Origin of the sequence: Arthrobacter sp. NicSoilB4, from assembly GCF_019977335.1 — a bacterium.
Lineage (GTDB): Bacteria > Actinomycetota > Actinomycetes > Actinomycetales > Micrococcaceae > Arthrobacter.
This window is the reverse complement of sequence record NZ_AP024653.1, coordinates 2,927,945-2,985,615: the sequence shown is the minus strand read 5'-3', so window position 1 is coordinate 2,985,615 and position 57,671 is coordinate 2,927,945. Positions and strand designations below refer to the sequence as shown.

Below are 57,671 nucleotides of genomic sequence, written 5' to 3'. Positions count from 1 at the left end.
TCAGATCCGGCCCGGCTTCACCCTCCAGGATGCTGCCGAGACCGTGCCGTACCTGAAGTCGCTCGGCGTGGACTGGATCTACCTCTCACCGATCCTGACCGCGGAGAAAGGCTCGGACCACGGCTATGACGTCACCGACCCCTCCGCGATCGACCCGGACCGCGGCGGTCCGGAAGGCCTGGCCGCCGCGTCGCAGGCAGCGCGGGACGCCGGGATGGGCGTGCTGGTCGACATCGTGCCCAACCATGTCGGCGTCGCAACCCCCGTGCAGAATCCGTGGTGGTGGTCCCTGCTCAAGGAGGGCCGGCAGTCCCGCTACGCTCCGGCGTTCGACGTCGACTGGGACTTCGGCGGCGGCCGGATCCGGATCCCCGTGCTGGGGTCGGACTCAGACGTCGACGCGCTGGAAATCAAGGACGGGGAGCTGCGGTACTACGACCACCGCTTCCCGTTGGCCGAGGGAACCTATACCGCAGGGGACGACACTGCGGATAACCCGCGCGAGGTCCACAGCCGGCAGCATTACGAACTGGTGGGCTGGCGCCGGGCCGACAACGAGCTGAACTACCGCCGGTTCTTCGCCGTCAACAGCCTGGCCGGCATCCGCGTCGAGCTCCCGGCGGTCTTCGATGAGGCCCACGCAGAGGTCGTCCGCTGGTTCCGCGAAGGGCTGGTCGACGGACTCCGGATCGACCACCCGGACGGCCTCGCCGATCCGGAAGGTTACCTCCGCCGGCTCCGCGAGGTCACGGGCGGCAGTTACCTGCTGATCGAAAAGATCCTCGAGCCCGGCGAGGTACTGCCGGAGGGCTTCGACTGCGAGGGGACCACCGGCTACGACGCCCTCGCGGATGTGGACCGGCTCTTCGTCGACCCCGCGGGGCAGGACACCCTGGACGCCCTCGACACGGAACTGCGCGGCGGCCGGGCAGCGGACTACGAGGAGATGATCCGGGGCACCAAGCGCCGGATCACGGACGGGATCCTTCACTCCGAGATGCTCCGGCTGGCACGGCTCGTGCCGTCCGGCTCGGGGCTCAGCGGCGACCAAGCCGCCGATGCCCTGTCCGAGATCATCGCCGCCTTCCCGGTGTACCGCAGTTACCTGCCTGAGGGCGCGGATGTCCTGAAGGAAGCGTGCGAACTGGCCGTGCGCCGCCGCCCTGAGCTGGCCGACGCCGTCGGGCTTCTGTTGCCGCTGCTCCTCGACGCCGGCCCGGAGCCCGACGCCGAACTGGGGCGCCGGTTCCAGCAGACGTCGGGCATGGTCATGGCCAAGGGCGTGGAGGACACCGCGTTCTTCCGCTACACCCGGCTGGGGACCCTGACCGAGGTCGGGGCCGATCCCACCGAGTTCGCGGTTGCGCCGGACGAGTTCCACCACCGGATGGCCCGCCGCCACGCCGAGCTGCCGCTGTCCATGACCACGCTCAGCACGCACGACACCAAACGCAGCGAGGACACCCGCGCCCGGATCTCGGTCCTCGCGGAGCTGGCCGGGGAATGGCGGGCCGCCCTGGCCCGGCTGCAGGACCTGGCACCGCTGCCCGACGGGCCGCTCGCCAACCTCTTGTGGCAGGCCATCGCCGGAGCCTGGCCCGCGGACAGGGAGCGGCTCCAGTCGTACGCGCAGAAGGCCGCCCGGGAGGCCGGCAATTCGACCGACTGGCTGGACCCGGACACCGCGTTCGAGGAGAAGCTGGCCGCCGTCGTCGACGCGGTCTTTGACAACCCCGGCGTCAGGGCGGAACTGGAATCGCTCGTGGACCTCCTGGCGCCGTACGGCGCCGTCAATTCGCTGGGGGCCAAACTCGTGCAGCTGACCATGCCGGGAGTCCCCGATGTCTACCAGGGGACCGAGTTCTGGGACCGCTCGCTGACTGATCCGGACAACCGTCGGCCGTTCGACTACGGCGCGCGGCGCGCCGCCCTGGCCGCGCTCGACGCCGGCGACCGCCCGGCGTCGTACACCGACGACAACGCGAAACTCCTGGTCACCTCGCGGGCGCTGCGCCTGCGCCGCGACCGGCCGGAGCTGTTCACGGGCTACCGGCCCGTCGCGGCAACCGGGGCAGCCGCCGGGCATCTGGTCGGCTTCGACCGCGGCGGTGATGCCGGCGCGGGGGCCATCACGCTCGCGACCCGGCTGCCCCGCGGGCTGGAGCAGCAGGGCGGCTGGCGGGACACCGCCGTCGAACTTGCCGTGGAAATGACGGACGAACTGACGGGTGCCACCTTCGGCCCGGGCACCGTGGACGTGGCCGCCATCCTGGCCAGCTACCCGGTTGCCCTGCTGGTACCTGCCAAGCACTGAACGAACCACCGATACACGGAAAGCTGTGATCACTTTGCCTGCTGACGGACAGAAACGCTTTGACCTTTGGGCACCGGAAGCAGGCACCGTGACGCTGCTTGCCGGCGGCCGGCAGTACCCGATGACCCGGCAGCCCGGGAGCGACGGGGACGGGGGTGCCGGCGGGGATGGCTGGTGGACCGCGCCGGGCGCCCCGGCCGCCGGGGACGTGGACTACGGCTACCTGCTCGACGGGGACACCACGCCGCTGCCGGACCCCCGGTCCCGGCGGCAGCCCGACGGTGTCCACTCCCTGTCGCGGACGTTCGACGCCGGCAGCCACGAGTGGGCGGACGGGCAGTGGCAGGGCCGCGGGCTGCAGGGCGCCGTCATCTACGAGCTGCACGTGGGGACGTTCACCCCCGAGGGCACGCTGGACGCGGCCGCCGGGAAACTGGACTACCTGGCGGACCTCGGCGTCGACTTTGTGGAGCTGCTGCCGGTGAACGGTTTCAACGGCACCCACAACTGGGGCTACGACGGCGTCCTCTGGTACGCCGTGCACGAAGGCTACGGCGGGCCCGCCGCGTACCAGCGCTTCGTGGACGCGGCGCATGCCGCCGGGCTGGGCGTCATCCAGGACGTGGTCTACAACCACCTCGGACCTAGCGGGAACTACCTCCCGCGCTTCGGGCCGTACCTGAAATCGGGGGAGGGCAACACCTGGGGCGACTCGGTCAACCTCGACGGGCCCGGGTCCGACGTCGTGCGCCGCTACATCCTCGAGAACGCCGCCATGTGGCTGCGGGACTATCACGTGGATGGGCTCCGGCTCGACGCCGTGCACGCCTTCAAGGACGAGCGGGCCGTCCACCTGCTGGAGGAGTTCGGTGCGCTCGCGGACGAGATCTCCGCCGGGACCGGCCGCCCCGCGACGATGATCGCCGAGTCGGACCTCAACGATCCGCGGCTGCTCTACCCGCGGGACGTCAACGGCTACGGCCTGGCAGGGCAGTGGAGCGACGATTTCCACCACGCCGTGCACGTCAATGTCAGCGGGGAGGCCACGGGCTACTACGCCGACTTCGAATCCCTCGAGGCCCTGGCCAAGGTCCTTGTCGACGGCTTCTTCCATGACGGCAGCTACTCCAGCTTCCGCGGCCGGCACCACGGCCGGCCCATTAACACGGCCGCGGTCCACCCGGCGGCGCTGGTGGTCTGCAGCCAGAACCACGACCAGATCGGCAACCGGGCCACCGGCGACCGGCTCTCCCAGACGCTGGGCTACGGACAGCTGGCGCTCGCCGCCGTCGCGACCCTGACATCCCCTTTCACGCCGATGCTGTTCATGGGCGAGGAGTACGGTGCCACCACGCCGTGGCAGTTCTTCACCTCGCACCCGGAACCGGAACTCGGGAAGGCCACCGCGGAGGGCCGGATCCGGGAGTTCGAGCGGATGGGGTGGGACCCCGCCGTCGTACCCGATCCGCAGGATCCGGAGACCTTCACCCGCTCCAGGCTCGACTGGGCCGAAGCCGCAGAAGGCGACCACGCCCGCCTGCTGGAGCTGTACCGGCGGCTGATCGCGCTGCGCCGTTCGACGCCGGAGCTTGCCGGCCTGGGCTTCGAGGACACCGCGGTGGCCTTCAGTGAGGCCGACGGCTGGCTCCGCCTGCGCCGCGGCAGCGTGGAGGTCGCGATGAACTTCTCCGCCGAGCCGCGCCGGCTCGCCGTTGCGGCCGCCTCCTTGGCGCTCGCCACCGACGACGGCGCTCGCCTCGACGGCGGCCAGCTGGACCTGCCGGGCCACAGTGCCGCCATCATCTCGAAATAAGACAGGATAGACGTATGACTTATGTTGCAGACGAAACCCGGTATGACTCCATGCCCTACCGCCGCGTGGGCCGCAGCGGGCTGAAGCTCCCCGCCATTTCCCTGGGCCTTTGGCACAACTTTGGCGACGACAAGCCGTTTGAAACGCAGCGCGCCATCCTGCGCCGGGCCTTCGACCTCGGCGTCAACCACTTCGACCTGGCCAACAACTACGGACCGCTTGCCGGCTCCGCGGAAACCAACTTCGGCCGCCACCTGCGCGATGATTTTGCTCCCTACCGCGACGAGCTCATCATCTCCACCAAGGCTGGCTACAACATGTGGCCCGGCCCGTTCGGCGAATGGGGCTCCCGCAAATACCTGCTCGCCAGCCTGGACCAGTCGCTGAACCGGATGGGCCTGGACTACGTGGACATCTTCTACAGCCATCGCCCGGACCCGGAAACGCCGATGGAAGAGACCATGGGTGCCCTGGACCATGCGGTCCGCTCCGGGAAGGCCCTCTACGCCGGGATCTCCTCCTACACCCCGGAGCAGACCCTCGAGGCCGCCCGGATCCTCAAGGAACTCGGCACCCCGCTGCTCATCCACCAGCCGAGCTACTCCATGCTGAACCGCTGGACTGAAAACGGCAGCCCCAACCTCTACGAGGCCCTGGAACAGGTGGGGGCCGGCTCCATCGCGTTCTCGCCGCTGGCGCAGGGTATGCTGACCGACCGCTACCTGAACGGGATCCCGGCCGATTCCCGGGCCGCGCAGGAGAAGTCCCTGGCCGAGGACAGCATCACGGAGGACAAGCTGAACCGGGTCCGCGGCCTGCACCGGATCGCCGAAAGCCGGGGGCAGTCCCTCGCGCAGATGGCCATCGCCTGGATCCTCAGGGAGCAGGGCAAGGGTTCCGCAGTGACGTCCGCGCTGGTCGGCGCGTCCAGCGTCCGCCAGCTCGAGGACACCCTGTCCGCGGTCAACAACCTCGGGTTCACTGCGGAGGAGCTGACGGCGATCGACGAGTTCGCCGTCGAGTCCGACATCAACCTGTGGGCCCAGAAGTAGCTGGCCCCGCCTCCCCGTAACACCGACGGCGCGGCGGCCGGGAACAACTCGGGACGCCGCGCCGTTGACTAGAATGCTAAGGGCGCCGTACGGCGCCGTGCCCGCTGCCGCCGTCGTGCATCAGAGTACTTCCGCGCCGGGTACAAGAAGTTGTCCCCAAAGGAGTTCCGTGTCTTCACATCCGATTCGTGTTGCAATCGTCGGCGTAGGTAACTGTGCCACTTCGCTGGTCCAGGGCGTTGAGTACTACCGGGATGCTGATCCCCAGGCCACGATCCCGGGTCTGATGCACGTGGAGTTCGGCAAGTACCACGTCAACGACGTCCAGTTCGTTGCCGCGTTCGACGTCGACGCCAAGAAGGTCGGCCAGGACCTGTCCTCCGCCATCCTGGCCAGCGAAAACAACACCATCAAGATCGCCGACGTCCCGCCGACCGGTGTTATGGTCCAGCGCGGCCCCACCCTCGACGGGCTCGGAAAGTACTACCTCGAGACCATCGAGCAGTCCCCGGAGGAGCCTGTCGATGTCGTCCAGGCCCTCAAGGACGCCAAGGTCGACGTCATGGTCTGCTACCTGCCGGTCGGGTCGCAGGAGGCCGCGGAGTTCTACGCCCAGTGCGCGATCGACGCCGGCGTGGCCTTCGTCAACGCCCTGCCGGTCTTCATCGCCGGCACCAAGGCGTGGGCGGACAAGTTCACCGCCGCCGGTGTCCCGATCGTCGGTGATGACATCAAGAGCCAGATCGGTGCCACCATCACGCACCGCGTCATGGCCAAGCTGTTCGAGGACCGCGGCGTCACCCTGGACCGCACGTACCAGCTGAACGTCGGCGGCAACATGGACTTCAAGAACATGCTGGAACGCGACCGCCTCGAGTCCAAGAAGATCTCCAAAACGCAGGCCGTCACGTCCAACGTCGAGGCAGAACTCGCCGCCAAGGACGTCCACATCGGCCCGTCGGACTACGTCCAGTGGCTCGACGACCGCAAGTGGGCCTTCGTCCGGCTCGAGGGCCGCAACTTCGGCGACGCGCCGGTGTCGCTCGAATACAAGCTCGAAGTCTGGGATTCGCCCAACTCCGCCGGCGTGATCATCGACGCCGTCCGCGCCGCCAAGATCGGCCTGGACCGCGGAATCGGCGGCCCGCTGCTCTCGGCGTCGAGCTACTTCATGAAGTCCCCGCCGGAGCAGTTCAACGACGACCTCGCCCGCGAAAAGGTCGAGGCCTTCATCCGCGGCGACCTGGAGCGCTAACCCGTCTTCTTTTCCCGGTTGCCCTATCACTTTTGGTCCCCAACCCCTGGTTTGACCGCCAAAAGTGATAGGGCAACCGGCGTTTACGGGGGCGAAGGGCCGCCCGGACACGCTTGACCGCGCCGCGGAAGTCGTCTGCGAGGTCGTCGGAGTTGAACTTGAAGTAGCGCCAGCCGGCCGCGTTAAACGATTCGTCGCGGCGGTTGTCGTGGGACTGCTGTTCGCGCGTGCGGTGGTGGCCGCCGTCGTACTGGATAGCGACCCGATGTCTCCGGTAGCCGAGGTCCGCAGCGGGGGAGTAGGGGTCGTCCGGCACAATCCGGAGCTGCAGTTCGGGCTCCGGGAGTCCCGGCCGCGGTCAACGCCAGTCGCAGGAACGTTTCCGGTGCGGAGTCGGAGCCGGGCCGGATGAGCTCCAGCGCCTGGCGGGCTTTTACGACGCCCTTGAGTTTCGGGTGCCGCCCAAGCGTCGCCGCGAGCTGGGTTCGCGTCGCCCACGACTTCGCGCGGCCCTCCAGCCCGGGGCGGGGCTGCCGCACCAGCTGGTCACCGACCGCAACGAGATCCTTCAGCGGCAGGATGCGGGCAAGGTCTAGCCACGTCCGGGTGGGCGTTGAGATCCGGATTCCGTCCCTGACCATAACCTCGTCGTCGAACGCCAGGACCGTATGCCCGACCACACCCTCCCGCCGGACCGGCGGCAGGGCCCTGGGCTTGCTCAGATGCAGTTCCCGGCGGCCGCGGAACCACGACGGGAGCCACAGACCGAGCAGCATGGCGGCGGTGAGGTGCGAAATCCAGGCGCCCGGCGTCGCGGCCGACAGGGCCCGGGCCAGCCCGCGGAGTTCGAACTCCCAGCCGGCGGGTAGGTACAGCAGCCGGCCGGCCGTGGTGAGATCGGTGGCGCGGAGCCGGGAGCTGCCCAGCGCGGCGGCCTGCGCCTCGTAGACGGTGAACGGGGCTGAGGCGAGGTGGGCCGGCAGGGCTGCTGGTGGTCGCATGCCAACCATTCTGATCCGGATGCCGGATCCCCGCTCCGGTTATCCACAACGCCGCGGTTGCCCTATCACTTTTGGTTGCCATTCGCCGGAAATGGCAGCCAAAAGTGATAGCGCAACGTTGGTGAGGGGTTGCTGTTTTAGAAGAGGCCGACGGGGTTGCCTTCGGCGTCGACGTCCATGCGCATCGCGGCCGGGACCTTGGGCAGCCCCGGCATCGTCATGACTGCACCCGTCAGGGCCACGATGAAGCCCGCCCCGGTCTTGGGGATGAGGTCGCGGACGTGCACGGTGAAACCCTTCGGCGCTCCGAGCTTGGCCGCGTCGTCGCTGAAGGAATACTGCGTCTTCGCCATGCAGACGGGGAACCCGGACCAGCCGTTTTTCTCGATTTCCGCGAGCCGTTTGAGCGCCGGCACGGAGAAATCCACCCCGTCGGCACCGTAGATCTCCTGCACAATCGTCCGGATCTTGTCCTCCACCGACATCTCCAGCGGGTACAGGTGCCGGAAGGTGTGCGGCGCGTCGATCGCCGCCGCAACCTTGGCCGCGAGTTCGTCGCCGCCGTCGCCGCCCCCGCCGCGGCCCCAGACATCGGCCACGGCCGCCTGGACGCCCTCCCCGGCGCACCACTCCAGCAGCCAGTCCAGCTCCTCCGCTGTGTCCGTGGCGAACTTGTTAATCGCCACCACCGGCGTGATGCCGAACTTCTCAACGTTCCGCACATGGCGCTGAAGATTGACGACGCCGGCCGCCAGCGCGTCCAGGTTCAGTTCCTGGAGCCGGTCCTTCGGGACGCCCCCGTGCATCTTCAAAGCGCGGACGGTCGCCACCACGACGACGGCGGACGGCGCGACGTCGGCGACGCGGGATTTGATGTCCATGTACTTTTCCGCGCCAAGGTCCGCGCCGAAGCCGGCCTCGGTGACGACGATGTCCGCGAGGCTGCGGGCGGTCTGCGTAGCGATCAGGGAATTGCACCCGTGGGCGATGTTGGCGAACGGCCCGCCATGGACCAGGGCGGGCGTCCCGGCGATCGTCTGCACCAGATTCGGCTTGATGGCGTCCTTGAGAAGCATAGTCAGGGCGCCCTGGACGCCCAGCTCGGCCACGGTCACCGGCCGCCGGTCGTAGGTGTAGCCGAACGTGATCCGGCCCAGCCGTTCCCGGAGGTCGGCGAGGCCCGAGGCGAGGCAGAACACCGCCATGATTTCTGAGGCCACGGTGATGTCGAAGCCGTCTTGCCGCGGGATGCCCTGTGTCGGGCCGCCGAGGCCGATCACGACCTCGCGCAGCGAGCGGTCGTTCATGTCCAGCACCCGTTTGAAGGTCATCCGGCGCGGGTCGATGTTCAGCTCGTTGCCCTGGTAGATGTGGTTGTCCACGAGCGCCATCAGGGCGTTGTTCGCCGAGGTGACGGCGTGGAAATCGCCGGTGAAGTGCAGATTGATCTCGTCCATCGGCAGCACCTGGGAGTAACCGCCGCCGGTGGCCCCGCCCTTCATGCCCAGGATCGGGCCGAGCGACGGTTCGCGCAGGGCGATCATCACCTTGTGGCCGGCCCGGGCCAGGGAGTCCGCCAGCCCCACCGTCGTGGTGGACTTGCCTTCGCCGGCGGGCGTGGGCGACATCGCGGAGACCAACACCACCTTGCCGGGGGCCCGCGGAGGGGCGCCCGCCGTCGAACCCGCGAGTTTCGCCGGATCGATTTTCGCCTTGTAGCGGCCGTGGAAGTCGAGGGCCTCGGCGTTGATTCCGGCCGCGGCGGCGATCTCCTCGATCGGCCTCATCGTGGCCCGCTGAGCGATCTCCAGGTCACTCAGCGCAGTTGCCCCGGCGGCAGCGGTGGCGGGCACGGCACCGGCGGTGGCGGCAGGTCCGGGAATCGTGGTTTCAGACATCGTTGTCCTTTGGCTCGTGGCGCGGTGGGTGGTCCGGCCAGTGATTTCAGGCCGCTGTTACCGGCCAATGGTTCCGGTTGAGGGCGTGTGGCCCACCGGAATGGTCAGGTTTCCAAAATACTGGCTCAGGGCGGTGTGGTAGCTCTCCAGCGTGATGGCGGCGGTGCGCTGCCAGCCGAATTCCTGGGCGTGCAGGGCCGCCGCGCGGCCCATGTCCTCTCGGGTCGCGGGGTCGTCGTACAGGGCTTCGAGGGCGTCGGCCCAGTCGGCGGCCTTGTGGCCCTCCACCAGCATCCCGGTCCGGCCGTCGAAGATGGCACGGGACAGCCCGCCGACCTTGGTGGCCACCACCGGTGTTCCGCAGGCCTGGGCTTCGAGCGCCACGAGACCGAAGGATTCGCTGTAGGAGGGCATCACCACGACATCGGCGGAGCGGTACCAGCCGGCGAGTTTCGGTGCGCTGACGGGCGGATGGTGCGTGACGACGTCGTCCATTCCGGCGGCGCTGATCAGCGACTTCAGGTCGAAGTCCTTGGACCCGCTGACCGCGCCGACGATGGTCAGCTGGAGATCGATGTCCGGGCGCCGTGCCCGCAGCAGGGCGGCGGCCTTGATGAGGATCTGCGGGCCCTTGAGCCGCTGGATCCGCCCGGCGAACAGCAGGTGGAACCGGCCCGGCGGTACCCCGTGGGCGGCCCGGGCACGGCCGCGGAAGGCAGGAGTGAAGATGTCCAGGTCCACGCCCGGCGGGGCGACATCGATGTGGTCGTTGTCCGCGTTGTAGTGCGAGACCAGTTCCGCCGCCTCGGTGCCGGTGTTGGCGATGAGCCGGGTGGCGCCGTCGACAATGCGTTGCTCGCCGTCCTCGCGGCGCCGCGGTTCAGGCTGCTCGCCGGAGACCAGCAGGAGGTTCTTCACCTTGGCCATGGTGTGCATGGTGTGCACGAGCGGCAGGCCCCACAGGCTGGCGAGCTCCAGCCCGGCCACGCCGGAAACCCAGTAGTGCGAATGGATCACGTCGTACCGGCCGTGCGGCTGGAGCTGCCGGATCCGGTCGATTTCCGCCACCATGCTGTGCAGCAGTTCGGGCAGTTCTTCCTTGGGCAGCTTCCGGGGCGGTCCGGCGAGGACGTTGTGCACGCAGACTCCGGGGGAGGGATGCTCGACGGCGGCCTGCGTGGCCGACGTGGACCGGGTGAAGATCTCCACTTCGACGCCGGTCTCGGCGAGGGCCGCTGCGAGGGCGCGGATATACACGTTCATGCCCCCGGCGTCCCCGGAACCTGGCTGCTCCATCGGCGAGGTGTGCAGGGAGAGGAAGGCAACGCGCCGGATCAGCGACATTCTTCTCCTTTCCCCAGCTGCAGCAGATGCTTCTGGCCACATCCTGATGAACAGTGCCGGAACTGCATTTCGATAAAACATTACTCCTGAAGTTCCCGCAGGTTCACCGGCCGGAGGGCGGCGCCGGTCACAGCGCCGGGTGTGCTGCTAACGTGACGGCTGTGAGCACAAGCGACAAGACAGCATCCGCCGCCCCCGGCTGGGAAATCCGGCCGGCCGCCGGCGCGGATTGGCCCGCGATCTGGGCGATCCTCGAGCCCGTCATCAGGGCCGGGGAGACCTTCACCTGGGACCGGGACACCACCGAGCACCAGGCCCGCGAACGGTGGTTCAAGCAGGCTCCAGGCCAGACCTTCGTCGCGGTGGGGCGGGGGGAGCTCGACGGCGTCGTCCTGGGCACCGGTGAGCTGCACGCGAACCAGGGCGGCGGCGGAAGCCACGTTGCCAATGCCGGGTACATGGTCCACCCCGCGCACGGGGGCAAGGGGCTGGCCCGCGCACTGTGCGCCTATTCCCTCGACGCGGCACGGGCCGCCGGGTTCCGCGCCATGCAGTTCAACGCCGTCGTGGAGAGCAACGTCAGGGCCGTGGCCGCCTGGCAGTCCATGGGCTTCGACGTGCTGGCCACCATCCCGGAGGCGTTCCTGCACCCGCGGCTGGGCTACGTGGGCCTGCACCTGATGTACCGCAAGCTGTAGCCGCACCCTTCCCGAGCCCGGTTTCTTCAGTCCCGGAAGAGCCCCTGCAGTTCCGGGAACGCGGACTCGTAACCGGCCAGCAGTTTTCCGGCGAGGTCCCCGGAACCGACCAGCGGGTGCCCGGCGAACGCCGCCAGCGCCGCTTCCCGGCGGCCCGGCCCGGTGGTCCCGGCAGTGCGGCCGGTGGCCGTGACGACCAGCCGTTCGACGTCCTTTACCTGCCGGAGCAGGGCCAGCTGCGCCGGTGCCGGACGATCCTGCCGCAGGGGCACGACGCCGTCGGGTGTCACCCGGCAGGGAACCTCCACGACGGCGTCCGGCGGCAGTCCCGGAATGGCCGCCGCCGCGGCGCCTCGTTCGGCGCCGCCGGTGGTGTTGGGGGTGTTCAGGATCAGCTCCGCCGGACCGCCGCCGGAGATGGCGCGCATGACGGCGAGGGCAACGCGTTCGTAGCCGCCCCCGGCCAGGTCCGTCTCATCCCGGCGCTCGCCAGCCGGGCGGGCCTCGGCGAGGTAGCCCTCTTCGCGGGACCGGCGTGCGGCGTCCCACAACCGGTAAGCCTCCGGGCCGGCCGCCGCGAGCCGCGGATACAGCCCGGTCTGCTGCCGGTCGATGGACTCGCCGCGGGTGGCGGGGGAGGAACGGATGCCGGCCAGGGCACGCTCGGTCTCGTAGTAGTAATAGAGGTATTCGTTGGGCAGGCACCCGAGGTCCGCCAGAAAGGGTTGCGGAAAGAGCCGGCCCTCCTCGAAGCCGGCCAAAGCTCCGGCGTCGGCCAGCAGCCGGGGCAGCACGTCCCGGCCGCCGGACTCCAGCCGGTACAGCCAGCCGAGATGGTTCAGCCCGTAGTAGCCCACGCCGTCGAGCCGGCCCTCTGGAAGCTCGACGCCGGCCGCGTGCGCCGCCCGGTGCACCAGCCCGCTGGCCGAATCGCAGATGCCGACCACCTTGCGTCCGAGTATGGGGACCAGCGCTTCCGTGACCATACCGGCGGGGTTGGTGAAGTTCAGCAGCCACGCGTCCGGGCAATGGTGCCGCATCTGGTCTGCGAGTTCGAGCATGCGGGGGATGGACCGCAGCGCGTAGGAGATGCCGCCCGCTCCCGTGGTCTCCTGGCCCAGGAGCCCCAGGTCCAGGGCCACCCGCTCATCGGCGGTGCGGCCGGCTGTCCCGCCGGGGCGGATCGCCGCGAAGACCAGGTCCGTGCCGGTGAGCGCCTCGGGCAGGGAAGTGGTTGCCCGGACCGCGGGAAGGGCGGCGCCGGGCGGTTGCTGCGCCGCGAAGGCGGCGAGGACGGCGTTGATGGCGGTGAGCCGGCCGGGATCGACGTCGTACAGCACCAGTTCCCGGACCAGCCCGGCGAAGGGCCCCGCGCAGAGCGCCCGGTAGACCAGCGGTACCCGGAATCCGCCGCCTCCGGCAATCATCAGCCGCATGCCGACAGTTTATGCACACCGGCCCCTCCTGGCCCGGGTGGATGCCTTTCCAGCGGTACCGGGACGGCGTAATGTGCCATACATGGACGCGATGCCGACGCGGCGTTTTGACCCGCTTTCCGCCGTCCGGACCCCGACGGCGGATGGTTTCGACCTGCTGCTGACCGGGACCGTCTTCCAGGACATCATCTTTACCGGGCTGCCGCACGCGCCGGTCGCGGGGACGGAGATCTGGAGCGACGGGATGGGCAGCTGCCCCGGCGGCGTTGCCAACCAAGCCATTGCAGCGGCCCGGCTCGGGCTCAGGACCGGGCTGGCGGCCGCGTTCGGCGACGACGGCTACGGCGACTACAACTGGAAGATCCTGGCGGGGCAGGAACACGTGGACCTGTCGCTGTCCCGGCGTGTGCCGGGCTGGCACTCGCCGGTCACGGTTTCCCTCAGCGTGGAGCATGACCGGTCCATGGTGACGCACGGCCACCCGGCTCCGGTGAGTTCCAGCGACCTGGTCGGCTGCCCTCCGCCGTCGCTCGCCGCCGTCGCCGAACTCGGTGAGGAGCTCGAACCGTGGGCGATCGACGCGTACAAGGCCGGGGTCCGGCTGTTCGGCGACGTCGGCTGGGATCCCACCGGCGTCTGGTCCTCCACCCGGCTGGACAACCTGCAGTACTTCCACGCCTTCATGCCGAACCAGCACGAGGCGATGTCCTTCACCGGGAATGACAATCCGTGGGCGGCGCTCTACGCCCTGGCGGACAAGGTGCCGGTCGCTGTTGTGACCCTTGGGGCTCAGGGGGCGATGGCTGTGGACTCCGAAACGGGTGAAGAGGAGTGGGTTCCGTCGCTGCCGGTGTCCGCCTACGATCCGACCGGGGCGGGCGACTGTTTCGGCGCGGCCTTCATCGTCGGCTGTCTGGCCGGGTGGCCGCTCGGCGACCGGCTGCGGTTCGCCAATCTCTGTGCGGCCCTGGCCGTGCAGGAGGTCGGCGGTTCGCTGGCCGCACCCGGCTGGGGGGACATCGCCGACTGGTGGCAGCGGGCCAACGCCCGCAAGGAACGGCAGAGCAGCCAGTGGCTTCGGCGCTACAGCTTCCTCGAGGACATCGTCCGCGATGTTCCGCCGGAAGCGCAGCGGCGGGCGACGGCGACGATTGCGCACCTTTCGGACGCGTAGCCGGGACGTCGGCGCGGCTCCTTCCCGCTGGACATGCCCTCCGTTCGGGCTGAGGAGTGGACATAATGCCGTTGTGCTCACCCGCGGGTGCGAAGACTGGACATGTCCCCCGGGCGGGCCAGGGTGGCGCGGATCCCGAGGCAGGTTCGGTCCTGGGGACCGCTGGACATGCCCCTCATGAGGGCTAAGGAGCGGACAGAATGCCATTGTGAGCAGTGGCGGCCGCGAAAACTGGACATGTCCCGTCGGCGAGCATGGGCTCGGGCCTGGTGACCGCTGGACATGTCCTCATTGCGGGCCGAGGAATGGGCAGAATGCCATTGTGCTCACTCGTGGCCGCGGGCACTGGACATGTCCCCCGGGCGAGCCGCGGCCCGGACCTGGTTGCCGCGGGACATGTCCTCCGTTCGGGCTGTGGAGTGGACATGATGCCATTGTGCTCACCAACGGCTGCGAACACTGGACATGTCCCTCGGGGGTGCGCGGGGACGCCGCCGGGCCGCCCGAATTAAGCCCCGTGCGCTGCCACCCCTAGAATCGTTAAGTGACTTACCCAGCAGCAACAGGTGACTTCCGGCCCGTCCCGGAGGCCCCGCCAGCCTTCGCCGAGGAACGCTCGGCCGTAATCGACCTCGAAGCCGTCCGGCACAATGTCCGCCGTCTGGCGGCCGTCGCGTCGCCGGCCCAGGTGATGGCAGTGGTCAAGGCCGACGCCTACGGCCACGGCGCCGTACCCGTGGCCCGTGCCGCGCTCGCCGCCGGCGCCAACTGGCTGGGCACCGCCCACATCTCCGAGGCCCTGGCCTTGCGTGCCGCCGGCATCGAGGCGCCCCTGCTGGCCTGGCTGCACACCCCGGAAAGCAACTTCGCGGCCGCCGTGGCTGCCGGGATTGACATAGGCTGCTCCGGCTGGGAACTGGAACGCATCGTGTCGGCCGCCCGCGAGCAGGAACGGCCTGCCCGTGTGCACCTCAAAGTGGACACCGGTCTTGGCCGCAACGGCGCCACCCTGGATGCCTGGGACGGCCTCGTCGGCGAAGCCATGGAGTACCAGGACCAGGGCCTGCTGCGGGTTGTGGGGGTCTTCTCGCACCTGGCCGTCGCGGACGAACCCGAGCGCCCGGAAACCGACGAGCAGCTGGTGGCCTTCCGCGAAGCCCTCGCCATCGCCCAGGACGCAGGTGTGGACCCCGAGGTGCGGCACCTCGCCAACACCCCGGCCACCCTTTCCCGGCCCGACACCCACTTCGACCTGGTCCGCGTGGGCTTGGGCCTTTACGGGCTGTCGCCGTTTGAGGGGCAGAGTTCGGAGGAGCTGGGCCTGCGTCCGGCCATGACGGTCCGCACCGTTGTTTCGCACTGCAAGGACGTCCCCGCCGGCCAGGGCGTCTCCTACGGGCTGAATTACCGCACAGGCGGCACCAGTACGCTGGGGCTGATCCCGCTGGGCTACGCCGACGGCGTCCCGCGGATCGCCACCGGAGGACCGGTCCGCGTGGACGGCGTGACCTACCCCGTCGTGGGCCGCATCGCGATGGATCAGATGGTGATCGACCTCGGCCCGCTCAATGTTTCGGCCGGGGGGCGCAGCGTCCTCGGCGCCGAGGCCGTAATGTTTGGCAACGGCGACGACGGCGGGCCCACCGCAGAGGACTGGGCGAGGGCAGCGGGAACCAACAACTACGAGATCGTCACGCGGATCAGCCCCAGGGTGCCGCGCCGCTACATCAATGAAGAACCGCCAAGCGACGAGCTCCGGCCGTGAGCGCTGCGGCCTGGGAACGGACCCTGAACGTCCGGACCGCGGATGAAACCCATGCCCTTGCGGCGGGCCTCGGCGCCCAGCTCCGGACCGGGGACCTGCTGGTCCTGACCGGCGAACTGGGGGCGGGAAAAACCACCTTCACCCAGGGCCTCGGGGAGGGCCTGGGCGTCCGGGCCGGCATCATCTCGCCGACGTTCGTGCTGGTCCGCATCCACCCGAACCTGCCCGACGGTCCCCGGCCGGGCGGCCCGGACCTGGTGCATGTGGACGCGTACAGGCTGGGCTCGGCCTCGGAAATCGACGATATCGACCTCGAAAACACCATGGACAGCGCCGTGACAGTGGTGGAATGGGGCCGAGGCCGGGTGGAGCACCTGAGCGACAGCAGGCTAGAGGTGGACCTGCTCCGCAGCCTGGGCGGCGGCATCCACAGCACGGAAGCCCACGCCACGGAAAAAACCCACCAGGTGGAGGCCGCCGAGGACCCCGAAGTGCTCGATTTCGACACCGACGACGACGACGAACCGCGCACGATTGTGATCCGCGGCTTCGGTCCGCGCTGGATGGACCCGCCCGCCCTCCCTGCGCCCGCCCGGAATGACACCCTGCCTCACCCCCTGGAAGAGAACTGATGCTGATCCTTGCCATCGACACCTCGGCCGTGGCCAGCGCCGCGCTCGTCTCCGATGACACCCCGGAATCACTCGTGGGCAGTTTCTCCACCGAGGACACCCGGAGCCATGCCGAAGTGCTGGCCCCGGGAATCGAGGCGCTCCTCGCCGAGGCCGGCGTCGCCGGCGCCGACGTCGACGCGGTGGTCACCGGAGTGGGACCCGGCCCGTTCACCGGCCTGCGTTCGGGCATCGTCACGGCCCGCACGCTCTCCTTCGTCTGGGGCAAGCCGCTCTACGGCCTCATGAGCCTGGATGCCATCGCCCTGGAGGTGGCAGAGTCCACGGACGCGGCCCCGGAGTTCATCGTCGCCACCGACGCGCGGCGTAAAGAGGTCTACTGGGCACGGTATGCCCTCAGCGGGGGACAGTTGCCATTGCTGGTGGACGGCCCGCACGTCGGCTTCGCGGCGGAACTCCCCGACCTTCCCGTCTACGGCGCCGGCGCCGGTCTCTATGCCGACGTCGTCAAGGCCGTCCCCGGCTTCAGCTCCCGCCAGCCGGAGGCGCTGTCGCTGGGCCAGTTCGCCCTGGCGCGGCTCGCAGCGGGGGAGCAGCTGCTCGAGTCCACACCGCTCTACCTGCGCGAGTCGGATGCCCAGGTGCCGGGACCGCGGAAGAGGGCACTGTGAACACCGGGCCCGCAGGGCAGAACACAGGCCAGAACACAGGACAGAACACGGGACAAGACACACCGGCGCGGCTGCCCGGCGGGGTCACCCTGCGGGAGATGACGTCAGCGGACATTCCCGCCGTCCATGAGCTGGAGTGCAGGCTGTTCCCGGTGGACGCCTGGCCGCTGCAAATGTTTGTCACCGAGCTGGCGCAGGCAGAAACCCGCCGCTACGTCGTGGCCGAACTGGCCGGGCAGATCGTGGGCTACGCCGGGCTGATGTGCATCCGGCCGATCGCGGACGTCCAGACCATCGCCGTCGTCCCGGAGCAGGAAGGGAAGGGGATCGGCTCGGCGCTGCTCACCGAACTCATCCGGGAAAGCCTGCTGCGCCGCGCCGAGGACGTGCTCCTGGAAGTCCGGGCCGACAACCCCCGTGCCCAGCAGCTCTACCGCCGCTACGGATTCGAGCAGATCCACGTCCGCCGCCGCTACTACCGCGACGGCGTCGACGCCCTGATCATGCGGCTGCGCCTCAGCGCCCCCGAACCAGGCGCCCCGGAACCAGGCACGCCCGAACCAGACTCGACGCCCAGGGAAGCAGACCGCCCATGAACGACACCCGGCACGACGGACCACTGGTCCTCGGCATCGAATCCTCCTGTGACGAGACCGGCGTCGGAATTGTCCGCGGGACGCGGCTGCTGACCAACACCGTGTCCTCCTCCATGGAGGAACACGTCAGGTTCGGCGGCGTGATCCCCGAGATCGCCTCCCGCGCGCACCTGGACGCCTTCGTCCCCACACTCCGCGAAGCCCTCGCCGAGGCCGGGGTGACACTGGAGGACGTCGACGCCATCGCCGTCACGTCCGGCCCCGGACTCGCCGGAGCCCTGATGGTTGGCGTCTGCGCGGCCAAGGCGCTCGCCGTCGCCACGGGCAAACCGCTGTACGCCATCAATCATCTCGTTGCGCACGTCGGCGTCGGGCTGCTCCAGACGGACGACGGCGGCCCGCAGGCACCGGCCAGGACCCTGCCGGGTAATGCTTTGCCGGGGAATGCTCTGCCCGAAAATTTGGGCGCCCTCCTGGTCTCCGGCGGGCACACGGAAATCCTCCGGATCCGGAACATCACCGGGGACGTTGAGCTGCTCGGTTCCACGATCGACGACGCCGCCGGCGAGGCCTACGACAAGGTGGCGCGGCTCCTGGGACTGGGCTATCCGGGCGGACCGGCGATCGACAAGCTGGCACGGACCGGGAATGCCAAGGCGATCCGTTTCCCGCGCGGACTGAGCCAGCCAAAATACATGGGGACCGCGGAGGAACCCGGCCCGCACCGCTACGACTGGTCGTTCAGCGGTCTCAAGACCGCCGTCGCGCGTTGCGTGGAACAGTTCGAAGCCCGGGGCGAGACGGTGCCCGTTGCGGACATCGCCGCGGCCTTCCAGGAGGCCGTGGTGGACGTCATCACGTCCAAGGCGGTGCTGGCCTGCCGGGAGAACGGCATCACCGAACTGCTGCTGGGCGGCGGGGTGGCAGCGAATTCACGGCTGCGCCAGCTCACGGAGCAGCGCTGCAGCGCTGCAGGAATCCGGCTGACCGTCCCGCCGCTGGCGCTGTGCACGGACAACGGCGCCATGGTCGCGGCCCTCGGCGCCCAGCTGGTGATGGCCGGGATCGCGCCGAGCGGCATCGGCTTCGCACCGGATTCCTCGATGCCGGTCACCACCGTCTCGGCCTGAGACCGGGCGGAGTGGAGGCTCCGCCTACGCTTCGGGGCCCTTGCGCATCTGCTGGACCAGGTCCAGTACGACGGCGCGCAGGTCGCCGCCGTGTTCCTCCGCCACACGCCGCTGCCGCTGGTACCCGGCGCCGCGCTCGATGATTTTCAGGACGTCGGCCAGCTCGGCGGCGCAGCCCAGTTTCACCGCGACGGGTTCCAGACGGGCAACCGTCTCGCGGATGTGGTCCGTGACCAGCTGTTCATTGCCCGCGGCGTCGAGGATGATGATGGCGTCCAGACCGTAGCGGGCCGCGCGCCACTTGTTCTCCTGCACATGCCAGGGCGGCATGGTGGGAATCGTGCCCCCGTTGTCCAGCGTGGTGGAGAACTCGTCGACGAGGCACTGCGTCAGGGCCGCGATCGCGCCGACTTCCTCCAGTGTGGCCAGGCCGTCGCAGATGCGCATCTCGATGGTGCCGAAATGCGGGACGGGCCGGATGTCCCAGCGGATCTCGGAGAGCGAGTCGATCACTCCGGTGGTGAACATGTCCTGGGCGTACGACTCGAAGTCCTCCCACGTGGCGAACTGGAACGGCAGCCCGGCGGTGGGCAACTGCTGGAACATCAGCGCGCGGTGCGAGGCGTAGCCGGTGTCCTCACCGCCCCAGAACGGGCTGGAGGCGGACAGCGCCTGGAACTGCGGGAAGTAGTTCACCAGGCCGTCCAGGACCGGGAGCACCTTGTCGCGGCTGTCCAGGCCCACATGCACGTGGACGCCGTAGATCACCATCTGGCGGCCCCACCACTGCGTGCGGTCAATGAGCTTGGCGTAGCGCTCCTTGTCCGTCACCGGCTGCAGCTGCGGAGGGCTGAACGGGTGGCTGCCGGCGCAGAAGACCTCGACGCCCATGGGATCGGTGACGTCCCGGACGGCCGCAAGGGAACTGCTCAGGTCGGCCTTGGCCTCCGCCACGGTGTTGCAGATCCCGGTGACGAGCTCCACCGTGTTCAGCAGCAGCTCCTGCTTGATGTGCGGGTGCTCGTCGTCTTCGTTCAATTCGGGATGCTTCGCGGCGACACCGCGGAGGACCTCCTTGGCCACGGAGGCAAGCTCGCCGGTTTCCGCGTCCACGAGGGCCAGTTCCCATTCCACACCAAGAGTTGATTGCCTGGATGAAGCGAAATCAATCTTCATGTGGTCCCTTCATTGTTCAGCTGTCGTTTTTCCCCGCCCCGGCCGGCAACGTCATGGGCGGATTCGCCGGACAGTTGGCGAGGCAACGGTGGTCCAAGTCTAGTGCAGGGGCAGCATCGAGCCGGTGGCCAGAGCGCCGCGACCACGTGAAAGTGTTCACAAAAGTATTCGGACCGCAGCGCTACTCGCGGCATCCCCGGGGCTTCTCCCCGGATCCGCTTCCTGCTCCGGCCGCCGCGCGGGCCGTGGCTGCGGTAACCCCTGAGGAGCGGCCGGTGCGGGCCTGGCGTTTAATGGAGGGGTGCCCATCCTGAATAAAGACATGACCCTGTGCATCTCGCTCTCGGCCCGGCCGAGCAACAACGGGACGCGCTTCCACAACCATCTGTACGAACAGCTCGGCCTGAACTGGATCTACAAGGCTTTTGCCCCGACGGACCTCGCCCAGGCGATCGCCGGCGTGCGGGGCCTCGGGATCCGCGGCTGCGCCGTGTCGATGCCGTACAAGGAGGACGTCATCGCCCTCGTGGATGTGATGGATCCCTCCGCGAAGGCGATCGACTCGGTCAACACGATCGTCAACGACGGCGGCACTCTCACCGCCTACAACACCGACTACACGGCGATCGAGCAGCTGCTGCAGCGCAATGCCGTGCCCTCCTCGTACTCGGTCCTGCTGAGGGGTGCCGGCGGCATGGCCAAGGCCACTGCGGCGGCGCTGCGCGACGCCGGATTCCGCGACGTCACCGTGATCGCGCGCAACGAGGAAACGGGGCGGGCGCTCGCCGGGCTCTACGGTTTCGCCTGGCGCGCCGACGTCGATCCAGCCGTCGCCGCCGACATGATCATCAACGTGACGCCTATTGGTATGGCGGGGGGACCCGACGTCGACTCTCTGTCCTTCCCCCGGGAGGCGGTGGACGCCGCGAAGGTGGTCTTCGACGTCGTCGCGCTGCCGGCGGAGACGCCGCTGGTCAAGGCCGCCCGCGCTGCCGGCAAGACCGTGATCACCGGCGCGGAAGTGGCGACCATCCAGGCGCTGGAGCAGTTTGTGCTGTACACCGGGATCCGGCCCAGCGACGAACAGGTCCGGGCAGCCGAGGACTTCATGCGGGCCCAGTAGCCCGCCGGAATCCAGAGAACCTGCCCTAGACCGGCTCCACCGAAATGGCCACCCGCTCCTCGCCGATCCTGGTGAGGACCAGGGTGGCCGTTTTCTTGGCGGCCTTACCCCCGGCCTTGCCGCCGCCGGGAAGGAGCTGTTTGCGCAACTCCTCCGGAGTGACCGATGTGCCGCGCTTCTTGATATCCAGCACCCCGATGCCCTGGTCCTTGACCCAGGCCTTGAGCGCCTTGACGTTGTAGGGCATCACGTCCAGGACCTCGTAGGCCCGGGCGAACGGCGTGTCGCGCAGCTCCGGGGCGCAGATGTAGGCGATGTGCTCGTCCACGAGGTGCCCGCCCAGCTGGAGGGCGACGTCGGCCACCAGCCCGGCGCGGATGACGGCGCCGTCGGGCTCATAGAGGTACCCCTCGACCGGCCCCACCGGGGCGACCGGGCCGCCGTCGAAGTCCTCGGAACTGCTGAGCTCTGCCGCTCCGGCAGGGCCGAGCAACAGGGCCGCCCGCCGGATCCCCGGACGCCGGACCGCGTTGAACCACAACGCCACTTCGGTGACGTCCCCGCCCACGGACACCCACTGGGCTTCGCAATCCTTGGGAACAGAGTCGTGCGGCATGCCCGGGCCCATCTTCACGCCCACGGCCAGGCCGGTGCCGGCCAGCGACTCAACGAAGGACAACGGCGGGGAGAAGTCCTCCGGATCCCAGATCCGCTTCGTGCCCGACGTGGAGGTGGTCCGGCGCGCCGGATCCAGCCAGACGCCGTCCATTCCGTCGAGGGCCACCGTCGTCGCATCGGCATGGACCACGGTGGCGTTCCGGAAGGGGATCAGGTTCATCGTGGCGCAGGCCGCCGTCGTCTCGTCCATCTCCACCGCCGTGACAGTGATGTCCAGCGAAGCCAGCGCCATGGCGTCGGCGCCGAGGCCGCAGCCAAGATCAGCCACGTGCTGCACGCCTGCCTCCGCGAAGCGCTGCGCGTGCCGGGCCGCCACGGTGAGCCGGGTGGCCTGCTCCAGGCCTGCCTGCGTGAAGATCATCTGCCGGGCGAACTCGCCGAACTTGGCCTCCGCTTTGGTCCTCAGCCGGGACTGGGTCAGCACGGCGGAGACGAGTTCGGGAGAGTGGCCGGCCTTCCGGAGGGAAGCGTTGAGGCGGAACGCCTCATCCTCCTTGTACGGGCCCAGTGACGCCAGCAGCTCCCAGCCTTCGGGGTTAAGGAGCGGGGCGATCTGGTCCTGCGGTGCGTCAGCCATGGTCACAAGCCTAGTTCAGGGCGCCGGTGGAGCCGTGCGCCGGATAGGCTTGACGGCATGGATGACAGCGGCACGGCAAACAACGGCACGGACGAAAACTACGGGGAGGTCGACGCCGCGCAGCAGGACGCCGACGGCGGCCGTCCCGCCCGCCAGGGACTCGCCCGCTACGCCCGGCCGGCGCTGATTGCCGGCGCCGTCATCGCCGTCGTCTGCGCGGCGCTGCTGGTCATCATCTTTTTCCTGGACTCCTTCAACGCCACCGTCTATTCGGTCGGCGGCAAGGACGTTACGGACGCCACCGACGAGGCGAAGTCCATCCGCGAGAGCTACGTGGCGGCCCGCGTAGGCGGCATCATCTTCCTGGTCATCGGATTCGCCCTTGCGGCGGCCGGAGGCCTGGTGCTGTACCGGCACCGGAACGAGGCCGGCCTCGACGACGAGGACAACGGCGAGGACGTCGACTTCGAGGACCTCGGCGGACGGTAGCCACCCGCCCGCATGTCTGCTGGACATGCCCCACTCCCGGCATTCAGCGTGGACATGTCCCTCTGCGCAGCCCCGGAACCGCGGGACATGTCCATCGTTCGGCACTGGCAGTGGACATGATGCCAATGCGTCCACCGGCTGTGACGAAGAATGAGCATGTCCCTCTGTGCAGCCGGGCAAACCGTGGCCACGTCCCTCTTGCCGGCCCGGAACCGGGGGACATGTCCGTCGTTCGGCGCCGGCAGTGGACATGATGCCGATGTGTCAACCGGCCGCGACGAAGAATGGGCATGTCCCTCTGTGCAGCCCCGAATCAGTAGGCATAGCCACTGGGTAAAGCGTTCACCGGGAACGAACTTCTGGCACTCGCCTTGACCGAGTGCTAACTACTTACATAGAGTCGTCATTAGCACTCTCCCTAGGAGGGTGCTAACACCTGAAGCTTGACAGCCAGGCTGCTGCCGGCACCGCGACGACGGTCTGTACGCCATGGCACCACAGCTTTAAAGTCCACGAATTTGCTGACGAATAGGAGAGGTCCTTGTCGGTCTCTATTAAGCCTCTTGAGGATCGTATTGTTGTCCGCCCGCTCGAAGCCGAGCAGACCACGGCCTCCGGCCTGGTTATCCCGGACTCCGCGCAGGAAAAGCCGCAGGAAGGCGAAGTTGTTGCAGTAGGCCCCGGCCGCTTTGACGACAACGGCAACCGCGTTCCGGTCGATGTCACCGTCGGCGACGTTGTCATCTACTCCAAGTACGGCGGAACCGAAGTCAAGACCGGCGGCACCGAGTACCTCGTGCTGTCCGCCCGCGACGTCCTGGCGATCGTCGTAAAGTAACTCTCTTGGACCCCGCGCCGCCGATCCTTCTTTGACGGGTCAGTTGCGCGGGGTTCTGTCTTGAAAGGACAAAACCATGGCAAAGCAGCTCGCGTTTAACGACGCTGCCCGCCGGTCGCTTGAAGCCGGCATCGATAAGCTCGCTAACACGGTCAAGGTGACGCTCGGCCCGCGCGGCCGCAACGTCGTGCTGGACAAGAAGTGGGGCGCCCCCACAATCACCAACGACGGCGTCACCATCGCCCGTGAAGTCGAACTGGACGACCCGTACGAGAACCTTGGCGCGCAGCTTGCCAAGGAGGTCGCCACCAAGACCAACGACGTCGCCGGCGACGGCACCACCACCGCCACGGTGCTGGCCCAGGCGCTCGTAAAGGAAGGCCTCCGCAACGTTGCGGCAGGCGCCGCCCCGGGTCAGATCAAGCGCGGCATCGAGGTCTCTGTCGAGGCCGTCGCCGCCCGCCTGCTCGAGAACGCACGCCCCGTCGAAGGCACCCAGGTCGCCAACGTCGCCTCCATCTCCGCCCAGAGCGACGAGGTCGGCGAGCTCCTGGCCGAGGCATTCGGCAAGGTCGGCAAGGATGGTGTGATCACCATCGAGGAATCCTCCACCACGCAGACCGAACTGGTCCTCACCGAGGGCATGCAGTTCGACAAGGGCTACCTGTCCCCGTACTTCGTCACCGACGCGGAACGCCAGGAAGCAGTCCTCGAAGACGCCCTGATCCTGATCAATCAGGGCAAGATCTCCTCCGTGCAGGACTTCCTGCCGCTGCTGGAGAAGGCGCTGCAGAGCTCCAAGCCGCTCTTCATCATTGCCGAAGACGTCGACGGCGAGGCCCTGTCCACGCTGATCGTCAACCGCATCCGCGGCACCCTGAACGTCGTCGCCGTCAAGGCGCCGGGCTTCGGCGACCGCCGCAAGGCCATGCTGCAGGACATCGCCACCCTCACGGGTGCGCAGGTCGTCTCGCCGGAACTGGGCCTCAGCCTGGACACGGTCGGCCTCGAGGTGCTGGGTACTGCCCGGCGCATCACGGTGACCAAGGACAACACCACCATCGTTGACGGCGCCGGATCGGCCGAGGACGTCGCAGCCCGGGTTTCCCAGCTGCGCGCCGAGCTGACCCGCACCGACTCCGACTGGGACAAGGAAAAGCTGCAGGAACGCCTGGCCAAGCTGGCCGGCGGCATCGGCGTGATCAAGGTTGGCGCAGCCACCGAGGTCGAGCTGAAGGAAAAGAAGCACCGCATCGAGGACGCCGTGTCCTCCACCCGCGCTGCCCTTGAAGAAGGCATCGTGGCCGGCGGCGGCTCCGCCCTCATCCACGCCCTCAAGGCGCTCGACGAGGACCCGGCTGTCCAGGCCCTCGAAGGCGACGCTGCCGCTGCTGTTGGCATCGTCCGCCGGGCGCTGACCCAGCCGCTGCGCTGGATCGCGCAGAACGCCGGCTTCGACGGCTACGTCGTCGTCGCCAAAGTTGCCGAATCGGCTGTCAACCAGGGCTTCAACGCCAAGAGCGGCGTCTACGAAGACCTGATCGCGGCCGGCGTCATCGACCCCGTGAAGGTGACGCGTGCGGCCCTCCGCAACGCGGCGTCCATCGCGGCTCTGGTACTCACCACGGAAACCCTCGTGGTCGAGAAGCCGGCAGACGAAGACCAGCACGCAGGCCACAGCCACTAGCTTCAGGCCACGGCAGTCCAGGCCGGTCCGGCGTCAGCCGGGCCGGCCTTTGCTGTGCCCGCCAGGTGCCTCGCCGCCCTGCACCATCCCTTTCGTTCCGGCCGCGGCCTAGCGCTTCGCCCGCATCGCCTTGCGCTTCAGGCGCAGCGCCGCGGCGTCGGGCAGCCGTTTGGTGACGAGGCGGTAGAAGACCAGCACGGCAACAGCCGCCGCCACGATCCCCACCAGGTTCAGCGCCAGTTGAATGGCTGAACCTGCCGCTTTCTCATACTCGCCCAGCACCAGCGCGACGGCCACGAAACCGGCGGCGGGGACTGTGGTCACGGAGATGAAGACTCCGATCAGGGCAGCGGAGCGCCGACTGATCACGGACAGCATTCCGGCGATGCCGGCCAGCACAGCGACAATCAGCGAATACGGACCCGGATGGTAGATGAAATCGGCGGCCGAACCGCGGTCCAGGACATCGGCGGGAAAGAGGCCGAGCGGCACGGAGAGCCACGCCGTGAAGGCCGCAGCCAGCATCGCCACGGGGAAGCCGACGCCGAGGGCGATCGCCGCGCGCCGTCCCAGCGTCCATTGCCGCTGCACGAGCGCCACCGCCAGCGCCGCCAGCGGTCCGAACTCGGGACCCACAGCCATAGCGCCCACAATGGCGATCGTCGAGTCCGTGACGATGCCGATGGCCGCCAGCTGGGTCGCCAGGATGAGGAAGGCAAGGTAGCTCCATGTCAGCCGGGAGTCTTCGCCCGTCTGCCGGGACACCTCGTCCCAGATCACGGCGTCCGCGCCCTCGCCGGGGGCGTCCGCCGTGGCCTTGTCCGCCCGGTCGGAGAGCACCAACTCGGGCATGCTGACCGAGATCGAGCCCTGTTCCTGGACGTTGAGGGCGTGGAGTTTCTCCACCAGTGCCTCGACAGACTCCCGGGCCACCAGGACGTGGATGACGTCCCCGGGGGGAAGCACGGACGCACCACGCTGGCGGGAAACTTCGGCGACTCCAAGTTCGCCGGTGGAGCAGTCCACCACGGCGTCGGACAACGGTTCCGGGACAAAAATGCGCAGTTGTGCGATCACGGTGCGGCCTCCTCTGGCTCGTTACAGGGTAGCCGCCGGACCTGCGGAAGACCGGCTCTATGGCGTTCCCCCGCCGCCGTGATTGGCCAGACAAATTACGGTTCGGTAACATTGACGTTTTGGAAACCTGCCTGAAGGGGCTTCTAGTGTCGACCGAGCGAACAACCTCCAGCCCGCAGGCCGCGGCCGCGGGTTCTCAGGTGCGCGCGAAATCCGGCTACCGGCCCGAGGTGCAGGGCCTCCGCGCCCTCGCGGTCCTCATGGTGGTCACCTACCACGTCTGGCTCGGCCGCGTCTCCGGCGGCGTCGACATCTTCCTGCTGATCTCGGCATTCCTGATGACCCTCAGCTTCGCCCGCAAGGTCGAAGGCGGCAAGCCGCTGCGGCTGCTGAGCCACTGGCTCCACCTGCTCAAGCGGCTGCTGCCCGCCGTCGTTGTTGTCATCCTCGGCGTCCTGGCCGGCACCCGGCTGGTCCTGCCGCAGAGCCGCTGGCCTGACGTGCTGGACCAGGCGTGGGCCTCACTGTTCTACCGGCAGAACTGGCTCCTGGCGGATACCGCCGTCGACTACTACGCGCAGGACCACGCAGGTGCCAGCCCGCTGCAGCACTTCTGGTCGCTGTCCATCCAGGGCCAGGTCTTCCTGCTCTGGCCGCTGGTGTTCGCCGGCGCGGCCGTACTGCTGCGCCTCATCCGCCGGACCCGCATCGGCGACCGGGTGAGCTACTCCGCCCTCCTGGCCGCGGCTTTCGGCGCGATCTTCGTTGTGTCGCTCGTGTTTTCCATCGAGCAGACCACCACCAACCAGTCCTACGCCTACTTCGATACCCGGACCCGGCTCTGGGAATTCGCCCTCGGCTCGCTGCTGGCGCTGGCGCTGCCGCACCTCAGGCCCGGCAAGGCACTGCGGGTGGTCCTTGGCTGGGCCGGTCTTGCAGCGATGCTCTCCTGTGGCCTCCTGCTCACCGTGGACCGCTCCTTCCCCGGCTTTATCGCGCTGTGGCCGACGCTGGCCGCAGCCGCCATCATCGTGGCCGGACAGAGCGGCAGCCGGTTTGGCGTGGACCGTTTCCTGACCTGGAAGCCGCTCGTGAAGCTCGGTGACAACTCCTACGCCCTGTACCTCTGGCACTGGCCGCTGCTGGTGCTGGCCCTCGCCGGGACCGGCATCACGGCCCCCAACCTGGTCCAGGGCCTTGCTATTGTCTCCGCCTCGATCGTGCTGGCCGTGCTGACCACCCGGTTCGTGGAGAAACCGCTGCGCGAATGGCACTGGCCACAGAGCCGGGTCTGGCGCACCGCCGTCGTGATCGCGGCATGTGGTGCGCTGCTGGCCGGGCCGGTCTCCGTGTGGCAGAGCAAGATGATGGCGGACGAGGCCGTTGCGGCCGCGCAGCCGAGGGAACTGACCCCCGGCGCGGCCGCCCTGGCGCCGGAAAATGCCGGAAAGCCGACCCCGGAAGCGAAGATCATCCCGGCTCCCGTGGCCATGAAGAACGAGTGGGCCGACATCGACGGGTTGTGCACCGACGGGAACGTCCCCGGCGACCCGCTGCTCGCGGGCTGCCTGCAGAACAGCCGCCCGGACGAGGTCACCAAACGCATCGTGGTGCTCGGCGACTCGCACGCCCAGCAATACATGGCCGCGCTCGGCCCGATCGCCCGCAGCCACGGCTGGGAAGTTGTTGCCCTCCTCAAAGGCAACTGCCGCTTCGGCGGGGAGTCCCCGGAACGGGACGCCGAGTGCAACGCCTTCAACAAAGCCAGCGCCCAGTACGTCCTGGACCACAAGCCCGACGCGGTCTTCACCGTCGCCTCACTGACGCACAAAGACGCGCCCTTCGAGGCCGAGGTCCCGCAGTACCTCGAAGGCATCAAGCCTTTCACCGATGCGGGCATGGACGTGGTCGGCATCCGTGACAACCCCCGCTTCAACATGAACATGCCCGAATGCGTCCAGAAGAACGGGCCCGACGCCGCAAAGTGCAACGTGCCGCTGCAGGAGTCCCTCGCCGAGTCCTCGCCGCTGGACGCGTACCGCGGGAAGGTGCCGCGGCTGCACCTGATGGACCTCAGCGACTTCATTTGCGCCGACGGGATCTGCCCCGCCGTGGTCGGGAACGTGTACGTGTACAAGGACGACAACCATCTGACCAAGACTTATGTCCAGACCATGATCCCCATGTTCGAACAGCGGCTGCTGGCGGCCACGGGCTGGAAGTGACGGGGCGGCGTCACCGGAGCGGTGCCGTTGCTCACATTGCCGCCCCGGAATATGGGGATGGGCCTCAAGGTTCTACTATTTATTCAACACTTCTGCACAGGCCATGCCCGTAATGACGGGCTGGTCATCTGTTGCAACCCCTACCCGTAACCCGTAATCAAGGTAAGAGGCGCACTCATGACCCAGCCCGAACACGACCCCTTCGGCTTCATCGGACTGACGTACGACGACGTCCTGCTGTTGCCCGGCCACACGGATGTCATCCCCTCCGAGGCCGACACGTCCTCCCGGATCTCCAAGCGCATCTCGGTCCAGACCCCGCTGCTCTCCGCCGCGATGGACACGGTCACGGAGTCGCGGATGGCGATCGCCATGGCCCGCCAGGGCGGCCTCGGCGTTGTGCACCGCAACCTTTCCATCGCCGACCAGGCGGACCAGGTGGACCGGGTCAAGCGCAGCGAATCCGGCATGATCACCAACCCGCTCACCATCGGACCCGAGGCCACGCTCGCCGAGCTGGACGAGATCTGCTCGCACTACCGGGTGTCCGGCCTGCCGGTCGTGGATGAGGGCATGCGGCTCCTGGGCATCGTCACCAACCGCGACACCCGCTTCGTGCCGGAAGCTGACTTCCCGATCCGCCTGGTCAGCGACGTCATGACCAAGATGCCCCTCGTCACGGGCCACGTCGGCATCAGCCGCGAGGAAGCCTCGCACAAGCTCGCGACCAACAAGATCGAAAAGCTCCCGCTCGTGGACGAGCAGGGCCGGCTCAAGGGCCTCATCACCACCAAGGACTTCACCAAGGCCGAGCAGTACCCGCTGGCCACCAAGGACGAGGAAGGCCGCCTGCGCGTCGGCGCGGCCATCGGGTTCTTCGGCGACGGCTGGGAACGGGCGATGGCCCTGATCGACGCCGGCGTGGACGCGCTCTTCGTGGACACCGCCAACGGCCACTCCCAGGGTGTGCTCGACATGATCCGCCGGCTGAAGTCCGATCCGGTTGCCGCGCACGTGGACATCATCGGCGGCCAGGCCGCCACCCGCGAGGGCGCCCAGGCGCTCATCGACGCCGGCGCCGACGGCATCAAGGTCGGTGTGGGTCCCGGCTCCATCTGCACCACCCGCGTGGTCGCCGGCGTCGGCGTCCCGCAGATCACCGCCATCTACGAGTCCGCCAAGGCAGCGATTCCGGCAGGCGTGCCGCTGATCGCCGACGGCGGACTGCAGTACTCGGGCGACATCGGCAAGGCCCTGGTTGCCGGCGCGGACACCGTGATGCTCGGCTCCTTGCTAGCCGGCTGCGACGAGTCCCCGGGCGATCTGATCTTCGTCAACGGCAAGCAGTTCAAGCTTTACCGCGGCATGGGGTCCCTCGGCGCCATGCAGACCCGCGGCAAGAACACCTCCTACTCCAAGGACCGCTACTTCCAGGCAGACGTCTCCGGCGATGACAAGCTCATCCCCGAAGGCATCGAGGGCCGGGTGGCCTACCGCGGACCGCTGGCCTCCGTGGCGTACCAACTGGTCGGCGGCCTCCGCCAGACCATGTTCTACACCGGCGCCCCGACCGTGCCGGAGCTCAAGGCCCGCGGAAAGTTCGTCCGGATTACGGCGGCCGGCCTGAAGGAGTCCCACCCCCATGACATCCAGATGACAGTGGAGGCACCGAACTACGGTTCGCGGTAAGCCGCACTGCCTGGTTCCCCCAACTAACTCGCAGCAGGGGCCGTTTTGGAGGCTCATAACGGCCCCTGCTGCCAGCTAGTTGGGCAGCGGGGTGTCCTAGGCTGGAGGCATGTCCGAACTCCTGCCCGCGCGTGAGCCCAAGCGGAAACTGGCGCTGAGGCCCTACGCCCGGGCGGTGGCCCAGGTGTTGCGCGTCAGCTTCCGGGCCTCGCCCGCCGCCGTGGTGATGAAGGTCATGGGCTCGCTGATCTCGGCGTTGCTGCCGCTCGTCACCACTTACTTCGCCGCGCTCACCACCACGGCCCTGGCGGCAGCCTACGCGGGCGACGCCGCGGCGGGGCAGCAGGCGATCGTCTACGTCATCATCACAGCGGCCCTGGGACTGTTCTGGGGCGCCTTCAGCAGCGTGGACCGGTACATCCAGCAGCTCATGAGCTTCAAGGTCGGCGCGATCGTGGGCGACCTGATGTACGAGCGGTTCCTGGCCCTCGAATTCTGGCGCTACGACGACAAGGAAACGGTGGACCTGTACGACCGGGCCAAGCGTTTCTCCGATTCCTATGCCCGCGTCCTGGACCGGATCGCCGCCATCTTCACCCAGCTGGTCTCGGTGATCCTCGCCATCGGCGCGCTGATGCTGGTCAGCTGGTGGATCGCCGTGATCGTCCTCGTCGCGATCGTGCCCAGCGTCTACCTGCAGTTCAGACTCTCCCGCGAACAGATCGCGCACTGGAACACCCAGGTCGACTCGCGCCGGCAGCGGCGGATGATCGAGACCAACCTCCTGCGGCCCCAGCACATCGCCGAGATGCGCCTCTACGGGATCGTCGGGTACCTGATGGGGCTGCGGTCACGGCTGCGGGACGCGGATGAACGCAGACGGCTGGATTTCCAGAAGCGCTACATTCCCAAACAGCTCGCCGCGGACGCCCTGCAGTACGGCGCGGAGGTCGTCTCACTGATCTGGGTGGTGGGGCAGATCATCGCCCGGGCGCAGCCGGTGGGGCAGTTCCTCTACGTCCAGCAGATCGTCAGCCGGGCCTTGTCCACCGCCAACAGCCTGGTCTCCTCGCTCAGCTCGATCGACGAGGACCTCGCCAACCTCAAGGATTATGAGCTGTTCATGGCGCTGCCGGTGCACTCCGACCACGCCCCGCCGCTGCTGCAGGCGCCCAAGACGGTGGAGCTGCGGGACATCCGCTTCACCTACACGGGCAGCGAGCTGGAGGTCATCAAGGGCATTTCACTGACCATCCGCGAGGGCCAGCACATCGCGATTGTGGGGGAGAACGGCGCCGGCAAGTCCACGCTCATCAGGATCCTCGCCGGGCTTTACCGCCCGGACTCCGGGCAGGTGCTGCTCGACGGCGTCGACCTCGCCGCCGTCGACGTGAAGTCCTGGCACCGCCACCTGGCGGTGCTCAGCCAGGAGTTCCTGAAATACGAGTTCGCCACCGCCGCGGAGAACATTCTCTTCGGCGACGTCGAGTCACCGCGCGACGACGAACGGATCCGCCGCTCCGCAGCCGACGCGGAGGCCCTGGAATTCATCAACAAACTGCCCAACGGCCTGGACAACCACGTCAGCAACTGGATGGAGGATCCCCGCGGACGGAAGGGGAGCGGGCTGTCCGGCGGGCAGTGGCAGCGGCTCGCGATGGCACGGAACTTCTACCGGAGTGCCTCCTTCATGGTCATGGACGAGCCGACCTCGGCCATTGACGCCCTCGCGGAACACCGGATCTTCACCCGGCTTTTCGCCGAACGCAGCAGCACCATCATCGCGATCAGCCACCGCCTGGCAACCATCGAGAAGGCGGACATCGTCTACATGCTCGAGGACGGCCGGATCGTGGAGCAGGGCACCCATAAGGAGCTGGTGGCCCTGCGCGGCCGCTACTTCCGGATGTTCGAGTCGCAGCTCGCCGTGGACGACGCCGAAGGGCTCTGAGCCGCCGGCGGGACATGCCCTCCGGGGGCCTCGGCCAGTGGACATATTCCCACTATGTCCACTCCCGGGCACAAAAAATGGGCATCTCCCCCCGGGAGGGGAGGACATGCCCATTCCTGGGGTGCGGGCCCTGCTATGAGGTCGTCACCGAGGTGTCGTCCACGAAGAAGTAGGTCTTGAGCGAGGAGTCCTCCACGCCCAGGAAGCGCAGCGTGACGCTCTGGCCCTTGAACGAGGACAGGTCCAGCGTCTTCAGGACATAGCCTGTGGACTTGTTCAGGTTGGAGTAGGTGGCCAGCGTCGTGGTGACGCCGCCGCTGACGGCCTGGACCTTCAGTGTGTCGTAGGCGCTGGAGCCGGTGGTCTCATCGGTCAGCGTCTTGAGGTAGAAGGACAGGGTGGAACGGGTCACGGAGGACGGGATGGCGATGGTCTGGTCGAGCGTGTACGACGTCGGCTGGCCCCAGCCGTTCAGGCCGGCGAAGCCGCTGCCGGTCCGGGCGTTGGTCCCGGTCTCGAAGGTGTCCGCGTGGTCGGAGGTCCACGAGGCCGAGCCGCTCTCGAAGCCGGGGTTCAGCAGCAGGTTTCCCGACGGCGGCGGCGGGGTGGTGCCGAGCAGGCCCATGGTGGCTGTGGCATCGGAGAGGCCTGCGCCGCAGCCCTTGGTGCAGCCGCCCGGCATGGCCCGGGTGCCCTGACGGAGCGTGGACTCCACCTGGGCCGGGGTGAGGGCGGGTGACTTGGCCTTCATCAGGGCCACCAGGCCGGCCACGTGCGGGGTCGCCATCGAGGTGCCCTGGTAGCTGGCGTAGCCGGCGCCGCCCGGCGTCGTGGTTCCGGTGTTGATCGTGGAGAGGATGCCGCCGCCGCTGACTCCGGTGTCGCCGCCCGGAGCCGTGAGGTCCACGGTCGCACCGAAGTTGGAGTAGTAGGAGAGGGTGCCGCTCGGGTTGCTGGCAGCCACCGTCACTACCGAGCTGCAGTTGGCGGGCCGGAAGCCGGACGCGTCCTGGTTGCTGTTGCCGGCTGCCACCACCACGGTGGTGCCCCGGGACACGGCGGTGTTGATGGCGGCCTGATAGGTGGTGCCGCAGGCGCCGGAGCCGCCCAGGCTCATGTTGATGACCTTGGCGGGGTTGGCGTTGGCAGGGATGCCGGAGACGGCGCCGCCGGAGGCCCAGATGATGGCGTCGGCAATGTCGGAGAGCGCACCGCCGCACTTGGCCAGAACCCGGACCGGGAGGACCTTGGCATTGGGCGCCACGCCGGCCACGCCTATGGAGTTGCCCGTCACTGCCGCGACGGTGCCGGCCACGTGGGTGCCATGCCAGGAGGAGTTGGATGCCGCGGTCTGGCCGCATTCGCCGGCGGCGTACCAGTCGCCCTGGTCCTGGGCGTTGGCGTCCCGGCCGTTGCCGTCGCGGGCAGCGGTGGCGTCCGAGACGAAGTCGTAGCCCGGCAGCACGTTGCTGTCCAGGTCAGTGTGCGCCGTGATGCCGGTGTCGATCACGGCGACCGTCGAACCGGTGCCCGTGGAGACGTCCCAGGCGCCGGGGATGCGCATGCCGTTCGCCGCGGTGAAGTCCCATTGCTCGCCGTAGCGCGTGTCGTTCGGCGACAGCACGGCGGTCATGCGGGCATCGGGTTCGACGGCGACGACCGCCCCGGAGGCGACGATCTCGTTCATGAAGTCCTTGGCGGCCTGGTCCGAGAGGGCCTTGTCGGAGGCGATCAGGGTCCCCCCGGTGGCCAGGGCGCGCAGCTCCTTCACGCTTACGCCCTGCTGCCGGGCTGCCTTGCCCCATGCGTTCGCGCGGCCGTCCGGGGTGGCGTTCCCGGGGGTCTTCTTAAAGCTCACGATGAACTGCGTGTACGCCTCACCGGCGTTGACGTCCGGCGCAGGGACATTCTCCGATGCGACCGGTCCGTTGCCGGGGGCGGCGAGTACCGGGCTGACGGCGAGGGTCATGGTGCCAACGAGGGCGGCCAGCGACAGGGCCAGCACGCGGGACTTCCTGAGTGATGCACTTCCCATGGGTTCTGCTTTCTGTAACCGGGCAGGGCGGAGTGCCCGGAACTGGGTGTGGAGGCCGCCGGGCGATATCCCCGGCGGCCGAAAGCAAACGTAAGGGCATTTTCAGGATTTGTAAACTATTGACAAAACATGTCAAGTCAGTGTGAACTATCGATTATTTTGGGTCTCGCCGGGCGGCTTCCTGCGGCACCGGTGCGGTGTGCCCGCGCGGTTCGTGCCGGTCCAACGGCCGGGTCAAGTAAAGTGAGGACGTGACTTACGAGATTGAGATTGGCCGAGGCAAGCGTGGGCGTCGTGCCTACTCCCTGGATGACATTGCGATCGTCCCCAACCGCCGGACGCGCGACCCCAAGGATGTGTCCGTCGCGTGGCAGATCGATGCCTACAAGTTCGACATGCCGGTCATCGCCGCCCCGATGGATTCGGCCATGTCGCCGGAGACCGTCATCGCCCTGGGCCGGCTCGGCGGGCTCGGTGTCCTGGACCTCGAGGGCCTCTGGACCCGCTACGAGGACCCCCAGTCCGTGCTGGACCAGATCGGCGCGCTCCAGGACGAAACCAACAGCCCGGCCGTCACCCGCCGGATGCAGGAGCTCTACCAGGCCCCGATCCAGCCGGAGCTGATCACCTCCAGGCTCGCCGAGATCCGCGCCGCCGGTGTCACGGTGGCGGGCTCCCTCACCCCGCAGCGGACCCAGGAACACTACAAGACCGTGGTGGCCGCCGGCGTCGACATCTTCGTGATCCGCGGCACCACCGTCTCGGCCGAGCACGTCTCGAAGGACCACGAGCCCCTGAACCTCAAGCAGTTCATCTACGAACTCGACGTCCCCGTCATCGTTGGCGGCGCCGCGGGCTACACCCCGGCACTGCACCTCATGCGCACTGGTGCCGCCGGCGTGCTGGTCGGCTTCGGCGGCGGCGCGACGAGCACCACCCGCCGCGCCCTGGGCATCCACTCGCCCATGGCCTCCGCCATCTCCGACGTCGCCGCTGCCCGGCGCGACTACATGGATGAGTCCGGCGGCCGCTACGTCCACGTGATCGCCGACGGCGGCATGGGATCCTCCGGTGACATCGTCAAGGCCATCGCCATGGGCGCCGACGCCGTAATGCTCGGCAGCGCCCTCGCCCGCGCCGAAGAAGCCCCGGGCAAGGGCTGGCACTGGGGCCAGGAGGCGCACCACCTTGAACTTCCGCGCGGTGACAGGGTCAACGTCGGCACCGTCGGACCGCTCGAAGAGGTCCTCTTCGGACCGGGCCACCACACCAACGGAACGGCCAACCTGATCGGTGCGCTGCGCCGTTCCATGGCGACCACCGGCTATTCGGACCTGAAGGAATTCCAGCGCGTCGACGTCGTCGTGTCCCCTTACGCCGGCAACTGACGCCCCCTGCCCATCCGGGGAACTTGGAAGTAGTGTGGTGCACTACGAGCTTTGATCCGGATGGAGGCGTGAAATGAACAGTTTTCCCGGCGGTTCTCCCAGGGCCGGCGGTGCCCTTGGGCCTGCGGAACGCGAAGCGTCACTCGCGGTTCTCAGGGGCACCACGGACCCGGGCAAGGAGCTCGACATCCTGATCGTCGGCGGCGGAATCGTCGGGACCGGCGCCGCCCTGGATGCCGTCACGCGCGGCCTGAGCGTCGGCATCGTCGAGGCCAACGACTGGGCGGCAGGCACGTCTTCCCGCTCCTCGAAGCTCATCCACGGGGGCCTGCGGTACCTCGAGATGCTCGACTTCGCCCTCGTCAAAGAGGCGCTGCACGAACGCGGGCTGATCCTCTCCGCACTCGCCCCGCACCTGGCGCGGCCTGTCCCGTTCCTCTACCCGCTCACCAAGCCCTTCCTCGAACGGCCTTACGTGGGTGCCGGCATCGCCTTGTACGACGCCATGTCCATCTCCACCGGCCAGCGCCGCGGCGTACCCTTCCACAAGCACCTGAGCCGCCGGGGGACGCTGCGGGCAGCGCCCAGCCTCAAGGATGACGCGTTCGTCGGGTCCATCCGGTACTACGACGGGCAGGTCGACGACGCCAAGTACTGCGCCAACCTGATCCGCACCGCGGCGTACTATGGCGCCCATGCGGTGAACCAGATGTCCGTGGTCTCCTTCCTCCGGGAAGGCGAACGCGTGGTCGGCGCGAAGGTGGTCAACCATGAGGACGGTTCCACGTTCAACATCAAGGCCAAGCAGGTCATAAACGCGACGGGCGTCTGGACGGACGAGACCCAGGCCATGGTGACCGACCGAGGCCAGCTCAAGGTGCGGGCCTCGAAGGGCATCCACCTCGTCGTCCCTCGCGACCGGTTCCAATCGACTGTGGGTCTGATCCTGCGGACCGAGAAATCCGTCCTCTTCGTGATTCCGTGGGGCCGGCACTGGATCATCGGCACCACCGACACAGACTGGCACCTCGACAAGGCCCACCCGGCCGCGTCCAGCAAGGACATCGACTACATCCTCGAGCACGTGAACAAAGTCCTGAAGCGCCCGCTCACCCGCGAGGACGTCGAAGGGGTCTACGCCGGGCTCCGCCCGCTGCTGGCCGGCGAAAACGACTCCACCGCCAAACTCTCCCGCGAACACGTTGTGGCCCACCCGGTGCCCGGACTCGTCGTGGTGGCCGGCGGCAAGTGGACCACGTACCGGGTCATGGCCAAGGACGCCGTCGACGAGGCGACCCGCAGCATGGACGAACGTGTCCCGCCAAGCTGCACGGAATCCATTCCGTTGCTGGGCGCCAGCGGGTTCAAGGCCGCGTGGAACAAACGGAACCGGATGGCCGAGGAGACCGGCGTCCATGTGGCGCGGATCGAGCACCTGCTCAACCGCTACGGCTCCATGGCCCCCGAGGTCCTGGCCCTCATCACCGAGAACCCGGAACTGGGCGAGCCACTGCCGGGCGCGGACGATTACCTCGCCGCCGAGGCCGTATACGCCGCCACCCATGAGGGCGCCCGCCACGTGCAGGACGTGCTGACCCGCCGGACCCGGATTTCCATCGAGGCGTGGGACCGCGGTGTGTCCGCCGCGCCGGTAGTCGCTAAACTGATCGGAGAAGTCCTCGGCTGGAGCGATGCCCAGCGCGAGGGCGAGATCAAGCACTACCTGGCCAGGGTCGACGCCGAACGGCTCAGCCAGGAGCAGCCGGACGACGAATCCGCCGACGCAGCACGACTGGGCGTCGAGGACATCGTTCCGCTGCGCTGACCGGCAGAGTCCGCCGGCAGCCTCGACCCCGAGACTGCTGGCGCACTGACGCCACTTCGAAGGGATACCACTTGGCGGAACCACTGGACCGCTATGACGCCGAGCTCACCACCCCCGACATGGTGATCCTCGAGATGGACGCCACCGACAAGCTCGACGCCGCCTCCCAATTGGCGGAACGGATGCATGCTGCCGGGCGCATTTCGGATCTCCCCGGGTTCCTGAAGCACGTCAACGCCCGTGAACACCAGCTGGCCACGGGCCTGCCCGGCGGCATCGGGCTGCCGCATGCACGCAGCGAATTCGTCTCCAGAACCTCCATCGCCGTCGGCATCACGAAATACGGCAAGGCGCTCGATTTCGGCGCTGCCGACGGGCCCGCGACAGTGGTCCTCCTGATCGCGACGCCGGCCAGCTCGTTTTCCGAGCACCTCGAAGTGCTGGCCACCCTGGCCCGGTCCTTGTCTAAGGAATCGTTCCGCGAATCGCTCCGCCGTGCCTACGACCCCGAAGTGATCGCGGAACTCATCAACTCAAGCCTGGTCTTCTTCGACCACTAGAGATTGGGGCAGGCCCTTTCGTGTCGACTCCGTCGCCACGTAGGGACCCTGCTGCCCCACTCTAGGGCAGGCCCTTTCGTGTCGACTCCGTCGCCACGTAGGGACCCTGCTGCCCCACTCTAGGCAGGCCCGTTTCGCTGTTCTACACGCGGACGAAGTACGGTTAAGGAGTGCTGCAAACTGCCCTCAAACCCCGCTGGATCGTCGGACTGGTGTTCGCGATCGTCGTTTCCGGGGTGTTTGTGCTGCTCAGCCAGTGGCAGTTCGGCCGCTCGACCCAGCCGGAGGTGACGGTCTCCACCACGACGGAGGAACCCAAACCGCTCACCGCAGCGCTCCAGCCCGGGGACTTCTTCCCCGGTTCGGTCGCCGACCAGGTCGTCACCGCGACAGGGAGCTACGATCCGCAGAAGCAGGTCCTGGTCCCGGGCCGGCTGAACGGCGGCGCCTCGGGCTACTGGGTCGTCTCGGCCCTGGCCGTGAAGGACGCCCCCGTGCTGACCGGAGCCGGCGCTTCGCCCCAGACCTGGATTCCGGTGGCCCGCGGCTGGGTTGCCGACCCCGCCGACGCCGCCGCGCCGCCGTCGGGCACCATTGAACTGACCGGACGGCTGCTGCCGTCCGAAGCCCCGCTGCCAGGGACCGACGCGGGCCCGGGGCGGGCCAGCGCCGTGTCCGTCGCGGAGCTCATCAACATCTGGGACATCAGCAGCTACCCCGGCTTCGTCGCGGCGAGTTCCGAACTCTCCGGCGGCAGCGACGTCAGTGCCGCCGCGTCCGGCGGTGAGGTGAAACCGCTGAACATCGGGCCGCAGCCTCCTGCCGGGAAAATCAACTGGCTCAACCTCTTCTACGCCGCCGAGTGGGTGGTGTTCGCGGGCTTCGCACTGTTCATCTGGTGGCGCCTGGTAAAGGACGACTACCGCCGTGGACTCGAGGACGCCCTCGACGAGGAGCAGGAAGCCGCGGCGCAACACGTCCCCACCCCTGACCCCACCGACCCGCGGACCACTGAAACGCGGACCACCGAAACGAAAGTGCAACCATGATCGAGCCCCAGCCGGCCGTCCAGCCGCAGCAGTCCACCGCAACGGGAACCGCGGGCAGCAAGAAGCGCCGCTTCGGCGGAACCGAGGCCCAGATCCGTTCGGCGTTGAAGTTCTACAAGGTGCTCGCCTACATGACCGGCGCCATGCTGCTCCTGCTCTGCGCCGAGCTGATTGCCCGCTACGCATTCGGCCAGTACCTTTTCCTGGGCGGCACCAACGCCGTCACCGGCGAGCCGTTCGGCTTCGGATTCGCCGACGCCGAGCCGCCCGGAGTGATCGGCGGGATAAACCTCTCCGTTGCGGTGCTGATCGTGCACGGCTGGATGTACGTCGTGTACCTCATGTCCAATTTCCGGCTGTGGTCCCTGATGCGCTGGCCGTTCATGAAGATGATCATCCTGGCGCTCGGCGGCGTAGTGCCCTTCCTGTCCTTCTTCGTGGAGAAGAAGTTCCACGCCGAAGTGGAAGCCGAACTGGCAGCGAACCCGCAGGCGCCGCAGCGCTACTAAATCCGCAGCACGTGCGGCACACCCCAGTGGAAGGCCGGCACAGGCGGAACCACGGGGCTGCCCGCGGGCACACCTGATGCAGATCGAGGCGAATGCCGGCAGCCTGTTCGCCCTGACCTGCACCCGCGGCGCGATGGCTGGCCGGCCGCCGTCGGGCTTGCATGTGAGTTCGCTTACCTGGCAACAGATTCCGGGCCCGGACCGGCTTCTCAATGTGCGGGCCGGCGGCGCCGCAAAGTAGGCTTGTACGGTGACTACTCCCACTGCATCCCAGACGTCCCACAAGCCCGTGCTGGTTGTTGACTACGGTGCCCAGTACGCGCAGCTGATCGCCCGCCGCGTCCGGGAAGCCAATGTGTATTCGGAAGTGGTTCCGCATACCTACAGCACCGAGCAGCTCCTGGCCAAGAACCCCGCCGCCATCATCCTCTCCGGCGGCCCCGCCAGCGTCTACGCCGAAGGCGCCCCCAGCGTCGGCGCGGACCTCTTCGAGGCCGGAATCCCGGTCTTCGGGATCTGCTACGGCTTCCAGGCCATGGCCAACGCCCTCGGCGGCAAGGTGGCCCAGACCGGACTCCGCGAGTACGGCGCCACCGAGACCACCACCATCGGTGAAGGCCGCTCCATCCTGGACGGCATGCCCCAGTACCAGAGCACCTGGATGAGCCACGGCGACTCCGTGCACGAGGCCCCCGAGGGCTTTGAAGTCCTCGCGACGACGGCCGGCGCCGAAGTGGCAGCCTTCGCCAACGAAGAGAAGTGCCTCTACGGCGTGCAGTGGCACCCCGAAGTGAAGCACTCGGCTTACGGCCAGCAGGTCCTGGAGAACTTCCTGTTCAAGGGCGCCAAGCTGGAACCGAACTGGACCGCAGGGAACATCCTGGAGGAACAGGTCGACCGCATCCGCGAACAGATCGGCGACGCCCGGGTCATCTGCGGACTGTCCGGCGGCGTGGACTCTGCCGTCGCTGCCGCCCTGGTCCAGCGTGCCGTCGGCGACCAGCTGACCTGTGTGTTTGTGGACCACGGACTGCTGCGCGAAGGCGAAGCCGAGCAGGTCGAACGGGACTTCGTGGCCGCCACCGGCGTCAAGCTCTACGTGGCCAACGAACAGGAGCGCTTCCAGGCGGCCCTGGCCGGCGTAAGCGACCCGGAGACCAAGCGCAAGATCATCGGCCGCGAATTCATCCGGGCCTTCGAGGAAGCCGAGCTTGCGATCATCGCCGAGGCGGCCGCTCACGGCGAGAAGATCAAGTTCCTCGTCCAGGGCACGCTGTACCCCGACGTCGTCGAATCCGGCGGCGGCGAAGGTGCGGCGAACATCAAGAGCCACCACAACGTGGGCGGACTGCCGGAAGACCTGCAGTTCGAACTCGTCGAACCGCTGCGCGCCCTGTTCAAGGACGAGGTCCGCGCCGTCGGCGCCCAGCTGGGCCTGCCGCAGGAAATCGTCGGACGCCAGCCGTTCCCCGGACCGGGCCTCGGCATCCGGATCGTCGGCGAAGTCACCAAGGAGCGGCTGGACCTGCTGCGCAAGGCCGACGCCATCGCGCGGGCCGAACTGACCGCAGCCGGACTCGACAACGAGGTCTGGCAGATGCCGGTCGTCCTGCTGGCTGATGTCCGCAGCGTCGGCGTCCAGGGCGACGGCCGCACCTACGGCCACCCGATCGTGTTGCGCCCGGTTTCCTCCGAAGATGCCATGACGGCGGACTGGTCGCGGTTGCCCTACGACCTGCTGGCCAGGATCTCCAACCGCATCACCAACGAGGTGGACGGCGTGAACCGCGTGGTGCTCGACGTGACCAGCAAGCCGCCGGGAACCATCGAATGGGAGTAGCCCGGTAATGGGCGAATGAAATGGCCGGTCTCCTGGGGAGGCCGGCCATTTCACGTCTGGCCTTCTTGCGGCTGGTCTTTTCATCGCTGGCCGGGCCCGGCGGGGATTCGTGCGGCCGCCGTTGGCGGGGGAATGGCGTTCAGGCAAATTCGGGCGGAATTTGCGTCCCGCCAGTGTTGCGGAGCCTCACCGGCACCGGATTCGGGCTACCCTCGAAAGCATGCCGGTATGGTCCAGGACGTCCCGCGCGAGCACGGAAACCGTGAGCAGAGTAAACGCGAGCACAGAAAAGAAGGCAGCAGTGTCAGTTGGTCAAGGCCACCCCGAGGGCTCCGAGGAGCTCAGGAAATGGCTGTCGGGGCTCAAGCCCGTCACCGGAGCAGACACGATGCTGCGCTTCACCAAGACGCCCGAAGGCTCCATCGACCTGACCCACGCCCATCCCTCCGGCCTGGCGCAGCTGATGGCCGGCCGGCGCACCCGGCTCTCCACGCTGATCCGTGACCACCAGCAGTACGTCGTCGCCGCGCGGGCCTCGCGCAACCTGCGGTCCAAGATCTTCGAACTCGCCAACGACCGCGGCATCGACGCGGGATACTTCTCGGCGGGAACAGTCGTCTGGACATCCGCAGTCGGAGGCAAACCCCAGCGTGTTTCCGCCCCCGTCATGCTGACCGCCATCTCCCTGACGGTCCGGCCGGGCGAGGACGACTACGAACTGCAGCTGACCGAACAGGCCAAGATCAACCCTGCACTGATCCGGCACCTGAAGACCATCCACGGGATCGTTTTCGACGTCAATGCCGTCACCCGCATGGCGTACAGCACCGCCCGGTTTGATCCGCAGCCTGTCCTCGACCGCCTTGGCACCCTGATCCAGCCGATCCACGGCGCCGAGGTCGAACACAACCTTCTGGTCTCCACCTACGCCGACCTGTCGGGGAGCCTCGACGACCCGTGGATCAACGGGAACCACCCCCTCGTGACGGCCCTGGGCCGCGCTGCCGCCGGCGCGGCAGTGGAGGTTCATGAGCTCAAGCCCGGGCGCTTCCCCACCACCGACGAGCGCGACCCGGCCGATGAACTGCTGCTGCTGGACGCCGACACGGACCAGCAGTACGTCGTCGACGCCGTCTGCGCCGGGGACTCGCTCGTGGTCAGCAGCCCGCCGGGCACCGGCCAGACCCAGACAGCCATCAACACCATCGGGGCCCTCGTCAACCAGGGCAAGACTGTCCTGGTGGTGGGGGACCGGCGTGCCAGCTTGGGCGAGATCTCCGCCGAACTGGACACCCTGGGGTTGGATTCCACACTGTTCCAGCTCGCCGGCAACGCGACCCCGCTGCAGCTCAAGGGCCAGCTGGTCCGTGCGATCGTACGCAACGAGAAGTCACTTGAGCCCCAGCTCAGCAACCTGCACACCACCCTGATCGAGCACCGCCACGCCCTGCGGGACCATGTCGCCTCGCTGCACAACGTCCGCCAGCGGTGGGGCTGCTCGCCGTACGAGGCCATGCAGTCGCTGGCCGAGCTGACCTCCATCCAGCCCGCACCGGCCACCACCGTCCGGCTCAAGCGCAGTGTGCTGGACAACATCCGTGACCGCGAGGAACTGGCCGGGCGGCTCCGCCGCGCGGCCGAACTGGGCAGCTTCAGCCGGGCGTCGACGACGAGCCCCTGGCACGGCGCCCGCCTCCTGACCCGCAAGGAAACCCAGGAAGCCCAGCAGGTGGCACGCTCGGTGGCCCGGAAGCTTCCGGAACTGCGCGAACTGATGAACGGCGTCGCCGAACATGCCGAGATCCGTCTTGGCAGCACGTTCGCCGAATGGGGCGACCAGGTCGAGCTCCTTGTCGCGGTGCGTGAAAGCCTGGACAAGTTCACCCCGGATATCTTCGACCGGCCGGTCCACGACCTCATCTCCGCCACCGCACCGTCCTCCTGGCGCCGTGAACGGAACATCGAGATGCCATCCATGCAGCGCTCCCGCCTGCGCCGTGTGGCGAAGGAGTATGTCCGCCCGGGCGTCCACATCGCCGACCTTCACAGCTCCCTCGTCCTCGTCCAGGCACAGCGGGCCGCGTGGTCCGGTTACGCAACGACGCAGCGCCATCCCGCGGTCCCATCCGGTCTGGGGGAGATCATCGGCCTGTACCGCGAGCTGGAAGCGGAACTGGCCGAATTGGGCCAGGCCGTCAAGCACACGGCGGCGGGCGGCGAGTTGTACAACACGCCCTATGAGCAGCTCATGGTGCGCCTGGAGCGGCTGGTTGCCGACACCGGGACGCTGGAGACGCTGCCGGAGCGGACGCTCCTGGTGGAGAACATGCGCGAGCATGGCCTCGGCGAACTTCTCGCCGACCTTGCCGAACGCGAAGTTCCGGCCGGGTCCGTGGCCGCGGAGCTCGAACTCGCCTGGTGGCAGTCGGCCCTGGAAGCCATGATCAGCGGCGATGATTACCTGGCGATGTCCGACGGCGACGCCCTGCGCCAGCTGGAAGCCGAGTACCGTCTCGCGGACAACGCCCACATCGCCAGCGGCGCTGCGCGGCTGCGCTGGAAGCTTGCCGAACGCTGGCGGGCCGCCATCGCGGAGCACCCCCGCCAGGCGGAACTGCTCCGCAGCCTGCTCAAAGACGGCAGGGTCACCCTGTCAGCCCTCAGCGGGCAGGCCCCGGAACTTCTGCCCATGCTGGTCCCCGTGTGGTCGGTCAGCCCCTATCTCCTGACCGCTGTCCTGCCGGCGACACAGCGGTTCGACGCCGTCGTCATCCTGGACGCCGAGGCGACGTCGCTGCAGGCCGTCCTGCCGGCTGTCGCCCGCGCCAAACAGGTCATTGCCTTTGGTGACGACCGGATTGCCAGCCCGCGGACGTTCACCGTCAGTGTGGAGCGGCTCGCCGCCGGCGAGAGCTCCCACCAGGGCGTGGAGAGCGCATACAAGGCGCTGACCGGAGTCTTGCCCGTCTGGAACCTGCGGACCGTCTACCGCGCCGTTGACGAAGACCTCGTGCGGCAGTTGAGCAAGGGGTTCTACGACAACGGGCTGCGACGGCTGCCGGAAGGCCAGTCCGCCACGGGCCTGGACCGGGCCCTGACTGTCGAATACCTGCCGGACGGCACGGGACTGCCCAGCGCGGACCAAGACGGAGTGGAATCCGTCGTGGCCGAAGTGAACCGGGCGGTGGAACTTGTCTTCGAACACGCCCGCCTGCGGCCGCGGACGTCGCTGGCCGTCGTCACCGGCAGCCTCCGGCACGCAGCCCGGATCGGCGAGTCCATCCGGCTGCAGCTGCCCAACCATCCGCTGCTGGCCGGCTTCTTCACGGCCGGGGACGAATCTTTCCGGGTGGTGGATCTGGAACGCGCCCAGGGCCTGGTCCGTGATCACGTGATTTTCTCCCCGGGCTACGGCCGCACCCCGCACGGGCGTGCACTCCACAGCCTCGGCCCGCTGTCCGCGGACGGTGGTCGGGCCAGGTTCGCCCTCGCCATGACACGGGCGCGCCGCTCCCTGCACGTGCTGAGCTGCTTCCGACCCGAGGACCTCGACGTGACCCGGCTGAGCCACGGAGCAGTGGACTTCTACGAGCTCCTGGACCGGGAAATCGCGGGCAATTCGGATCTTGGCAGCCCGGCGTCGCGCGCCGCCGCCAGCGAACAGGCCTTGGGGGCAGATCCCCTCGTGGCTGACCTCGGCGACAGGCTCCGTGCCCGGGGTGCCCGTGTGTGGCACCAGTACGACGGCGCACTGAACATGGTGGCCGCAGCCGACCCGCTGAGCACTCTCGGGCAGGACGACGCCGAAATTCCCCGGCCCGTCGCGATTGAGTCCGACGGCACCGAGCAGTACCGCCGGCTGACCGTCCGCGAACGCAGCAGGCTGCGCCCACAGCTGCTGGAGCGACTCGGCTGGCGTTACATGCCACTATGGACCATAGAAGTCTTTACCGATCCTTCGGCCTGCGCCGACCGCATCGGAGGATACCTGGGCCTGGAGAAACCGGTCGTAACGCACCGGAAGCAGGCCTCGCCGGGATTCTTTGACGACGACGTCGAGAACCTGGCCGTCAACGAAGCTCGGGCCGCGGAGGAGCGGTCCTCCTTCGGATTGCCGGATGGCGCGCAACAGTACAGAACAGACAAGGGCAGCAAGGAGGCCGGAGGCATGACTGCAGACGGCGATACCCGAAACAGCAGTGATTCGCGGAGCGACGGCGAGATCGAAAACAACGAGGAATTCCAGGACCGCGGCCGGGGCAACGCTTCGCAGCCGGCAACTCCGGCGGCGATGCCCGCCGGAGTGCTGCCGAACAAAGCAGCCGAAGACGATCCACGGCGCTGGGGCGACGAGTCCGGCGGCTACGACCACGACTCCTGGCTCCAGGAACAGAAGCCTCCGCACTGGGGCTAAGGACGGACCGGGACTGAACCTTCGGTGGCGGACCCTGCGGGGCTCCGGAAAGGCTGTGGCTGCCCGTGCGGCTCTTCCAAACGCCTAGCCCGGCACGGCCACCACAAGGACGAAGAACAGCTTCCCCTGCGTCGAGGCGCCGGCGAGACGGCGTGCCTGATCCGCATCGGCAGCCACGACCATGAGGCCCTCAGTATCCCCGGCGGCCAGCCATTGGCCCGCCTCACCGCCGTGCTCGGAGGTCCACAGCACCGGCACCGCCGCAGCCAGCACCTGGGACGCCGCCGTTTGGTCAAAGCTGTCGCCGGTTGTCATGACCACATTGACGAGCTGCCCGGGGGAGAGCAGCTGGATTGATGCCGGATCGGCCATCCGGAGTGGCACTGCGGCGGTTCCCGGAGGACTTCCCGCCAGCAGGCCGGGCCCAAGGACCTGGGAATCGGACAGCAGCTGGCCCTTGCGGAGCGCCACGGCAAGCTGCATGCCGTGCGGGGACTCGCTGCTGCCGTAGCTGCCTGCCGGCACGAGGTCGCGCGGGACGCTCAGCAGCGTCAGATCTTCCGGACCGAGCGTCTTCCCGGCCGGCAAGTCCGTTGCCGCGGCGAAGGCGGAGACCGCGAAGGGCGGGGCCGGTGTGAGCTGTTGCACCGTGATGCCGGCCGCGACGCACAGCAACAGCGCCACAGCCAGCCGCCGGTTGCGCTCGAGCCAGCGGAGCGTACGGCGGGTGGGCCGGGCGGCCGGTCTCCGGCCCGGCCGCGGACGCCCGGATTTCGGTTCGCTGGTGCCGCGCCCAAAGGAAGGGACGCCGATCCTGAGAACCGAGGAGGGGCGCAACGCACCGCGAAGCAATACGCGAGGGAGTTCCGCCCGGAAGTTGCCGACGGCCGGGTCGGAACGCGCAAGGGTGGCCATGAATGCGACCCTACGCGTCGGCGGAAATGCCGGACAGGTGCGGTTTGGGCTATGTGGAGAAAGGGCCTGGCCAAAGAACCGTGGCCGGGCCGCGACCCGCGATTCTTGCGGGCAGTTCCTAGCTTGCGGAAGCCGCGGCAGGCGCCGGAGTTGCCGCCGGGGCAGGGGAACCCGTGCTGCCCTTGGCGTCGCGTGAATCGGTCCGGTAGAAGCCGGAACCCTTGAAGACGACGCCAACGCTGTTGAACTTCTTGCGGAGCGTGCCCTGGCACTCGGGGCAGGACGTCAGGGAGCTGTCGGTGAACGACTGCACGATCTCGAAGGCGTGGCTGCAGTCCTTGCAGGCGTATGCATACGTGGGCACTGGAAATCCTCCTCAGGGACAAACGAGCAGGTCCCGTGCTTGCTGGTCTGGATCATTGCCGGGATGTCACCGGCGGATCCGTCACTTAGCAGTCTCAGGGCCTGAGTGCCAATTCTATCACCCCGGCCGGGCGCCCCTTAAGAGCTCTGCAGCAGGAGCAGTCCGCCCGGGGTCAGCGCCGCCGCCACCTTCCGGTCGAAGGACTCTGCCGGGATGCTGCCGGCCGGCAGCACCTCGCTGTCGAAGACGACGGCGGCCGTCGGCAGGGGCGGCAGGCCGCCGTCGGACGTCTCGGCCCGGGGCGGCAGGAGGGCAGCCAGCGCCGCGAGGAACTTGTCGTAATAGCCGCCGCCCTGACCGATCCGGTTTCCGGAGAAGTCGACGGCGGTGGCAGGCAGGAAGATGCCGTGGGCGTGCAGCATGACGGCGGTGCCGTGGCGTTCCCCTGCAGGCTCCTGGATCGGCGCGTAGCGGCTCCGGACGGATTCGGAGGCCGGAGTCCAGTACACCCAGCTCAGCCCAAGGTCCGGCTCGCAGACCGGAAGCAGGACCCTGTGCCCTGCCTCATGCAACGCCGTCAGCAGGGGAAGGGTCGGCGGCTCGGAACCCACGCCCAGATAGGCGGCGAAGGTGCCCGGGTGGCCGCCGGTCAGGCGGGATGCCCACGCAAGGCCGTGCCGGGCAATGCCCGCCCCGGCGCCCGACAGGGCGGCGGGCGTCAATGCGCCGCGCCCGGCACGGTGGCCGGCCCGGATGTCTTCCTTCGACGCCATGGTGACTCGTCCCTCCGCGTGCTGCAGCCGTGAAGCAGAGGTACTCCGGCGGCTCGAATGATTACCTAATGTTTGGTCCCTCCGTTAGATTAGTCGAGTGACTACACTCAACGCTCCCGTCCGCAAGGCCGTCATTCCCGCAGCCGGCCTCGGCACCAGATTCCTTCCGGCCACCAAGGCCATGCCGAAGGAAATGCTGCCCGTCGTGGACAAGCCGGCCATCCAATACGTCGTCGAGGAAGCCGTCAACGTCGGCCTGAACGACATCCTGATGATCACCGGACGCAACAAGCGCGCGCTGGAGGACCACTTCGACCGCGTCCCCGCGCTGGAAGCCACCCTTGAAGGCAAGGGGGACACCGCCAAGCTTGAGTCCATCCAGGCTGCCAGCAACCTCGGCGACATCCATTACGTGCGCCAGGGCGATCCGATGGGCCTGGGCCATGCCGTCCTCCGTGCAAAGCAGCACGTAGGTTACGAGCCCTTCGCTGTCCTGTTGGGCGATGACCTGATCGACGCCCGCGACGAACTGCTCAGCACCATGATCGAAGTCCAGGCCAAGACCGGCGGCTCGGTTGTCGCGCTGATCGAGGTGGACCCTTCCCAGATCAGCGCCTACGGCTGCGCCGACGTCCAGGCGATAGCGGGTGAGGACTATGTCCGCATCAACCAGCTCGTTGAGAAGCCCGACATCGACGACGCCCCGTCCAACCTCGCCGTGATCGGCCGCTACGTCCTCCACCCGGCAGTATTCGAGGTGCTGGAACGCACCGAGCCCGGCCGTGGCGGCGAAATCCAGCTGACGGACGCGCTCCAGGAACTCGCGGCAGGAGACGGCGAAGGCTACGGCGTCTACGGCGTCGTCTTCCGCGGCCGCCGCTACGACACCGGTGACAAGCTCAGCTACCTCAAGGCCTGCGTGCAGCTTGCCTGCGACAGCGAAGACCTCGGCCCCGGCCTGCGGGAATGGCTGCCCGAATTCGCCGCCAGCCTCGCGCCCAGCCTGACCAAATAACTCCAATGGGGGGCAGCTTCAACTGGCCGGCAACGCTTGAGTGCGGCGACCTCGTGTTGCGCCCCATCCGGTACCGGGACCGCAAGGAATGGACCCAGGTCCGCGCCCGCAACAGCGAGTGGCTGGCCCCCTGGGAAGCGTCCAACCCCGTTCCCGGGGGCGGCCTTCCCGACTACCGCCAGATGGTGCGATCCCTCAAGACCCAGGCCGCCCAGGCAACGGCCCTGCCCTTCCTGATCACGGCGTGGACCCCCGGTTTCCGCGAACCCGTGATCGTGGGCCAACTGACGGTGTCCTCCATCGTGTGGGGCTCGGCGATGATGGCCACGCTCGGTTACTGGGTGGACAAGGACCGGGCAGGGCAGGGCATTGCCCCGACCGCTGTGGCACTGGCCACGGACTACTGCTTCCAGACGCTCGGACTTCACCGGATGGAGATCAACATCCGTCCTGAAAACGGACCCAGTCTGCGGGTGGTGGAGAAGCTTGGCTTCCGCGACGAGGGCTACCGTCCGCGGTTCCTGCATATCAACGGCGAATGGGCGGACCACCGGAGCTTCGCGCTGACCTCCGAAGAAGTCCCCGGGGGGCTGCTGGCACGCTGGCAGCAGAGCCGTCCCGCGTGAGCGGCGAGTGCCCGTCTGACCAGCCATTACGCACTAAATCCACTCAATTGTCGGTTGTCCGGCGACACACCGGGGACAATGCGGCCCAGTACCGCCCATTGCTCATACGGTTTTGATGTGGACTTCCCTCTTAGCAGCTCTGTGATCCTTGTCATTGCTGTTGCGCTCTGGATTGTGTGGGTAGCTCCCTACATGCTCCGGAACGGACGCCACCAGCTGCAGCCTGCGGGCGAGTTCGGGGCGGACGTCATCGATCTAGAAACAACCCCGCAAGCCGGGAACGTCATGAAGATGGCGGCCCAGCAGGAGAATCCCATGACCAGTACCCCGCACACCGCGTCCGGCCCGGGAACCGCCGGGTTCGATGGCGGCGCCAAGCCTGCTGCCACGTGTCCGGCATTCAAAGTCCGCTACGGCCGGTTGGCCCTGGCGCTGGCCGGTCTGCTGGCGATTCTGACAGGGCTGGTGTCCGCGGTCCTCCGAATTTTCGGCCTCGGTCCGGTGTGGCTTCCCGTCGCAGCGTTGCTCGGCGGCGTGGCCTCCGTCCTCATGCTCCGCTGGCTCGCGGTCCGGGACCGCCGCCGCAAAATGAACGCCGCGTTTCGTTCGGCCATGAGCGCGCCGGCACGCCCGTCCCGGTCCGCCCCGGAGCGGACGCCTCTCCGGGAGCCCACAGGGGAACCCCGTGAATGGACTGAGAGCCCGCTCTTCGACGCTCAGGCGGATGCCGCGGAACGCAAACCTGCACCGAAGCCGCTGACAGCCCAGGAGCTCCGCCAGGCGGCCCTGGCGGAGGCCGTGGCTTCGGGCGACACGTCGGTTCGCCGCACTGCGGATTCCCCGGCCGGAGAAGGATCGAGCTGGGAGCCGGTAGAGGTCCCGAAGCCCACGTACGTAGAGGCGCCGAAGGCTGAACGTGCCGCCCCTCAGCCGCTGGATCTGCCAGAAGCACCAAGGGCCGTTGGAAAGCCGTCGCTCAAGCAGGGACTTCCGATGGCCCCGGCCGGCAGCCTCGGCACGGAACCCGAATCGAAACCCCTGGGCAAGGCGCAGAGCGCCCTGAGCAACCTGGACGATGTCCTGCAGCGACGCCGGGCCTGAACAGCAACTCTGAGCCCCGGGCAGCCAGCAATGGCCGCCCGGGGCTTCGTTGTATCCGGATAGCCATCACACTGAAGACATTGCGGCAGATCAACAACGGCAAAAGCTACGATGCGACCGGAAATCGGTCGCGGGCCGGTAGCCTCGGGGCATGACAAGAATTTGTGTTGCCGGCGGAACCGGCCAGGTGGGCAGCGAAGTGGTGCGGATGGCTGTTGCGGGCGGGCACGGTGTGGCGGTCCTATGTCGCAATCCACCTCCCGCCGGTGCCCCGGCCCGGGTACCGGGCGCGGAATACTTCGCTGCCGACGTCACCACCGGCAATGGGCTGGCGGCGGCGCTGGCCGGCGCCGACGTCGTGATCGACTGCTTGGAAGGGCGCTCGGGGAAGGCCCTGAAAGGCTTCGCCGACGGCGGCGCCCGCCTTCTCGCCGCAGCGCAGGACGCCGGGGTGGCCAGGGGGGTGATGTTGTCGATCATCAATTGCGACCGGAGCAGCTTCGGCTACTACGGCTCGAAGGCGGCCAAGGAACAGGTCTACGAGCGGTCTGGACTGCAAACTGTCGCGCTCCGGGCGACGCAGTTCCATTCCCTGCTGGCGTCGATGTTCGGTGCCGGCTCAAAAATGCGGATCATTCCCGTGGTCAAGGGAGCCCGGTTCCAGCCGATTGCGCCGTCCGACGTCGCTGCCGCCCTCCTCGGGGCTGCGCTGGAACCGTCCGCGGGCCCGCGGCACAGCGTCCGAACGGTCGGCGGCCCCGAGATCCAGGGCATGGAGGAATTCGCCCGGCAGTGGAAGGCCGTCACCGGTTCCCGCGGACGCCTGGTGCAGTTCCCGCTGCCCGGTGCCATGGGCAAGTACCTGCGCGCCGGGTTGAACCTGGTTCCGGGGCAACGCCACGCCGGTGAGACATTCAGCGGCTGGTTGGCAAAGAACGCGGATAGTTTGTAGCCTAGGGACACCGGCAACGCCGTACCTGCGGGAACGGCGTTGCTTCGGGGCTATAGCTCAGTTGGTAGAGCGCTTCGTTCGCATCGAAGAGGTCAGGAGTTCGAATCTCCTTAGCTCCACAATTTCTAGGTGGTTCCGGTTCCGTCGAAATCTCGGAATAGACGGGCGCTCATCGCCCAGTTGGGCGAAGAAGCAATCGACTTCGCCGCGGCCGGGTCTTAGCGGTTCTCGCCCGCCAGGTGGACGACGCCGCCGCGAAGAAGCGCCATGCACGTGTCGGCTCTTTCTGGAGTCCACGACTCCGGTGTCTGTCCCAGGCAGTGTCAGCGACGCTGACCCCACTCGCTGTGCCAGTAGCGGCTGTCCCAGCTCCCGGTGCGCAAAACGGCGTCGGGCTGCGGCGGCGCAAGCCACAACTCCAGGAGATAAAAGTCGACCAGGTCCTCAGCGTCCTCGCCCACGCTTCCCTCATCTCGTCCCCTTGCGCTGACCCGCAGCCTGAAGCTGCCCGAGGGAACGCCGTCCAGCGACCCCCTGCTCAAGCCCGCCCAGGCGATCCACCCCAACGTGTGTCCGGCAGGAAGGAGGAAGGACACTTCGACAACGTCCTCCCACGAGACGTCATCTTCCGCAGGCGCCTCGTCCAACAGCACGATGCGGACCGACGAGCCGCCTGACCTGCGGGCAAGGTTGACGTATACGCCGTCCGGGTCGGCGGCGCCGACCAATCCGTTGACCTGGCCGGCGAAGAAGCGGTCGAAATCTCCATCGAATCCGCCTGCCTCGGTCCAGATGAGGTCAAGCTGTCCGTAGTCGGTGTGTATCGCCTGGTCCAGGAGCACTCGTTTCACAGCCTTAGAGTACGGCCAACCGGAGTGCGCGCCGTCCATTACGCGCCGTCGGCTAGCGGCGGTGGCCGGCTGGGTGGTCACGGACCCCCTGCGCGCGGACGCCGGGCTTCCCGGCGTCGACACCGGGTCCTACTGGAGCATCATCCGACGCTGATCTTTATGCCGGCGACCGCGCCTGTCCATACGCCTCCGTCCGGGTGGAGGCGGATCAGATGCGCGCCTACGGACCCCTCTTTAAGCTGGACGACCTGTGACTGGGCTCCCTTGCAATCCAGCTCGAAATCCGTACGCTCGATGCCTCCGACGATTGCCTGGGAGAGCGAGATGAGAGCCCGGGGGGCACCCACGCACGCGACCGTCACAGTGTGCGGGCCCGCGCTTGTCACCGTCACGGACTTGCTGAATCCCACGCCGGGTCCATCGGCCGGACCGGAGACGGCCAGAAGCACCTGCCCGGCCGCGCCTGCCAGGCGCTGCTCCAGCTCAGCATAGTTGTGCGTTTCCAGGGCCAACAGGTCCGCCCCCTTCGACGGTAAGGCGGCCGCCGGCCGGACACTTGAGCTGGCTTCCGGTGGCCTCGGATCGCCCTCGTCCTCATAGACGCACCCGGCCAGGACAGCCGTGGCCAGCACACCCACGAGCACCAAAACACCGCGGACTATTCTCGTTCCCCCAGGACCAGCCATGGGCCGAGTCTACGGTCAGCCCGCCGATTGGCAAGACATCCGCTCCGATCCGGGATGGGGGACAACGCGCTGATCCCGCCCGCCGGTTCGAACGGATCCCGTGGCGGGAGACGAAACCAGGATGAGCCGGCGGGACCCTGCGGCCAGGGTTTCCAGAGCGGCGTTCAGGTTGGCGGCGACGTACTTTTCCTCATTCGGCGGACGAGCGTGGATTCGTAGCGTCGGCATTCCGAGCCTGGCGCGGAACTCCGCTTCGGAGAACTCCTGGTACCAGCGGGCCCGGGAAGCCGTCAGTCCATGGCGGCGAGGATTGTATTCAACGCGTCTTCTGGTGTGGATCCTGGCACGTTCGAAAGGGACGCGCTGAAGAAGTGGCTGTTCGTGCAAAGCATTGCCTGGTGGCCCGCGCCGTTCGTGATCGTCCAGCCTGACCACCCACGCGACTGAACCCAAACGGCGTCGATCTTGGTGGCTCCCGGCGCGAGTCCTGTGCCGTCAGTGCAGCTTTTCCTGATGATGGCGAGCTCAGCATCGTCACCAGCCAAGTCCAGGGCACCGAGCGAGGCGATCGGCTTGGTGATGTCACCAATGACTGCCGTGTACGCGCAGATGTTCGCCGCCGGAGGTGTGGATGATCCGGCAGGGGGCTGGACCCGGGGAAGGCCGGGGAACTTTGCCAGGTACTTTTCGCCGGCGTCACAGAACTGGGCGGAGGGCCGCCCCGTGGCCGGTACGCGCTTCGGCAGTTCGGGGGAGGGGGTGGCTGCAGTCGCTGCCGTGGCTGAAAGTGCAGAGGGCTCCGGTTCTGCTTCCTTCGTGCGGTCCACGTCCGTTGCTGGCTGCTGGCCTCCGCATCCTGAAACGGCAAGTACTGCGATTGCGGCGGCAAGAACCAAAGCAAATCGTTGCTGCATGATGTCCCCCATAGGTCAGCGATGGTTCACAGTAACAGCACGCCCTGGCCCATGGCCGCAGGTGTCTGCGGTAGGCGAACCCCCAGGCTCACGCACCGGCCCGCCCGCTATCCTGTCCAGTAACACTAGGAGAATCATGACCACCCTGAAAGAACGCCTGCACGCCGACGTCGTCAGCCACATGAAGGACCGTAACAAGATCGCGCTCACCACGGTGCGCAACGTCCTGGGCGAAATCGAAACCCGCGAGAAATCCGGCAAAACCCCGATCGTGCTGGACGACGCCCAGGTGACGTCCCTGCTGCAGAAGGAAGCCGCCAAGCGTCGCGACACCGCCCGTATCTACACCGAGGCGGGAGAGTCCGAGCGGGCTGCGGCGGAAATCGCCGAAGCCGAAATTATCGAGGCCTACCTGCCGAAGGCGCTGACCGCGGCGGAAGTGGAGGCGATCGTCGACGAGGTCATCACTTCCCTCACCGCCGATGGCACCGAACTGACCATGCGCCAGCTGGGCGCAGTCATGAAGCCGGTGACCGCCAAGGTCGCCGGGCGCTTCGACGGCAAGGCCGTCAGCGAGATCGTACGCAGCCGCATTACGCAGTAAGCCGGGCAGCAACAGCGCGCGGAAGCTGAACGGGCCATGCCCCGGAAACCGGAGCCGCGGGCCGGGTGGCGGAAGGCTGCCAGGACCCGCCTGTATCCTGAGAAGGTACGCGGAATGGCAGCGTCCGCCACTTTCGGCGCGTTCCGTGACCGGACGACCGCCTAAACCTGGGCGGTATGGTCGCGGACTACCGCAGTAAACGTCAGTCTCCGATCCGCCCCTCGGACTCTGGGATTGGAACTCTTTATCGCTACCCCCGTGCCGGGCCGCCCCCTGGATACGCCGATACCTGCCTCCAAGTCCCCGCAGGCAGCCGCAGTGGAGGAGCCTGCCGTCGTGACGTGGACCGAGGCCGGCAGCAGCCGGACGGCTCGATGGCTGTCGGCAAACGGACGGCCTGCGCCCTCGCGCGTTGAAGTAGTCACCGACTCCCTGACAGCCGATGACGCAATCCGGATGGCGTCCCAAGGCGTTGCGATGCTCTGGCAGGGTGACTTCCACAACGCGCGGCAGATCCTCAACGCCCTGGACCGGCGGGTGGGCTCCGGGAAGAAGAAAACCGCTGATAGCCCGGCCGATGATTTCTACCGGCACCGCCAGTCCCGCTCCCACCGGGCACGCGTTCTCGGCCTGCTGCTGGTTCCGCTGGATCCGGGCCCGGCCGTACCCCTGCGGCGCTCCCCGGACATCCGGGCGGCCGCGGAGGAAGCGTACGGGGACATCAGCGAACCCTCGGTGGTGTCCCTTCATGAACTTGTCGGGGCAATTGGTGCCCACGAGTGGCGAAGGAACGGCGTCTGGGTCGATGCTCTGCAGGGCCGCATTCATCCGCACTACGGCACGTTCTTCCCGACCCGCAGCGAGTACGTCGACCTGGTGGCCGCCGCTCCGCTGCCATCTGAGAAGCTGGCGTTCGACGTCGGAACGGGCACCGGCGTGCTCGCCGCCGTACTCGCCCGCCGCGGCGTCCTACGCGTGGTGGCGACGGACAACGAACCCCGCGCGATTGCCTGCGCCGGCGAGAACTTCAGGAACTTGGCGGTCCAGGACCGTGCGGAGGCCGTCCTGACCGACATGTTCCCGCCCGGCCGGGCACCACTCATCGTGTGCAACCCGCCGTGGATCCCTGCCACGCCGCATTCGTCCTTGGACAATGCCGTCTATGACCCCGGCAGCCGGATGCTGTTCCGGTTCCTGAATGAGCTCGCCGACCATCTGGAGCCCGGCGGCGAGGGCTGGCTCGTCCTCTCGGATCTGGCCGAGCACCTGGGCCTGCGGTCCCGCGACGAGCTGCTGGGCGCGATTGAGGCGGCCGGGCTGAAGGTGCTGGAACGGTTCGACACCAGGCCAACCCACCCCAAGGCTTCCGACCGCAACGACCCCCTGTTCGCGGCCCGCGCAGCCGAAGTCACGTCGCTGTGGCGGCTTGCCGTCCGCTAGCGTCCTGCTCGGCCGAACGCCTCAATGTCCTTCCCAATCCAACTTGAGAGATTCAAACTCATGAGCCTGATCCGGCTGCAAGACGTCAGCGTGCGCTTCGACAACACCCAGATTCTCCGGGAGGCTTTTTTCCGGCTCGAGGCCGGCGACCGGGTGGGCCTGATCGGCAAGAACGGCTCCGGCAAGACGACCATCCTCAAGCTGGTCCTGGACCAGGTGGCACCGGACACCGGCACCGTCACCCTGGAACTGGGCACCAAGGTGGGCTACTTCTCCCAGTTCTCGGAACTCAACGGGGAAGCCACCATCCTGGAAGTCCTCGACGCGCTGTTTTCGGAGATCAAGGCGGTCGAAGCCGAACTGGCCGCCATCGACGCCGCCATCGCGGCCGACCCCGCGGACGCCGAACTCGACCGGCTCATCAGCCGGCAGGCGGAGCTGTTCGCGGACATGGAACGACTCGACGGCTGGGACTACCCGCGGCGCATCGACACCGTCCTGACAACCCTGGGCTTCGATGAGGCGCACCGCACGTGTGCGATCGACGAGCTGTCCGGCGGCTGGCGGAACCGGGCGGCCCTGGCCAAGATCCTGCTCGAAGGCCCTGACGTGCTGCTGCTCGACGAGCCCACCAACTTCCTGGACGTGGCCGGCGTCGAATGGCTCGAAAGCTGGTTCCGGGATTTCAAGGGCGCCGCGATCATCGTCTCGCACGACCGGAAGTTCCTCGACGCCGTCGTCACCAGGATCATCGAGGTCGAGAATTTCCACCTGCACGAATACCCGGGCAACTTCGGCGAATACGTCGTGCAAAAGCAGTTCCGCCTCAAGACCCTTGAGCAGCAGTTTGTGCATGAATCCGAGCTGCTGGCCTTTGAGGCCGAAGGGATCGCCGACCGGCGGGAGGCGGCCAAGGCGGCCAGCCGCGGACTGGGGAACCAGCTGGCCAAGATCAAGAAGTCCCGCACTCCTAGGCCGGTGGACCAGATCGTCACCGAGATTTACGGCGGCCTGCACGTCAAGGACGTCCTCTGCCGGGTGGAGGGGCTCGGGAAGTCCTACGGGGAAAAGCTGCTGTTCAACGATCTGAGCTTCGAGATCCGCCGCGGCAACCGGATCGTGGTCCTCGGCTCCAACGGCAGCGGCAAGTCCACGCTGCTGAAGGTGCTGACTGGCGAAGAGCAGGCCGACTCCGGCGGGGTGAACTGGGCGAAGGGGCCCGGGTTTGTCTCGTACAACCAGATGCTGGCGGACCTCGACGATGCGGACACGGTATCCCATGCGGTCAACGCGCTGCCGGACAGCCTGGCGTTCACCGCCACAAAGAAGTCCGTCAACCGCTTCCTTGCGATGTTCCAGTTCTCCGAGGCGGACCTCAAGCAGAAAATCGGGAACCTTTCGGGCGGACAGAAGGCGCGCGTCGCCATGGCTCAGTGCCTGCTGTCCGGCGCCTCGGTGCTGCTGTTGGACGAGCCGACCAACCATCTGGACATGTCCAGCACCCAGGTCATGGAACGTGCA

48 protein-coding genes and 1 tRNA gene (2 of these 49 running past the window's edge) are annotated in these 57,671 nt (G+C 67.8%); 34 read left to right on the top strand and 15 right to left on the bottom strand.

The annotated features are described in order from the left end of the window. The 4 genes from treY to LDO13_RS13465 all read left to right on the top strand — a co-directional run. On the top strand, positions 1-2,314 hold the 3' portion of the coding sequence (gene treY / locus LDO13_RS13480) for a malto-oligosyltrehalose synthase (RefSeq protein ID WP_224047224.1). The gene continues 29 nt to the left of window position 1, outside the view; only the last 2,314 of its 2,343 coding nucleotides appear in the window; the start codon falls outside the window, past its left edge; the stop codon is at positions 2,312-2,314. A 28-nt stretch (positions 2,315-2,342) separates the two neighbouring features. Further along, positions 2,343-4,127, top strand: coding sequence for a malto-oligosyltrehalose trehalohydrolase (gene treZ / locus LDO13_RS13475; protein WP_224049789.1), 1,785 nt, complete (start codon positions 2,343-2,345; stop codon positions 4,125-4,127). Positions 4,128-4,141: 14 nt separating this feature from the next. Further along, positions 4,142-5,179 (top strand): L-glyceraldehyde 3-phosphate reductase, encoded by a 1,038-nt coding sequence (gene mgrA, locus LDO13_RS13470; protein ID WP_224047223.1) that lies wholly within the window; start codon positions 4,142-4,144, stop codon positions 5,177-5,179. A gap of 169 nt (positions 5,180-5,348) precedes the next feature. Then, positions 5,349-6,434, top strand: a complete 1,086-nt coding sequence (locus LDO13_RS13465) for an inositol-3-phosphate synthase (RefSeq protein ID WP_224047222.1) — start codon at positions 5,349-5,351, stop codon at positions 6,432-6,434. On the opposite strand, the gene LDO13_RS18645 is transcribed toward LDO13_RS13465, so the two are convergent. The 4 genes from LDO13_RS18645 to mshA all read right to left on the bottom strand — a co-directional run bounded on the left by LDO13_RS18645 (position 6,409) and on the right by mshA (position 10,677). Then, positions 6,409-6,690, bottom strand: coding sequence for a DUF559 domain-containing protein (locus LDO13_RS18645; RefSeq protein WP_346347039.1), 282 nt, complete (start codon positions 6,688-6,690; stop codon positions 6,409-6,411). The genes LDO13_RS13465 and LDO13_RS18645 overlap by 26 nt on opposite strands. Next, positions 6,617-7,435, bottom strand: coding sequence for a hypothetical protein (locus LDO13_RS13460; protein WP_346347041.1), 819 nt, complete (start codon positions 7,433-7,435; stop codon positions 6,617-6,619). Before LDO13_RS13460 ends, LDO13_RS18645 begins: the two co-directional genes overlap by 74 nt. 137 nt (positions 7,436-7,572) lie before the next feature. Beyond that, the gene (locus LDO13_RS13455) at positions 7,573-9,333 is read right to left on the bottom strand and encodes a formate--tetrahydrofolate ligase (protein ID WP_224047221.1); all 1,761 of its coding nucleotides are present in this window, start codon (positions 9,331-9,333) and stop codon (positions 7,573-7,575) included. A gap of 57 nt (positions 9,334-9,390) precedes the next feature. After that, positions 9,391-10,677: a D-inositol-3-phosphate glycosyltransferase gene (mshA, locus tag LDO13_RS13450; protein ID WP_224047220.1), complete on the bottom strand. Its 1,287-nt coding sequence runs from the start codon at positions 10,675-10,677 to the stop codon at positions 9,391-9,393. Positions 10,678-10,838: 161 nt separating this feature from the next. Between mshA and LDO13_RS13445 the strand changes: the two genes are divergently transcribed. Continuing rightward, positions 10,839-11,375 carry a GNAT family N-acetyltransferase gene (locus LDO13_RS13445; protein WP_224047219.1) on the top strand — a complete coding sequence of 179 codons (537 nt, stop codon included), beginning with the start codon at positions 10,839-10,841 and terminating at the stop codon, positions 11,373-11,375. Between the two features lie 26 nt (positions 11,376-11,401). On the opposite strand, the gene LDO13_RS13440 is transcribed toward LDO13_RS13445, so the two are convergent. Continuing rightward, on the bottom strand, positions 11,402-12,811 hold the full coding sequence (locus LDO13_RS13440) for a 6-phospho-beta-glucosidase (RefSeq protein WP_224047218.1): 1,410 nt from the start codon (positions 12,809-12,811) through the stop codon (positions 11,402-11,404). Between the two features lie 82 nt (positions 12,812-12,893). Here LDO13_RS13440 and LDO13_RS13435 point away from each other — a divergent pair, with 82 nt between their 5' ends. The 6 genes from LDO13_RS13435 to tsaD all read left to right on the top strand — a co-directional run bounded on the left by LDO13_RS13435 (position 12,894) and on the right by tsaD (position 18,779). Continuing rightward, positions 12,894-13,985 carry a PfkB family carbohydrate kinase gene (locus tag LDO13_RS13435; RefSeq protein WP_224047217.1) on the top strand — a complete coding sequence of 364 codons (1,092 nt, stop codon included), beginning with the start codon at positions 12,894-12,896 and terminating at the stop codon, positions 13,983-13,985. A gap of 544 nt (positions 13,986-14,529) precedes the next feature. Continuing rightward, on the top strand, positions 14,530-15,750 hold the full coding sequence (alr, locus tag LDO13_RS13430; RefSeq protein ID WP_224047216.1) for an alanine racemase: 1,221 nt from the start codon (positions 14,530-14,532) through the stop codon (positions 15,748-15,750). Next, positions 15,747-16,382 (top strand): tRNA (adenosine(37)-N6)-threonylcarbamoyltransferase complex ATPase subunit type 1 TsaE, encoded by a 636-nt coding sequence (gene tsaE / locus LDO13_RS13425; protein ID WP_224047215.1) that lies wholly within the window; start codon positions 15,747-15,749, stop codon positions 16,380-16,382. Before alr ends, tsaE begins: the two co-directional genes overlap by 4 nt. After that, on the top strand, positions 16,382-17,053 hold the full coding sequence (tsaB, locus tag LDO13_RS13420) for a tRNA (adenosine(37)-N6)-threonylcarbamoyltransferase complex dimerization subunit type 1 TsaB (protein ID WP_224047214.1): 672 nt from the start codon (positions 16,382-16,384) through the stop codon (positions 17,051-17,053). The genes tsaE and tsaB overlap by 1 nt, the downstream gene beginning before the upstream one ends. A gap of 98 nt (positions 17,054-17,151) precedes the next feature. Next, positions 17,152-17,649 (top strand): ribosomal protein S18-alanine N-acetyltransferase, encoded by a 498-nt coding sequence (rimI, locus tag LDO13_RS13415; RefSeq protein WP_224049788.1) that lies wholly within the window; start codon positions 17,152-17,154, stop codon positions 17,647-17,649. Further along, a complete protein-coding gene (tsaD, locus tag LDO13_RS13410; protein ID WP_224047213.1) occupies positions 17,646-18,779 on the top strand; it encodes a tRNA (adenosine(37)-N6)-threonylcarbamoyltransferase complex transferase subunit TsaD in 1,134 nt (377 codons plus the stop codon). The genes rimI and tsaD overlap by 4 nt, the downstream gene beginning before the upstream one ends. Before the next feature lie 24 nt (positions 18,780-18,803). On the opposite strand, the gene LDO13_RS13405 is transcribed toward tsaD, so the two are convergent. Beyond that, positions 18,804-19,955: a glutamate--cysteine ligase gene (locus tag LDO13_RS13405; RefSeq protein WP_224047212.1), complete on the bottom strand. Its 1,152-nt coding sequence runs from the start codon at positions 19,953-19,955 to the stop codon at positions 18,804-18,806. A 322-nt stretch (positions 19,956-20,277) separates the two neighbouring features. Here LDO13_RS13405 and LDO13_RS13400 point away from each other — a divergent pair, with 322 nt between their 5' ends. Then, a complete protein-coding gene (locus tag LDO13_RS13400; RefSeq protein ID WP_224049787.1) occupies positions 20,278-21,078 on the top strand; it encodes a shikimate 5-dehydrogenase in 801 nt (266 codons plus the stop codon). A 25-nt stretch (positions 21,079-21,103) separates the two neighbouring features. Here LDO13_RS13400 and LDO13_RS13395 read toward each other — a convergent pair whose 3' ends face one another. Continuing rightward, complete coding sequence (locus LDO13_RS13395; RefSeq protein WP_224047211.1) at positions 21,104-22,333, bottom strand: class I SAM-dependent methyltransferase; 1,230 nt, start codon at positions 22,331-22,333, stop codon at positions 21,104-21,106. Between the two features lie 57 nt (positions 22,334-22,390). Between LDO13_RS13395 and LDO13_RS13390 the strand changes: the two genes are divergently transcribed. The 3 genes from LDO13_RS13390 (at position 22,391) to groL (ending at position 25,347) form a co-directional block, all read left to right on the top strand. Continuing rightward, a complete protein-coding gene (locus tag LDO13_RS13390) occupies positions 22,391-22,822 on the top strand; it encodes a hypothetical protein (RefSeq protein WP_224047210.1) in 432 nt (143 codons plus the stop codon). A 541-nt stretch (positions 22,823-23,363) separates the two neighbouring features. Then, a complete protein-coding gene (gene groES, locus LDO13_RS13385) occupies positions 23,364-23,660 on the top strand; it encodes a co-chaperone GroES (RefSeq protein ID WP_066437027.1) in 297 nt (98 codons plus the stop codon). 76 nt (positions 23,661-23,736) lie between these two features. Continuing rightward, positions 23,737-25,347: a chaperonin GroEL gene (groL, locus tag LDO13_RS13380; RefSeq protein ID WP_224047209.1), complete on the top strand. Its 1,611-nt coding sequence runs from the start codon at positions 23,737-23,739 to the stop codon at positions 25,345-25,347. Between the two features lie 108 nt (positions 25,348-25,455). Here groL and LDO13_RS13375 read toward each other — a convergent pair whose 3' ends face one another. After that, positions 25,456-26,424, bottom strand: coding sequence for a DUF389 domain-containing protein (locus LDO13_RS13375; protein ID WP_224047208.1), 969 nt, complete (start codon positions 26,422-26,424; stop codon positions 25,456-25,458). A gap of 146 nt (positions 26,425-26,570) precedes the next feature. On the opposite strand from LDO13_RS13375, the gene LDO13_RS13370 reads away from it, so the two are divergent. From LDO13_RS13370 to LDO13_RS13360, 3 genes are all read left to right on the top strand, one after another. Further along, positions 26,571-28,649 carry an acyltransferase family protein gene (locus LDO13_RS13370; RefSeq protein WP_224047207.1) on the top strand — a complete coding sequence of 693 codons (2,079 nt, stop codon included), beginning with the start codon at positions 26,571-26,573 and terminating at the stop codon, positions 28,647-28,649. 177 nt (positions 28,650-28,826) lie between these two features. Then, positions 28,827-30,338 (top strand): IMP dehydrogenase, encoded by a 1,512-nt coding sequence (gene guaB, locus LDO13_RS13365; protein WP_224047206.1) that lies wholly within the window; start codon positions 28,827-28,829, stop codon positions 30,336-30,338. 109 nt (positions 30,339-30,447) lie between these two features. Continuing rightward, positions 30,448-32,289, top strand: a complete 1,842-nt coding sequence (locus tag LDO13_RS13360) for an ABC transporter ATP-binding protein (protein WP_224047205.1) — start codon at positions 30,448-30,450, stop codon at positions 32,287-32,289. A gap of 133 nt (positions 32,290-32,422) precedes the next feature. Here the strand turns inward: LDO13_RS13360 and LDO13_RS13355 are convergent, their stop codons facing one another. After that, positions 32,423-34,324 carry a S8 family peptidase gene (locus LDO13_RS13355; RefSeq protein WP_224047204.1) on the bottom strand — a complete coding sequence of 634 codons (1,902 nt, stop codon included), beginning with the start codon at positions 34,322-34,324 and terminating at the stop codon, positions 32,423-32,425. 251 nt (positions 34,325-34,575) lie between these two features. Here LDO13_RS13355 and LDO13_RS13350 point away from each other — a divergent pair, with 251 nt between their 5' ends. From LDO13_RS13350 to LDO13_RS13315, 8 genes are all read left to right on the top strand, one after another. Further along, positions 34,576-35,712, top strand: a complete 1,137-nt coding sequence (locus LDO13_RS13350; RefSeq protein WP_224047203.1) for a GuaB3 family IMP dehydrogenase-related protein — start codon at positions 34,576-34,578, stop codon at positions 35,710-35,712. A 73-nt stretch (positions 35,713-35,785) separates the two neighbouring features. Continuing rightward, positions 35,786-37,537, top strand: a complete 1,752-nt coding sequence (locus LDO13_RS13345; protein WP_224047202.1) for a glycerol-3-phosphate dehydrogenase/oxidase — start codon at positions 35,786-35,788, stop codon at positions 37,535-37,537. 71 nt (positions 37,538-37,608) lie between these two features. After that, the gene (locus tag LDO13_RS13340; RefSeq protein ID WP_224047201.1) at positions 37,609-38,097 is read left to right on the top strand and encodes a PTS sugar transporter subunit IIA; all 489 of its coding nucleotides are present in this window, start codon (positions 37,609-37,611) and stop codon (positions 38,095-38,097) included. Between the two features lie 170 nt (positions 38,098-38,267). Next, on the top strand, positions 38,268-39,146 hold the full coding sequence (locus LDO13_RS13335) for an SURF1 family protein (RefSeq protein ID WP_224047200.1): 879 nt from the start codon (positions 38,268-38,270) through the stop codon (positions 39,144-39,146). Further along, positions 39,143-39,655 (top strand): DUF3817 domain-containing protein, encoded by a 513-nt coding sequence (locus tag LDO13_RS13330; protein WP_224047199.1) that lies wholly within the window; start codon positions 39,143-39,145, stop codon positions 39,653-39,655. The genes LDO13_RS13335 and LDO13_RS13330 overlap by 4 nt, the downstream gene beginning before the upstream one ends. Positions 39,656-39,731: 76 nt before the next feature. After that, positions 39,732-39,896, top strand: coding sequence for a hypothetical protein (locus tag LDO13_RS13325; RefSeq protein WP_224047198.1), 165 nt, complete (start codon positions 39,732-39,734; stop codon positions 39,894-39,896). Positions 39,897-39,905: 9 nt separating this feature from the next. After that, positions 39,906-41,495 carry a glutamine-hydrolyzing GMP synthase gene (gene guaA / locus LDO13_RS13320; RefSeq protein ID WP_224047197.1) on the top strand — a complete coding sequence of 530 codons (1,590 nt, stop codon included), beginning with the start codon at positions 39,906-39,908 and terminating at the stop codon, positions 41,493-41,495. Between the two features lie 301 nt (positions 41,496-41,796). Continuing rightward, complete coding sequence (locus LDO13_RS13315; RefSeq protein WP_224047196.1) at positions 41,797-45,909, top strand: AAA family ATPase; 4,113 nt, start codon at positions 41,797-41,799, stop codon at positions 45,907-45,909. Positions 45,910-45,993: 84 nt separating this feature from the next. Here LDO13_RS13315 and LDO13_RS13310 read toward each other — a convergent pair whose 3' ends face one another. The 3 genes from LDO13_RS13310 to LDO13_RS13300 form a co-directional block, all read right to left on the bottom strand. Next, positions 45,994-46,824: an RcpC/CpaB family pilus assembly protein gene (locus tag LDO13_RS13310; protein WP_346347018.1), complete on the bottom strand. Its 831-nt coding sequence runs from the start codon at positions 46,822-46,824 to the stop codon at positions 45,994-45,996. A gap of 118 nt (positions 46,825-46,942) precedes the next feature. Continuing rightward, a complete protein-coding gene (locus LDO13_RS13305) occupies positions 46,943-47,188 on the bottom strand; it encodes an FmdB family zinc ribbon protein (protein WP_224047195.1) in 246 nt (81 codons plus the stop codon). 137 nt (positions 47,189-47,325) lie between these two features. Then, positions 47,326-47,961: a 5-formyltetrahydrofolate cyclo-ligase gene (locus tag LDO13_RS13300; protein WP_224047194.1), complete on the bottom strand. Its 636-nt coding sequence runs from the start codon at positions 47,959-47,961 to the stop codon at positions 47,326-47,328. 97 nt (positions 47,962-48,058) lie between these two features. Between LDO13_RS13300 and galU the strand changes: the two genes are divergently transcribed. From galU to LDO13_RS13275, 5 genes are all read left to right on the top strand, one after another. Further along, on the top strand, positions 48,059-48,976 hold the full coding sequence (gene galU / locus LDO13_RS13295) for a UTP--glucose-1-phosphate uridylyltransferase GalU (protein WP_224047193.1): 918 nt from the start codon (positions 48,059-48,061) through the stop codon (positions 48,974-48,976). Positions 48,977-48,981: 5 nt separating this feature from the next. Continuing rightward, positions 48,982-49,602: a GNAT family protein gene (locus tag LDO13_RS13290; protein WP_224047192.1), complete on the top strand. Its 621-nt coding sequence runs from the start codon at positions 48,982-48,984 to the stop codon at positions 49,600-49,602. 117 nt (positions 49,603-49,719) lie between these two features. Next, the gene (locus tag LDO13_RS13285; protein WP_224047191.1) at positions 49,720-50,703 is read left to right on the top strand and encodes a hypothetical protein; all 984 of its coding nucleotides are present in this window, start codon (positions 49,720-49,722) and stop codon (positions 50,701-50,703) included. Positions 50,704-50,854: 151 nt separating this feature from the next. Next, positions 50,855-51,655, top strand: coding sequence for an NAD(P)H-binding protein (locus tag LDO13_RS13280; protein WP_224047190.1), 801 nt, complete (start codon positions 50,855-50,857; stop codon positions 51,653-51,655). A gap of 46 nt (positions 51,656-51,701) precedes the next feature. Continuing rightward, positions 51,702-51,774, top strand: a tRNA-Ala gene (locus LDO13_RS13275). Between the two features lie 204 nt (positions 51,775-51,978). Here the strand turns inward: LDO13_RS13275 and LDO13_RS13270 are convergent. The 3 genes from LDO13_RS13270 to LDO13_RS13260 form a co-directional block, all read right to left on the bottom strand. After that, positions 51,979-52,506 (bottom strand): hypothetical protein, encoded by a 528-nt coding sequence (locus tag LDO13_RS13270; RefSeq protein WP_224047189.1) that lies wholly within the window; start codon positions 52,504-52,506, stop codon positions 51,979-51,981. Between the two features lie 140 nt (positions 52,507-52,646). After that, positions 52,647-53,192: a hypothetical protein gene (locus tag LDO13_RS13265; protein ID WP_224047188.1), complete on the bottom strand. Its 546-nt coding sequence runs from the start codon at positions 53,190-53,192 to the stop codon at positions 52,647-52,649. Positions 53,193-53,482: 290 nt separating this feature from the next. Next, positions 53,483-54,019 (bottom strand): hypothetical protein, encoded by a 537-nt coding sequence (locus LDO13_RS13260; protein WP_224047187.1) that lies wholly within the window; start codon positions 54,017-54,019, stop codon positions 53,483-53,485. Between the two features lie 223 nt (positions 54,020-54,242). Between LDO13_RS13260 and LDO13_RS13255 the strand changes: the two genes are divergently transcribed. From LDO13_RS13255 to LDO13_RS13245, 3 genes are all read left to right on the top strand, one after another. Then, positions 54,243-54,710 (top strand): GatB/YqeY domain-containing protein, encoded by a 468-nt coding sequence (locus tag LDO13_RS13255; protein WP_224047186.1) that lies wholly within the window; start codon positions 54,243-54,245, stop codon positions 54,708-54,710. Positions 54,711-55,046: 336 nt separating this feature from the next. Continuing rightward, positions 55,047-56,150 (top strand): class I SAM-dependent methyltransferase, encoded by a 1,104-nt coding sequence (locus LDO13_RS13250; RefSeq protein ID WP_224049785.1) that lies wholly within the window; start codon positions 55,047-55,049, stop codon positions 56,148-56,150. A 60-nt stretch (positions 56,151-56,210) separates the two neighbouring features. Continuing rightward, positions 56,211-57,671: the 5' portion of an ABC-F family ATP-binding cassette domain-containing protein gene (locus tag LDO13_RS13245; protein ID WP_224047185.1), read on the top strand. It continues 132 nt past the right edge of the window; only the first 1,461 of its 1,593 coding nucleotides appear in the window; the start codon lies at positions 56,211-56,213; the stop codon falls past the right edge of the window.

What these genes read in the sequence shown, in the direction of transcription:
- LDO13_RS13300 (WP_224047194.1), bottom strand. Translation starts at nt 47,961, where the DNA reads ATGGCGTCGAAGGAAGACATCCGGGCCGGCCACCGTGCCGGGCGCGGC.
- LDO13_RS13395 (WP_224047211.1), bottom strand. Translation starts at nt 22,333, where the DNA reads ATGGCTGACGCACCGCAGGACCAGATCGCCCCGCTCCTTAACCCCGAA.
- mshA (WP_224047220.1), bottom strand. Translation starts at nt 10,677, where the DNA reads ATGTCGCTGATCCGGCGCGTTGCCTTCCTCTCCCTGCACACCTCGCCG.
- rimI (WP_224049788.1), top strand. Translation starts at nt 17,152, where the DNA reads ATGACGTCAGCGGACATTCCCGCCGTCCATGAGCTGGAGTGCAGGCTG.
- LDO13_RS13435 (WP_224047217.1), top strand. Translation starts at nt 12,894, where the DNA reads ATGGACGCGATGCCGACGCGGCGTTTTGACCCGCTTTCCGCCGTCCGG.
- LDO13_RS13330 (WP_224047199.1), top strand. Translation starts at nt 39,143, where the DNA reads ATGATCGAGCCCCAGCCGGCCGTCCAGCCGCAGCAGTCCACCGCAACG.
- tsaD (WP_224047213.1), top strand. Translation starts at nt 17,646, where the DNA reads ATGAACGACACCCGGCACGACGGACCACTGGTCCTCGGCATCGAATCC.
- mgrA (WP_224047223.1), top strand. Translation starts at nt 4,142, where the DNA reads ATGACTTATGTTGCAGACGAAACCCGGTATGACTCCATGCCCTACCGC.
- LDO13_RS13460 (WP_346347041.1), bottom strand. Translation starts at nt 7,435, where the DNA reads ATGCGACCACCAGCAGCCCTGCCGGCCCACCTCGCCTCAGCCCCGTTC.
- groL (WP_224047209.1), top strand. Translation starts at nt 23,737, where the DNA reads ATGGCAAAGCAGCTCGCGTTTAACGACGCTGCCCGCCGGTCGCTTGAA.
- LDO13_RS13265 (WP_224047188.1), bottom strand. Translation starts at nt 53,192, where the DNA reads ATGGCTGGTCCTGGGGGAACGAGAATAGTCCGCGGTGTTTTGGTGCTC.
- LDO13_RS13360 (WP_224047205.1), top strand. Translation starts at nt 30,448, where the DNA reads ATGTCCGAACTCCTGCCCGCGCGTGAGCCCAAGCGGAAACTGGCGCTG.
- LDO13_RS13355 (WP_224047204.1), bottom strand. Translation starts at nt 34,324, where the DNA reads ATGGGAAGTGCATCACTCAGGAAGTCCCGCGTGCTGGCCCTGTCGCTG.
- LDO13_RS13310 (WP_346347018.1), bottom strand. Translation starts at nt 46,824, where the DNA reads ATGGCCACCCTTGCGCGTTCCGACCCGGCCGTCGGCAACTTCCGGGCG.
- LDO13_RS13400 (WP_224049787.1), top strand. Translation starts at nt 20,278, where the DNA reads ATGACCCTGTGCATCTCGCTCTCGGCCCGGCCGAGCAACAACGGGACG.
- LDO13_RS13455 (WP_224047221.1), bottom strand. Translation starts at nt 9,333, where the DNA reads ATGTCTGAAACCACGATTCCCGGACCTGCCGCCACCGCCGGTGCCGTG.
- LDO13_RS13440 (WP_224047218.1), bottom strand. Translation starts at nt 12,811, where the DNA reads ATGCGGCTGATGATTGCCGGAGGCGGCGGATTCCGGGTACCGCTGGTC.
- LDO13_RS13325 (WP_224047198.1), top strand. Translation starts at nt 39,732, where the DNA reads ATGCAGATCGAGGCGAATGCCGGCAGCCTGTTCGCCCTGACCTGCACC.
- guaB (WP_224047206.1), top strand. Translation starts at nt 28,827, where the DNA reads ATGACCCAGCCCGAACACGACCCCTTCGGCTTCATCGGACTGACGTAC.
- LDO13_RS13280 (WP_224047190.1), top strand. Translation starts at nt 50,855, where the DNA reads ATGACAAGAATTTGTGTTGCCGGCGGAACCGGCCAGGTGGGCAGCGAA.
- LDO13_RS13290 (WP_224047192.1), top strand. Translation starts at nt 48,982, where the DNA reads ATGGGGGGCAGCTTCAACTGGCCGGCAACGCTTGAGTGCGGCGACCTC.
- LDO13_RS13345 (WP_224047202.1), top strand. Translation starts at nt 35,786, where the DNA reads ATGAACAGTTTTCCCGGCGGTTCTCCCAGGGCCGGCGGTGCCCTTGGG.
- LDO13_RS13405 (WP_224047212.1), bottom strand. Translation starts at nt 19,955, where the DNA reads ATGAAGATTGATTTCGCTTCATCCAGGCAATCAACTCTTGGTGTGGAA.
- LDO13_RS13390 (WP_224047210.1), top strand. Translation starts at nt 22,391, where the DNA reads ATGGATGACAGCGGCACGGCAAACAACGGCACGGACGAAAACTACGGG.
- tsaB (WP_224047214.1), top strand. Translation starts at nt 16,382, where the DNA reads ATGCTGATCCTTGCCATCGACACCTCGGCCGTGGCCAGCGCCGCGCTC.
- LDO13_RS13255 (WP_224047186.1), top strand. Translation starts at nt 54,243, where the DNA reads ATGACCACCCTGAAAGAACGCCTGCACGCCGACGTCGTCAGCCACATG.